Here is a 57,671-nt window from a genome sequence, read left to right as displayed (position 1 = left end):
CGCCCAGTCCGGCGACGATCCCGTTCTGGGCGTCGACCTTCTGCATGACGGCCTGCCGTGCGGCGGCGTCGGAGCGGATGAGCGTGCCGTCACCGGGCTGCTCGCCGGGCAACGCAGCCCAGCCGTCCAACTGCAGCGGGGCGGCGGGCAGGTCGGACGGCACCCATTCACCGTTGAATCGCCGCGCCAGCGACACGCGCGTCATCGAGTCCGCCCCATCGTCGCACGATGGGTGGCCGATCGGTTCGCCGGCATCGACGTTCGTGCCGGCGACGACGCGCTCCTGCGGCGCCAAGTGGTGGTACGTCACGCTCCAACCGACGCCGGCGAAGCCGCCGACGGCGCCGGCGATGACGACGCTCATGCCGTCGCTGTGCGTCACCGTGCCGTCGGCGGCCGCCACGACCCACTCCGCGGACGGCGTGCAGCCGGCCGGGCCGCTCGGCGGCGGCGCGAACGCCACGGCGGCCCGCGGACCGCCCCGGCCGCGCGGGCTGGCCGGGCCCTGGACGAAGTACCACACCGAGCCGTCGGCAAACGGCAGGCGGAGCGGGAACAGCGGCATCTCGTCCGCTTGGACCGGGGTGTTGTTGAAGTAGAGCGGCTCGTCACCGAACAGCATCGTCCATGTCGTCCAGAACCGGCTCGGCGCGGCCAGCCCCGGCCAGTCGGCGGCGGCGACGTCGGACGACAGCACGCCGAGGACGGCGAAGCTGCCCGCGTTCACTTCGGACCCGACGCGCACCGTCTGGCCATCCTTGAGCAGCAGCGTGTCGCGGCTCTCGAAGCGCCGGCCGTAGTAGCCGGCGTTCAGCGCATCGGCGGCCTCGAGCAGCCCGTTGTAGAGCCCGGGCACGGCGCCGCCGAGGGGATATGTGCGCTCCGCCGGGCTCGGCGCGCGCAGCCAGCCGCTGCGCTGTTCGATGAGCGTCAGCAACACCCGCGGCCCGACGCTGTAGGCGTTGGCCACGCGCTCGACGATGGCGGCACCGGTGAGGATCTCGCCGCCCACCTGCTCGCTGTAACCGGCCAGGTAGCCACCCGCCTCGGCCACGACCTCCGCGGTGTCGAAGCCGTAGAGCGTCGGGCCGTACACCACCTCGCTGTCCGGCACGACCAGGCCGAGCGGCACGGCGGCGCCGATCGCGATCGGCTCGCCGGGCAGAGCCGTGGGTGTGCCGTCGCCGGCGAGCGGCGTGCCGACGGGCGGTGCGATGGGCTGAGCGAGGGCCGGACGGCCAAGGGTCGCCAGCACCGAGCCTGCGATGAGGGCGGCTTTCCACGTGTTGGAGGGCATTGGGCTTCCAGGGGTAGCGGACCGCTCGCAACGGGTTGCGAACGAGATGAATCCTACAGCAACCGTCATGCCGGTGGGACACGCGACGAAGGGGGCGTGGTGCACGCCCCCTTCGTTGGGTCCGGACTGTCGGTTCCTTCGCGCCGATCGTCAGCGGCGCGAGGGGTCATTCAGCAGATCAGTTGGACTCGTGCGCGGGCCCCGGGGAGGGCAACTCGATCGGCGCGATGCCCTCGTCCACGAAGCGGCGGATGGCGCCGAGCGCGCGCTGCGCCTTTACGACGGACGGAGCGAGCGTGCGGGCGAGCGGGTCGGCGGCGCCGCAGGCATGGTCGAGCGCATAGGACATCTCGACGAACGCGTTGGCGAGATCGACGTGCGCCATCGCGAGCGCATCGGGGGCGGCGGTGCCGGCAACGTCGTCGGCGATCGAGCCGCCACGGCGGGCCATCTCAGCGATTTCGGGCTTGCACACGAGCTCGGGCTTCGTCAGCGCGGCATCGCCGAACGACTGGGCCTCGGCGGTCCAAGCGGCGATGACCGGTGTGAACGGCCGCATGGCTTCCTTGTACTCGCGCAGGCTGGCGTCTGCATGGGCGGCGGTCGTGTGGGCGGCGAAGGCGGCGGCGGTCAGGAAGGCGGTCATCCACATGCGGCGCATCGTTCGTTCTCCTCAGGTTGGTGCGGAACAGTCCGTAGCCCGCACATCTGGTTGTAAGGATACCCGCCCCTGTCGGTGACCGCTTGACGCCCGGCGGTCGCAGGCCGGCCCGCAAGCTCGCCGCCACCCGCCGCCGTGCTGACGCCACGCTGACCGCGCTGTCGCCGGCCTGTCAGGACGCTGTCGCGGTGGGTGTCGTGGGTGTCGCGCACCTTGTCGCGCACCTTGTCGCGCACCTTGTCGCGCACCTTGTCGCGATGCTGTCCGTGCCGCCCTTCCGGCGGGGCGCCGCGCGCCGTACGCTGCTGTCCACGCGGTTGTCTGGCTGTTGCGATGGGAATCGAAGGCATCCTCCCTCTCGCAGCCGGCGGCGCCTCGACGAAGATCAGGAGGCAAGGCGATGGAACGGTTGCGCACGCTCGGGCTTGGGATCGGCCTTTCGATTTGGCTCGTTTCGACACCACAGGGTTTGGCGGCACGTTCGATGCGGTCGGCGCAAGGGTCGATCGTTATCAACGAGGTGCAGGCGAACCCGGTGGCGTCGGGGATCGAGACCGACTTCGAGTGGGTCGAGCTCTTCAACCCGGGGCCGGTAGGGGTCGCGCTGGGGGGCTGGCGCCTGTCGGACGCCCGTGCCATGACCGTGCTGCCTGAGATCACGATCGCGCCCGGCGGCTACGCTGTCGTCGCCGGCGCGCGCTTCGCCGAGCGCTATCCGGACGCGCCGGGGGAGCGGGTCACCGTGCCCCGTATCGGCAATGGTCTGGGCAACAGCGGCGACGGGCTGCAGCTGGCCGACGGCGCCGGGTCGGTGATTGACGCACTCAGCTGGGGAGACAACACCAGCGCGTTCGATCCACCGGCCCCGGCGGCGCCGGGAGGCAGCAGCCTGGAGCGGGTGCCCGCGGGCAGGGACTCCAACGTGGCCGCCGACTGGGTCGTGCAGGCCACACCCTCGCCGGGAGCGCCGGCCACCGACGCGTCGCCGCAAGCGACGGCGACGGTGGCCGGTGCGCCGGGGGTGCCGGCGGATGCGGACGTGCGCCTGAACGAGGTGCTGGCCGCGCCGCACGGCATTGACTGGGACGGCGACGGGACGGCGAACGGAGAGGATGAGTGGGTGGAGGTGGTCAACGTCGGCACCAACGATCTAAACCTGCGTGGGTGGCTGCTCGATGACATCGCCGACGGCGGCTCCGCCGCCCACCGCATCCTCGAGGACACCGTCGTGCCGGCCCGCGGGCACCGTGTCTTCTTCAAGCGCGAAACCGGCTTGTCGCTGAACAACGGCGGCGACAGCGCCCGCCTCGTCCAGCCCGATGGTGCACCGGCCGACGTCATCGACTTCGGCGCCAGCGCTCCGGATGCCGGCTGGGCGCGCGACCCGGACGGAACGGGCGGTTGGACGGATCGGCTCAACCCATCGCCTGGCCAGACCAACGGCGACACCGGCGTCCGGGCCACCCCCGTCTCACCGACGGCCGGCGCGTCGACGAGCGTGCCCGGCCCGAGCGCGACCGCCAACGGCTCTGCGACCGTGGCTCCGCCCGTCGGCACCGCCGTGCCGGGCGGGCCGGCCGTACCGTCGCCCGCCGCGACCGCCACCGCGACGCTCTACCTCCCGTTCCTCATCAGCGAGGTGATGTTCGACCCCGAGACCATCGGCAATGATGCTGCCGAAGAGTGGGTCGAGATCCACAACCGCTCCACGGCCGCAGCCGGCCTCGGAGGATGGGCGATCGGCGATCGCGGCGCTTGGGACCCGCTGCCGGCCGTCACGGTCGCGCCCGGCGGTTTCGCGATCATCGGCGGTCCCGGGGCCGTCGCGCAGCTGCCGCCGGACTTCACCGGACCCCGCATCCTCGTCGGCGACGGGCGGATTGGCGGCGGGCTCGGCAACATGGGCGACGTCGTCCGGCTGAGGTCACCGACGATCGGGGTCGCGGACGCCGTCAGCTACGGCGACAACCTCGACGCGTTCGACCCGTCCGTGCCGCTCGTCGGTGCCGGCCTGACGATCGAGCGCTTGCCGAGCGGCATCGACTCGGACAGCGCGACGGATTGGCGCGCCCAGCCCGATCCGTCCCCCGGCCGGGCCGGCAACGTGCACGACGGGCCGCCCGCACTGACCCTCAACGAGCTTCTCCCCGCGCCGTCCGAAGTCGACTGGGACGCGGACGGGACGGCGGCGCACACCGACGAATGGGTCGAGCTGTTCAACGCCTCCCCGTACCGCGCCCGACTCGCCGGTTGGCGGTTGCAGGACGCCCGAGCGAGCAGCCGCGGCTGGGCGTACCGGTTCGGCGGCAACGACGCCGTCGAACCGCACGGGTTCCTCGTCGTCCACCGGGCGGCTTCCGGCATCGCCTTCGACAACGGTGGCGACACCGTGCAGCTCGTCCGGCCGGACGACACCGTCGCGGACAGCTTCAGCTGGTCGTCGACACCTGGCTATGACCGGTCATGGGGCCGGACGGCGGATGGCGCGGGCGGGTGGTCGTCCGCCTTGGCGGTGACGCCCGGCCAGCCCAACCGCGCGATGGAACCGGGCGAGCGGCATGCCGGCGATCTCGCCCGGGAGCGTCGTGCGGCGGACCGGCGCAGCGACCGGGGCGCGCATGGATCGAGCGGGCCGCGCGGCTCGGCGCGGGCGCCGGCGGTGCCGATTGCGCAGCCGGCGACGATGGCCGCGCTGCGTGCGATGCGCCGCGGGACACGCGTCGTCGTGCACGGCCGCGTGACGGCGGCGCCGAACGTGCTGGCCGGTCGGACGTTCTACCTCGGCGACGAGAGCGGGGGCATACGGATCTACTTGGCGCCCACGGACCGCGCCCTAAAGCCGTTCGGCGTCGGCGAGCCGGTGTCGGCGATCGGCCGCCTGGCGGATTACCGCGGAGAGCGGCAGGTCGTGCTGGCCCGGCCGGAAGACGCATGGTGGGACGGCGTGGGCGGCCCTGTGCCGCCGTCGGACATCGCCACCGGGAACGTCGGCGAGGCCGTCGAGGGGCGGCTTGTACGGCTGCACGGGCGGCAGATCGGCTACGGCGCCACGAGCGTCACGCTGGACGACGGGAGCGGACCGGCGCGGGTCGTCCTGTTGCGCTCGGCCGGCATCGAGCGCCGACGCTGGGCGCGGGGCCGCTGGCTGACGGTCGTCGGCGTCGCGGCGCAGTCCGCGGCGCGGGCGCCGTGGGAGGGTGGCTACCGCGTGCTGCCGCGCAGCGCGGCCGACCTCACGGCGGTGACGAACGTGGTTGCGCTGTCGAACGACGTCGTGCTGCACCGTCCACGACCAAGCGGGCCATCGGGAGCGCTCCGGCGGTATCCGAGTGACGCAGCGCGCCGAGCCATCCCGCGCGACTAGTACGCCGCCAGCCGGACAGGCCCGGAGTGCCCGGCAGCGTACGAAGGCCGGACACTCTGCAGTGGCGGCGTACTAGCCGAGCAGGCTGTCGTCGTCCTCGGAGCTGCGATACATCTGCTGCGGCAACGGCATGAACTGCGGGAACTTCTGCAGGACGTGCGGCGGGGTCGGATAGGTGACCCAGTCGAATCCGCCGAAGTAGACCGTGAAGCCGCTCTGCGCCACGTCACCCTTGATCGTCTGACCGTCCGGCAGGCGGAGCGTGACGAAGCGGGTCTCGATGCGCTCGATCGACGAGCGCTGCAGACCCTCACCGATCTTGTTCGCCTCGATGTGGCGATCCTCGGCCATGGCGCCGGACGGAATGTCGGGGTAGTTGAAGAACATGACCACCTGACCATCTTGAGGAATCGGGGAGGCCGAACCGCGCTTCCCTGACCGAAAACAGCAACCCTAAGGTATAGTCGCGGTGTCCCAGTCGGTCAAACCCCTGGCCGAAAGCCTGGCGCGCGGCGCGTGCAGGCGCGACAGCATGGAGGAGCACCGTTCATGACGGACGTTCGGCCGGACGACGGCACAGCGATGGATCTGACGATCATCTTCCCCGCCTACAACGAGGAGGCGGCCCTCGGCGACGACCTCGACGACACGCAGCGCGCGATGTCGGCCACGCGCTACGCCTACGAGATCTTCGTCGTCGACGACGGGTCGCGGGACCGCACGGCCGAGATCGCGCGCGCGCGGCCGTGGGTGACGTTGATCCAGCACCCGTACAACCGTGGCAACGGCGCGGCGCGCACGACCGGGGTGCGGCAGGCGCACGGGCGGATCGTCGCGTTCTCGGACGCCGACCGGACGTACCCTGTCGACCAGATTCCGACCATGATGGCGATGATCGACGCCGGCGCCGACATGGTCATCGGCGCGCGCCGGGTCGAGGCGGGCACGATGAAGCTGCTCCGGACGCCGGCCAAGTGGTTCATCCGCAAGCTGGCCGAGTTCATGACGGGCACGCGCATCCCCGACCTCAACTCGGGCCTGCGCTTGCAGCGCCGCGACCTGACGATGCGCTATCTGCCGATCCTGCCGACGACGCACTCGTGGGTGAGCACGATCACGATCGCTTTCCTTTCCGCTTCCTACACCGTGCAATGGCTGCCCATCGACTACTTTCCGCGCGTCGGGCGATCGACGTTCCATCCGCTGCGCGACACATACAACTACCTCATGCTGTGCGTGCGAACCGTGATGTACTTCAACCCGCTGAAGATCTTCCTGCCCCTTGGGCTGGCGCTCCTGCTCGGCGGTACGGGCAAGTACGTCTTCTACGACATCATCTGGCGCTTCAATCCGGAGTGGGGCCTGCCGCCGATGCCCGGTACGACGCTGGCGCTCATCGTGACCGGCTTGCAGGTGATGGTCATCGGTCTCTTGGCCGACCTGATCGTGCGGCGCACGTCGCTTTGAGCCACGCGCGGTGAGTCGCATGGCGTTGGTCCGCACGCTTTGAGCCGGCCGTTGCGCGTCGCGTTCGTCGGCACGTACGACCGCGCACCTCACGGTCGCAACGCGATCGTCATCGAGGCGCTGCGATCCGCCGGCGTCGAGGTGATCGAGCGGCACGTACCGCTTTGGGACGGGACGGCCGACAAGGTGGCTGCGGCGCGCGGCAGTCCATGGCAGCTCGGCCGCGTGAGCCGACGCGTGTTCGGAGCGTGGCGGTCGCTGGCGGCCGTGACGGCCGACCTGCCCGCGGTGGACGTCGTCTGGATCGGCGCCACAGGCCTGGTCGATCTCCCGCTGGCGCGCCGGCTGGCCGATCGGCTGGAGGCGCCGCTGGTCTTCGATCCGCTCGTTTCGCTCGGCGAGACGGTGCGCGATCGCGGATTGGCCAAGGGCGGCTGGCGGCTGCCCGTTTACGAGCGCATCGAGCGCAGACTGTTCGCTCTGGCCGATCAGGTCGTGGTCGACACCGCTGCGCACGCCGCCGCCTGGGCGACGGACCTCGGGCTCGATGCGGCACGCACGCTGACGATCCCGGTCGGCGCGCCGCGCATCTTCCACGACGCGACGCCGGCATATGCGCCGCGCCCGGGGGAGCCGCTCTCGGTGGTTTACTTCGGCCAGTTCATCCCGCTGCACGGTGTCGAGGTGATGCTGCAAGCCGCCGACCGGCTGCGCGGCCAGGCGATCGACTTCACGTTCGTCGGCGTCGGCCAGACGCAGGCGGTGGCCGAGCGGTTGGCGGGCGACCTCGCGCTCGCGCGTGTCCGCTTCGTCCCGGCCTGGCTGCCGCCGGACGATTTGATCCGCGCGCACATCAGCGGCGCCGACGTCTGCCTCGGCGTGTTCGCCGATCGGCCGAAGACGGCGCGCGTCGTGCCGTACAAGGTGTATGCGGCGTTGGCAGCCGGCCGCGCGGTGGTCACGGGCGACACTCCAGCGCTGCGCGAAGGCTTGGTGCCGGGTGAGGACGTCATTGCCGTGCCGTGCGGCGATCCCGCGGCCTTGGCGCAGGCGCTGACTCGCCTGGCGGCCGCGCCGGACGAGCGTCTGCGCCTGGCGGTTGCCGGGCGCGCCACATGGGAGCAACGCTTCAGCGCGGACCGCCTCGGCAGCGTGCTCCGCGCGGCGCTGGCCGAGACCGTCGCCGTGCATCGGGCGGAACGGCGAGGCATCGGGCCGCGGCAGCGGTGGCGCGCGGCGCACCTGGCCGGGCTGATCGACGGTGCGCCACCATTCGCCGGCGCGTGGGATGGCCCGCCGGCTGTCCTGGATGTCGGCTGCGGCGACGGGGCGCTCGCATTGGCCCTGGGCGGCGCGCGGGAGCACGAGCGCGGCGACAGCGGGTTCGGGGGAGCGGCGTTCGGCGGGACGGTGCTTGCCTTCGACGCAGATCTCGAGCGCGCGCGCGCGGCGCGCGGCCGTGCCCGGAGGAGCACGGCCGCGCCAACCCACGTCTTCGTCGCCGATGCCGCCGCGATCCCGCTGGCCGCTGACTCCGTGCAGGGCGCGGTCAGTGGCGAGGTGCTCGAGCACGTGGCGGACGACGTCGCGGCGGCGCGCGAGATCGCTCGGGTGTTGACGGGCGGCGGCGCGTTGGCCATCACGGTTCCGGCCGGCGCGGCGCGATTCGGGACGGCAGACCGGGCGGCCGGGCACCGGCGGCGGTACGACGCGGCGGCGTTGGAGCGGCTGCTTGGCGATGCCGGGCTCGGTGTCGAGCGGCTCACCGGGTGGGGATTCCCGTTCGGGCGGCTGTATGATGCCTTCGTCCAGCGACCGGCCCTCGCCGTATTGCGGCGGCGGGCGGGCGAGCCCTCAAATTTGCAGCCGGGCGCGCAGTCGGATGGCCAGTCGGATGGCCAGTCGGGCGGCGGTCTGCGGCGCAAGTCCCGAGCGTCGATGCGGGCACAGATCGCTTGGGCGGTGCGTCGCCTGGCGCGGCTGCGGGCGATCGACATCGTCTGGCAGGCGTTGTTCGCGATCGACGCGCGCGTGGCGGCCAGCGCGGGTCAACGCGGGCGGCGCGAGGCACGGGGGAGCGGGTGGGACGCGGTGGGTCGGAAGGCGCGCTGAGATCACGACCGCATGAGGGTGAGCAGGAGTCCGTGCGTCCCGAAGTCGCCGCGGCCTTCGTCCTCGACCATGCGACCGTACAGCCGTTCGGCGAGCGCCAGGCCGGGCAGGTCGAGCGCTGCGTCGTTCGCTTCGTCGAGGGCGATGCGGAGGTCCTTGAGGAAGTGGCGGGCGGCGAAGCCCGGCGCAAAGTCGCCCCGCTCGGCGCGCGGGTAGAGGTTGAGCAACGTCCAGCTGGCCGCCGCGCCGGCCCCGATCGACGTCAACACGGTCGTCGGGTCGAGCCCCATCCGTCGCGCGAACAGGAGCGCCTCCAGCGCACCGAACATCGTTCCGGCGATCGCGATCTGGTTGCAGAGCTTGGTCAGCTGGCCGGATCCGGCGGCCCCTTGATGGACCACCAGGCGACCCATGACCGCCAGGATCGGGCGGGCACGCTCGAACGCGCCGGCGTCGCCGCCGACCATGATGGACAGCGTGGCGGCGCGCGCGCCGACGTCGCCGCCGCTGACCGGCGCATCGAGCGACGCGAGGCTGCGCGCGGCGGCGGCCGCGTGGATGTCGCGGGCGAGTGCCGGACGGCTCGTCGTCATGTCGATGAGCACGGTGCCGGGCGCAGCGGCAGATAGGATGCCGGTGCCCACTGGCGCAGCCGCGGTCCCTCGTTGGCCGAAGTAGACGGCCTCGACGTCCTCGGGAAAGCCGACGATCGTCACGACGAATGCGGCGTCGCGCGCGGCCTCGGCGGGTGAGGACACCCACCGCGCGCCGGCGTCGAGGAGCGGTTTGGCCCGCTGCGGGGTGCGGGTGTGGACGGTCAGGTCGGCGCCGGCGTCGAGGAGGTGGCCGGCCATCGGCGCGCCCATGACACCGAGCCCGACAAAGCCGATGCGGACGCCGGTCAGGTCCGGGCGTGGCGGCGCATCCGTCGTCACGGGTTCCCGGCCTCGCGCACGCAGCGCACGATATCGCTGTCGCCGAGCGGGACACCATGGCCGGACTTGAGAACCCGCATCGTCCTCGGACCTACTGCCCGAGCAACGCCGCCACCGCCGGCAGCGTCCGCCCCTCGAGGAACTCCAGCGTCGCGCCGCCGCCCGTGCTCACCCAGCCGATCCGGTCCGTCAGCCCCGCAGCATGCACCGCCGCCGCCGAGTCGCCGCCGCCGACGACGGTGTGCGCGTCGGGCAGGTCGGCCAGGATGCGGGCGACGGCGAACGTGCCTGCGGCGAACGGGGCGAGTTCGAAGACACCCATCGGCCCGTTCCAGACGACGGTGCGCGCTCCGAGGAGCGCACCCCGGAAGCGCTCGACGGTCGCCGGGCCGATGTCGAGCGCCCGCCAGCCGGGGTCGACGCCGGCGGCAGGGACGCTGCCGGTCTCGTCGGGATCGACGTCGTCGCGCGCGGCGTCGGCGACCGCGATGACGCGGGTGTTCGCCTCCGCGCTGAAGGCGTCCGCGACGATCAAGTCGACCGGCAGGACGAGCTTGTCGCCGGCCGCGGCGGCGATGCGAGCGGCGTCGGCCAACGCCGCGGTCTCGACGAGCGAGTCGCCCATCGGGACGCCGCGTGCTGCCAGGAACGTGTTCGCCATCCCGCCGCCGACGAGGATCGCATCGGCCAGCGGGACGAGGTGGTCGAGGACGGCGACCTTGTCCGAGATCTTGGCCCCGCCGGTGACGATGACGAGCGGTCGCGCCGGGTCGGACGTGACGGCGCCGAGCGCCACGAGCTCGCGGGCCATCAGCCGTCCGGCGTACGCCGGCAGGTCGCGGGCGACGCCGACGACCGAGGCGGCGGCGCGGTGGGCAGTGCCGAAGGCGTCGTTGACGTATGCGTCCGCCAGCGCCGCCAGATCCTGGGCGAGGCGCGGATCGTCCGACTCCTCGCCCGGATCGAAGCGCAGGTTCTCGAGGAGCATCACCTCGCCGGGCCTGAGGTGGCGCGCGGTCTCCTCGACCTCGTGGCCGGTGACCGCGGCCATCGTTCGCACGGGCTGCCCGAGGAGAGCGGCAAGGGCGGCGCCGACCGGGGCCATGCGGAGCGCCGGGTCGTGGCCCTTCGGCCGGCCGAGGTGGCTCATGAGGATGACGGCTGCGCCGCGGTCGAGCAGCTCGCGGATCGTGGGCAGGCTGGCGCGGATGCGCGTGTCGTCGGCGACGGCGCCGTCCTTGGTGAGCGGCACGTTGAAGTCGACGCGGACGAGGACGCGCTTGCCGGCCGGGTCGAGGTCGTCGAGGGTCGGCAGCCGGGAGGTCGCGGCCGGGAGACCGGCGCCCGGTTGCGGGGACCCGGCGGCCATCACGCGCCCGAGCCGTTGCGCGGCGTGCCGATCGTGCGCGCCGCGATGTAGGCGACGACGTCGGCGACGCGGTTCGAGTAGCCGTACTCGTTGTCGTACCAGGCGCTGATCTTGGCCAGTGGGCCGATCGCCATCGTGAACGGCGCGTCGATGATGGCCGAGTTCGGGTTGCCGCGGAAGTCCGTCGAGACGAGCGGGGCGTCGGAGACGGCCAGGACGCGGCCGAGCGGGCCGCGGGCGGCGGCGCGGAAGGCGTCGTTCAACGCATCGACGCTCACCGGCGCCTCGAACTGCGCGGTCACCTCCAGGAACGACACCGTCGGCACCGGGACGCGAACGGCATATCCGCTGATCTTGCCGGCCATGCCCGGCAGCACGTGCGCGATGGCCTTGGGGGCGCGCGTCGTCGTCGGGACAATGCTGGTGGGGGCCGAGCGGGCGCGGCGGAGGTCCTGGTCCGTCGAGTCGACGAGCTTCTGGGCGTTCGTGTAAGCGCGGACCGCGGTCAGCATCGCGTTCTTCAGGGGGAACGACGCGTCGAGGACCATGAGGACCGGCGCGAGCGCGTTCGTCGTGTCGGAGCCCGACGAGACCGTGGCATGGGCGGCCGGGTCGAAGTGGTCTTCGTTGACGCCGTAGATGAGGGTGCAGTCGGCGTCATCGCTCGGGGCGGTGATCACGACGTGCGCCGCGCCGGCCTCGACGTGGCCGCGGGCCTCGGCGCCGGCCTCGTACTGACCCGTCGCCTCGATGACGATGTCGATCCCGTGCGCCCGCCACGGCAGGTCGGCCAGCCGCTCGGCGCTGACGAACGGCACGCGCACGTCGTCGACGTGGAGCGTGTGGTCGTGGACGCTGACATGCGGGCCGAAGCGGCCGTAGTTCGAGTCGTACTGCAGGAGGTGCGCCGCCGCGCTGGCGTCGTCGGGGTTGGCGAGGCCGATCGCCGCTACCTCTATGCGATCGCGGTGGCGCTCCCAGATCGCCTTGAACGCCTGGCGGCCAGTGCGGCCGAAGCCGTAGATCGCAACGCGTGCCTTGCGGGTCATGCGACCACCTCCGTCGTCATCGCCAGCGCCGCACGCGGGGCGCGCGCGATCATGTCGGCACGGACGTCGTCGTGCGAGCGGCCACGAGCGCGCTGCGTGATGTAGAACGCCATGTCGGCGACGCGGCAGCTGTAGCCCCACTCGTTGTCGTACCACAGGACGGTCTTGACGAGATCGCCCTGGATGAGCGTCGCCGGGGCGTCGACGATGCTCGAGCGCGGGTCGCCGGTGAAGTCGATGCTGACGAGCGGCACGTCGACGACGCCGATGACGTCGCGCTGTTCGCCGGCCGCCGCCTCGCGGAGCGCGGCGTTCACTTCGTCGATGCCGCTTGGCCGGCGGTCCACGAGGGCGGTGAAGTCGGCCAGGCTGACAGTCGGAGTCGGTACGCGCAGCGCCGAGCCGTGGAAGCGCCCGGCCAGCGCCGGGATCACCTCGCCGACGGCCTTGGCGGCGCCGGTCGTCGTCGGAACGATGTTCAGCGCGGCGCCGCGGCTGCGGCGGGGGTCCTTGCCGGCGTGGTCCAGGAGGACCTGCGACGAGGTGTAGGCGTGGATCGTCGAGACGAGGGCGTGCTGGATACCGAAGCGCTCGTAGATCACCTTGGCCACGGGGGCGAGGGCGTTCGTCGTGCAGCTGGCGTTGGAGATGATCTTGTGGGCCTCGGGGTCGAACGCCGCCTCGTTCACGCCGCGGACGATCGTGATGTCCGGCTTCTTGGCCGGCTGCGTGATCAGGATCCGCTTGCCGCCGGCCAGGAGGTGGAGGCGGTTCTGCTCGCGCGTCTTGAAGTAGCCGGTTGCCTCGATGACGAGATCGACGTCCCAGCGCTTCCACTCCGGCACCGGGCCGTACGGGTTGCGGCCGACGACGTCGAACGTCTGGTCGTCGACGCGGATCGCGTTCGTCCGGCCCTCGACGACCGCTTGGATGTCGGCGTCGAAAACCCCGTACACGCTGTCGTGCTTGAGCAGCATCGCCCGATGCTCGGTGATGTGCGGGTCCGTGATGCCCGCCACCGTGATCTCGAGGGCATCCCAGTAGCGCTCGTGAATCGCCTTCACGAGCTGTCGACCGATCCGCCCGAAGCCGTTGATGGCGATCCGGGTGCGCATGTGTTCGTCCTCCTGCTCGATATCGATCCCGCGTCATCGATCCCGCGCTGCCGCTCGAAACCAGCTCCGCCCTACCGACCGCCGAGAACCCAGACCGGGTCGCGCGTCGGCCCGTCGATCAGCGGCACACGCGCACCCGTCGCCGGGTCGACGAGCGCCAGACCTTTCTCTCCGGCGACGGCGATCGTTCGACCGTCCGGCGCCCAGGCGAGGTCGGCGTCCGCCGGCACGGCGATGTGCGCCCCGACGATCTCGGCGCGGATCGACGGCGATGTCAGGTCGATCCGGGTGAGGACCGAGCCAAGGGCTCGCCCGACCAGGACAAGCACTTGTTCATCGGACCGGACGAGCGCCGTCGACGTTTGAACGTCCGGCTCGATCACCGGCGTGATCGTCAGCGGGTCGTCCACCGTTACGAAACGCAATCCCATACCCGTCGACCAGAGGACGTTGCGGTCAGGGAGCCAGCCGGCCGGATACCCACCGTCTTCGTCGAGCGAAATGTCCTTGCCCGCACCCGTCGCCATATCCACGAGGCCAATCTCTCCGTTGTCCAGGCCGACGAGCAGCCACTTCCCGTCGCGTGAGAAGGACATCGGCGACGCGCCGCCGACCGAGCCGAGATCGCGCTCGCTGTACGTCACGACGTCGAAGAGCCGGAGATGGCCGCCGACGTTGTACGCCAACTGGTGGCCGTCCCGCGACCATACCGGGCCCCACACGGGGCCGTCCGGCTCGAACAACGTCCGCTCGCCACCGGTCGGCGATTGGACCGTGATCGTGCCGTGACGTTGGCGGGCGATGAACCCGATCGACGAGACGGCGTACTGATCGGTGACGTCGTCCGGACCGTCGAGGACTTCGGGCTCGTCGCCCGATGCCGGCAGGCGCCACAGCCGCGGCGGATCACCGTGCAGATAGTACAGATCGGCGGGCAAAACGGCGAGCATTCCCGGTGCGCTGATCTCGGACGGCACGGGCTCAGGCGCCGGGAGCGTGCGCGTCGGGCGGTCGGCGCGTGGGGTGGCGGTGCGCTCCGGTGCGGCGGCCAGTTCGGTTGCGGCGGCCAGTTCGGTCGGCTCTGCCCCATCGGGTCGCTCGGTCGGCTCGTTCGGCCGCTCGCGCACGCGCGTGGCGATGACGATTGTCGGGCCGGGATTCGCCGCCAGCGGCGCGGCCGTCGGCGTCGGGCCGCGGACGAGGATCTGGACCGGCTTGCTCGGCGCGACGGGCCGGGCGATGAGGCGGACGGAAGCGCGGTAACTGCCGGCAGCCGCGTAGGTGTGCGTCGTGGCGTAGGTCCGCAGCACTTCGTCGGCACAGTCGTCGGGCGGCGGGATCAACTGGACGTTGTCGTCGCCGAGCGCGAACGCGGCCGTCGCACAGCGGAAGCGGTCCGGTTCGTCGAGGTCGCCCTCGAGCGTCGCGCGCAACTCGACCGTCAACGGCGCGTCGCCGATCTGTGGCTCGATCGCCAACACGAGTCGCACGCCGGGCATCACGTCGGCTCGCGAATCGTCGGCGGGCTGCTCCAGCGCCGGCGCTTCGTCCGATGTCGCGTCGCGGTCGGTGGTGCCGCCGGATCGCCCGTCGCAGCCGGCGGTCATGCCGGCGATGATCCCTGCGGCCAGGACGGGCCCAAGCCAGCCGAAGGGCTGGCGGCGTCGGTGCGATGGTTCGTCGGGCGTGTTCACGGCGGGGCAGTATACATGACCGCTAGGCGTGACCGCCTGGCCCGGCCGACCCGACTCAAGGGGCGGGGAGATCGATTGGGCGATCGATTGAGCGCGCGCTCGGGAGATCGATGATGACGAGCTGCGGCTGCCCGTCAACGTCGCGCGCCGCCGCAGCCAAGCGACGTCCGGCGGCCGCCCAACTCGGCGGCAGCGCCCCGTCGAGGTCGTTCAGGACGCGGGTCGGCGCGAGCGCGCCATCGCGTTCGACGAGGACGAGTCCGCCGTCCGCGGTGGCGACGGCCAGCTGCCGGCTGTCGGGCGACCACCATGCCTGCCGGGTGCCGGTGTCGAAGAGCCGGCGCGTCTGACCGGATGCGACGTCGTACACGAACAGCGCACCCGCCTCGGGGTAGGCGAACGCGCTGCTGTCGGGCGCCCACAGCGGCGATCCGATCGGCTGGATGTCCTTCGGTGGCGCACCATCGATGCGCGCCACCCGGGTGCCGGCGAGCGCCGGGCCGCCTGGCTCGTCGACGACGAGCGGGACGAGCACCGTCCGGCCGTCGGGCGCGACGAGCGCCCGGCCGTCGGGCGGCATCGCCGGGTTGGCCGCCAACCCCGCCCATGTCGTCACAGGCACGATGGCGAGCGTGAGCGGGTCGATCAGCGGGTAGTCGACCACGTTCGCTCCGGCGCCGGCGCCGAAGCGTGCCGGCCGCGGCACGAACAGGCGGCCGTCGGCGAGCCAGATCGGGCGGACGGCGGCGGCGGCGGCAGCGGCGGCGGCGTCAGCACCGGCACCGGCACCGGCAGCCCCTTCATCGTCGCCCGCATCGTCCGCGCCCGCATCGCCGGCCTCGAACACGAGCCGGCTGATCTCGCGGGCCGGTCCGTCCGCCGCGGGATCGAAGAGCCAAACGCTGCCACTGGCGGTGACCGCTGCGGCCGGCCCGCCATCACTCCGCCACGCCCAGGCATCGGCCGGGATGCCGGCCAGCGCATCCGCCGGCAGGTCGCCGTTGCGCGGCGGCGGCGCCGATGGAACGACATCGCCTGCAGCATCGATGACCGGGTCGGCGTCACGGGCCAGCAGCAGCGAGCCGTCCGCCTGCCATGTCGCCAGGGCCCGCTCCGCCACAGCGCCCACAACGTCGCCGCTGTCGGCCGTCCAGCGTGGGGCGGGCGAGACGCCGGCGACCGCGGGATCAACGGCCGACACGGCCGCGCCCGCATCGACGATCCAGACGCGCCCGATGGCTGCCTCTCCGGCCGCACCCGACTCCTGCGTGTAGGCGACGAGGTGCGTGCCGTCGGGCGACCATGGGCCGGCGCCGAGCGCCGGCTCCCCGGACGGCGGCGCGGCGGCTGGGCGCAGAACGAACGGTACGGCGGCCGATGCGGGCGGCACGATCGGGATCGCCGTCGCGGCCGCGAGGGCTTCGGCGACGCCGGGGGGGAGCGGGGCGAGGGCGGGGGGTGAGGCGTTGGGCGGCGGGGGCACGTCGGTGGCTTGGCGGCACGCGATCGCCGCGAAGGCGAGCGCGGACGCGGCGACGGCGGATCGCAGCGGCCGCGGCAGCGCGACGCGCGGCAGCGGTCGCGCTGCCGCAGCGCCTGGCGCAGGCGAAAGACAACGCCCCGGCCGTGCGGGGTGCGCATGGCCGGGGCGTTGCGGATCGATCATGATCGGCGGTCGTCGCGTTGCAGGCTGAGAACCGGCCGGCAGCGGCGAGCGATCCAGGTCCGGGTGCTTACTTGGACATGCCCTTCAGCCGGTGATACGCCGGGCGCGGCGCCCAGTCGTTGCGGACGATGCTGAAGGCGGCCTTCTCGTCGGCATTGCCGGCGACGGGCGCGAAGTTCAGGTTCCAGACGAACATCGGACCGACGTAGCCCCAGCTGCGCGCCATGTTGAACGCGTCGACGAGGTACTGCGCCTGCTCGCCCTCGTTGTTCTGGGCGGCGTAGCCGTAGCCGGGCGCTGGGCCGGCCCCCATGTTCTCGACGGACGCCCAACCGAACTCGGTGGCCCAGATCTTCTTGCCGCCGTCGCCGTTGCGGGCCATGACGTTGCGATAGGCCTGCATCGTGCCCTGGAAGTAGAACGAGCGGTGGCCGCTGAAGTCCGTCTTGCCGGGCGCCGACCAGCCGACACCGGCCGTGGCCGGCTTGTTGTAGCCGGAAGGGTGCGCGCCGATCGCGTTCGCGCAGCCGCGCAGGCCGGCGCCGTACATCTGGCTGAGGTAGTTCACGTCGTCCATCGCCAAGTTGTTGTTCACACCGGTCGGCGTGAGCGCGCCGCTGACGACGACGGCGCCGGGGTCGGACGCCTTGATCGCGCGGTAGCTGGCGCACAGGATCTGGACGTAGCGGCCGGCCGAGAGCGGCTCGTTGCCCCACTCGTAGTGCAGGTTCTGCTCGTTCCAGACCTCGTAGGCCTTCACGCGACCGCGGAAGTGCTCCGCCATGCGGCCGAGGAAGCTGGCCATCGTGTTCGGGTCCGCCGGCGGGCCGGCGACGCTGCGATCCGAGTTGCCCGCCCGCGCCCAATCCGGCGCCTTGACGACGCTGAACATCACGTTGATGCCCTTCGCGTTCGCCTGGTTCACGAGGTTGTCCAGGCCGGCGAAGTTCGCCTGGCCGGGCGAGCCCTCGTAGCGGAACCACTCGACTTGCTGCTTCACCCAGTTGAAGCCGATGTCCGAGACGGCGTCGACGGCGCGCTGGTCGCCATCGGGCGCATGGATCTGGATGCCGTAGCCGAAGCCGGCCGGCGCCGCGGCGACCGGGGCGGCGGCGACGGGCGCGGCGGGTGCGTTCGGGTCGGACGGCTGCGGCTGGGCCGGCGCCTGGCGCGGAGCGGCCGGCTTCGGGCTGGTGCACGCCGCGGAGCCCGGGATCTTCAACGTCGTGCCCGGGGCGATTCGGTTCGGGTTGGCCAAGCGGTTGGCCGTCTGGATCTTCTTCCAATCGACACCGCAGCGCGAGCCGATGCCCGAGAGCGTGTCGCCGCCCTTGACGGTATACGTCGTGTCGGTCAACGGAGCGGCGTTCGCACGCCCGCTGAACGACATCATGGCGCCTGCGGCAACCACTGCGATGAGTAGACGCTTTCGCATCAAGTCAAGCCTCCTGGAGGGGATTCGAAGCGATGCTGCGCGCATGGGCGACCGGACATCGCTGTTCCGGATCGGCCGGCGGCCAATGGCCACCACGCTCCGGCCCGGCGGGAACCGGCGGGATTATAACGCTCGTTGCAAGCCGCGCCAGTCGTCTCTGTCAGGCCTGCGTGGGGCGTGGTTGCGGCTTGGTTGCGTCCTGGATGCGGTCGGCGGGCGCAGTTCGACGCCAACGAGCGTCGGCTGCGCGGCGGGCGCGCGGCGGGAAACGGACGCGCCGCGAGGTTGCGAACGGGGTACGCTGACGGGCGTGTCGACCGGATGGACCGCGTCGACCGGTCGGCCGCTTCGCTTGGATCGCCCAGTGGACGTCGCCGATCGCAACCCTCCATCGCAACCCGCCGATCACAGCCCAAGGAGAGATCGACATGGCTCTGCCCGAGACCCGCCTCAAGCTGGCCGTCCGCGCCGTCGAGCGCGCACTGCCCGCCGCGGCCACGCCCGACCGCCTGACCGCCTTCCGCACCGCCTACGCCGCGCTGGCCAAGCTGAACGCCGGCGACGACGCCTGGACGGCCGAGACGCTCGACGCAGCGTGGACGCTGGCCAGTGACGGCTGGCCGCGGGACATCGCGCTCGCCGCTGTCCTCGAGGACGTCGGTGCGGCACACGCCGTGATCGTGGACGCGGCATCGCCGGGGCGGCCGAAGATCACGCGGCCGCGGGCGAAGTCGTAACGGGGCGGGACGCGGCGGTTGACGCATGGTCGGATCGGCGACGACAATCGACCGTGTGAGCGTTCAGGCGTCCGACCAACCGCAACCCCCCGATGGTCCGGCGGACGTGCGGGTCGACCCGCTGGCTGCGGCGATTCGGGCCGTGCCGCTCGTCGTCCAGACGTTGGGCGCATTTCGCGTCTGGCGGGACGGGGTGCCGGTGCTGCCGGCTGCGTGGGGTCGGGACAAGGCGGTCCAGCTGTTCCAGTTCGTCGTGACGCTCCGGCGCAAGCGGCTCGACAAGGAGCAGATCGTCGACGCGCTCTGGCCGGATCTCGATGCGGCGGCCGGGGACAGGGACTTCAAGGTGGCGCTGAACGCCGTACAGCGGGCGCTCGAACCGGACCGTGCGGCCCGGGCCGAACCGCGCTTCGTGCGGCGCTGGGGAGCGACATACGGCATCGACCTGGCGGAGGCGTGGGTCGATGCCGAGGCGCTCGAAGGGCACGTGGCTGCCGGCAACCGGCAGATCGGCGGCGACCGCGACGGGGCCGCGGCGCACTATGCGGCGGCGGCGGAGCTGTATGGCGGGGACTATCTCCCCGAACGGCGCTATGACGACTGGGCGAGCAGCGAGCATGAGCGGCTGCAGGTGCTTGCCTTCGGGGCGATGACGACGTTGGCGGAGCTGCTCGTCGAGACGAACCCGCTCGAGAGCTTGCGGCTGACAGGCCGCGTCCTGGCGACCGACCCGGTTTGGGAGGACGCCTGGCGGATCGAGATGCGCGCTCACGCCGCCCGCGGCAACCGGGCGCTGGCGATCCGCAGTTGGGAGCGGTGCGTGGCGGCGCTGGAGAGCGAGCTCGGCATCGTCCCCCTGCCGCAGACGCGGGCGGTGTACGATTCCGTCCGGCTCGGAGTGGGGACGTAGCCGGCGTCGAGAACGACGGACGGACGTGATTCGGAGGAAGCGCAGATGGCTGAGCGTGAGAGCGGTTCGCGGCGACCGACGGAGGCGGGCGGGGACATCGCCTCGTTCGTCCTGCGGTTCACACAGGACCTCTATGCGGATGAGGGCGGTGAGTCGCGCGTCCGCTGGCGGGGCCATATCCGGCACGTCCAGAGCGATGCCGAGGCGCGCTTCACCGAGTTCGCCGACGCGGTGGCGTTCATGCAGCACCAACTGGCAACGCTGACGATGAACGCCGTCGCCGACCGCTCGCCGGACGACCAGCGGCAAGCGCTGGCCGACAGCTTCCAGTTGTGGGAGCGCGTGACGAGCGGCTACGCCACGTACATGCTCGACGCCTTCAGCCAGACGATGGCGAAGTCGGAGGCCGTACGCCAACAGGTGGGCGAGCAGATCGAGCGCTCGCTGACGTGGTGGTCGCCGTTCCTGGGCACCGGTGCGGCCGCCGAGAAGGACAAGCGCCCGCCGGACGCGGCGGCGGTGCTGGCCGCGCTGGGCGAGGTGGCGGCGCGGCTGCAGGCGCTGGACGAGAAGGTGGGGCGGGTGGAGGCGGCGTTGCGCGACAGAGGGAACGAATAGAGGGACCGACAAGGGAACCGACAAGAGGATCTTGTAACTGGTGTGTAACTCGGGTGGGTAGACTGTCCATCGTACGGCACGAACGCGGTGCCGGCGAAACACGAAAGCCACCCCGCGGATGGTGGGGTGCCGATAAGCCTAGGAGAGACCACCATGATGCCCGAGACCGTCAAGACGAACCTGAGCCAGTGGAACGAGACCCTCACCGCCTGGAACCACTTCAACCTCGAGGCCACGAAGGCCCAGATGGAAGCCCTCGTTTCGCTGCGCGAGCAGTGGAACGTGGTGTTCACCGACACGGCGAACCGCATCCAGGAGCTGGCGCAGCGCGAGCAGGCCCAGATCCAGAAGGCCGCCGAGGCGTGGCAGGGTCAGGTCCAGACCGGCGTGCACCAGGCCACCAAGCTTGCCGAGACGCTGAGCACGGCCGGCCAGTCGATGGCCCAGGAGACCGTGAAGGCCGTGCAGACGCAGGCGCGCGTCGCGCAGACGCAGGTCGCCGAGTTCGCGACCGCCGGCCGCGAGTTGGCCGAGAGCGTCGCGGACACGACCAAGGCCGCCCGCAAGAACTAAGCGCATTCGCGCAGCGCGCCACAGGCGGTTGCCTTTGGGCGCCATCGTCATCGGCCAGGGCACAGTATTCACCGTGCCCTGGCCGATCGTCGTTTCAACTGCCGGCGTGCGCGCCGGGCACCGAGCGGCTCCTTGCCGTCGAGGGGATGGGCGCCATGAGCGAGGGTCAGGACGGGATGGGTTCGATGTGGCAGGGCATGGCCGATGCCCAGCGTCAGATGTGGTCGCAGTGGGCTGACCTTGCGGCCGCCGGCGCCCAGGCCGCCGGCACAGCGGCCGGCCAGGCTGCGCGCCCCACGGGCGGCCACGCCGGCACGGCTCCGACCGGGGCCCCATGGCCGGGCGCCGCGCAATGGCCGGGTGCATCGCCATGGTCCGGTGCAACGGACGCCTGGCTGGCCTCGTGGCGGCAACTGGCGCACCAGACCACGGCGGCTTGGACGGCCGGGGCGGACCCGGTGGCCAGGGACGCAGCTCAGGGCATGGCGGCCACCCAGGAGACGATGCTTCGTTACGGCGCGCTCATGCAGCAGGCATGGTCGATGCTCTCGGCGCCGGCGACCTCGCCCGAGGAGACGACGGCCAAGCTCGATGCGTTCGGCCAGCTGATGCAGCAGTCGATGGCCGCGCCGTGGTCCAACCTGGGCACGCCGCCCGGCGACATCAACAGCCTGTGGGCCGGCTACCTTGCCGCATTGGAGCGACTGCCCGGCCCGTGGGCGAACTTGATGAAGGAGGTGCCGACGTCGGCCACGCGCGCCTTCGGCGGCGACAGCTCCGAGCTGTTGGGTCAGACACGCCTCCTGTGGGATGCGTGGGAGCGCAGCGCCGGACGTCTCATCGAGACGCCGTCGATGGGCTATTCCCGCGAGACGACCGAGATGTTGCAGCGCGGCTTCGACGCCTGGGTGGACTACCGACGCGCAGTGTTCGAGTTCAGCGTCGTCCTGAACGAAGCCTGGGCGGCGTCCGGGCAGGCGGGGGTCGACATGCTCCGTCGCCGGGCCGAGGCGAACACGCCCATCACCAGCCTTCGCGAGTTCGTGAACGTTTGGTCCGAGGCCACCGACGCCTCGCTCGAGGACGCCTTCCGCGCGCCGCGCTACGCCGAGGCGCAGGCCGCGATGCTGGCCGCTGCCATGCGCTATCGCCTGCGCGAACGCGACATCGTCGAGACGGCGCTCAAGATGACGGACATCCCGTCGCGCAGCGAGCTGGATGAGACGAATCGGCGCGTGCACGCCCTCAAACGCGAGGTCCGCGAGCTCCGGCAGGCGATGGCGGCGGCACGGCCGGCAAAGCGCGCTGCGGGTCGAGCGGCGACCGACAAGGCGACCGACAAGGCGACCGACAAGGAGGTGTCCTGATGATGCCCAACGTGTTCGCGATCACGCCTGAGACGTTCGCCCGCGAGCTGGCCGAGATGAGCCGCCAGACCGTGGCCGGCGTCGAGACGCTCTCGCGCATCGACAGCGACGACGTGACGGTCGGCTGCTCGGCCAAGGAGGCGGTCTGGAGCGAGGATGGGATCACGCTCTACCGCTTCACTCCGCGCGTGGCCGAGCCGCGGCCGGTGCCGCTGTTGATCTCGTACGCGCTCGTCAACCGTCCGTACATGGTCGACCTCCAGGAGGACCGCTCCCTCGTCCGCAACCTGCTGGACCTTGGCCTCGACGTCTACCTGATCGACTGGGGCTACCCCACCCGGGCCGACCGCTGGCGGACGCTGGACGACTACATCAACGGCTACATCGACCGCTGCGTGGACGAGGTCCGCGCGCGATCGGGCCAGCCGGCGATCCACGTCCTCGGGATCTGCCAGGGCGGCACGTTCAGCCTGTGCTACGCGGCGCTGCACCCCGACAAGGTCAAGAGCCTCATCGCGATGGTCGCCCCGGTCGACTTCCACGCGGAGAGCGGCGCCGACTGCGGCCTGCTGAACGCCTGGGCGCGGCCGATGGACATCGACCTCATGGTCGATGCGCTGGGCAACATCCCCGGCGACTTCATGAACCTCGGCTTCCTGATGCTCAAGCCCTTCCAGCTGAACGTCGCCAAGTACGCCGGACTGCTGGACATCGCCGAAGACGAGACGAAGGTCCGCAATTTCCTGCGGATGGAGAAGTGGATCTTCGACAGCCCGGATCAGGCCGGCGAGGCCTATCGCCAGTTCCTGAAGGACTTCTACCAGGACAACAAGCTCATCGCCGGCGAGGTCGAGCTCGGCGGCCGACGCGTGGACCTGAAGGCCGTGACGATGCCGGTGCTGAACGTCTTCGCCGAGCAGGACCACCTTGTCCCGCCGGCCTCGTCGCTGGCGCTGGCCGGGCGGGTGGGCACGGCGGACTACAAGGAACTGTCCTATCCGGTCGGCCACATCGGCATGTACGTGAGCGGCAAGGTCCAGAAGACATTGCCGGCAGCGCTCGTGGAATGGCTCGACGCGCGGTCGTGATGCCGTTCGCTCACAATTCGCGCACGCGGAACAATTCGCGCACAAGGAGTTGCGGACCATGAAGGAAGCATTCATCGTCTCGGGCGCTCGGACGCCCCTCGGCAAGTTCGGCGGCGGGCTGATGGACGTCTCGCCGGTCGACCTCGGGGCGCACGCGATGCGCGCGGCCCTGGCGCGCGGCAACGTCGCCCCCGAGGCCGTCGACGGCTACGTGTTCGGCAACGTCGTGAGCGCCGGGCATGGCCAGTTGATCGCCCGCCAGGCCGCCATCAAAGCCGGCATCCCGGACACGATCGACGGCTACCACGTGAACATGGTGTGCAGCTCGGCCATGCTGGCGACGATGAACGCCGTGACGCACATCAAGGCGGGCGAGCGCGACATCATGGTCGCCGGCGGCACGGAATCGATGTCCCAGAGCGGCTTCCTGCTCCGGCCGGCGGCGCGCTGGGGCTACAAGTACATCTCGGGCAAGTCCGAGCCGCTGATCGACCTCCTCGACCACGACGGCCTGACGGACCCGCTGACCGGCGAGCGGATGGGCGATCAGACCGAGCGCCTGGCCGCCGAGTTCGGGATCAGCCGCGCCGACCTCGACGAGGTCGCGTTCGAGTCCCACCGCCGCGCCGCGGCGGCGACCGACGGCGGCAAGTTCGCGGGCGAGATCGCGCCGTACGAGATCCAGGGCCGCAAGGGCGTGACCGTCGTCGATCGCGACGAGGGCATTCGGCCCGACACGACGCTGGAGAGCCTTGCCAAGCTCCGGCCGGCGTTCAACCCGGACGGCGTGATCACCGCCGGCAACGCCAGCCAGCTGACGGACGGCGCCGCGGCGCTCGTCGTCGCCAGCGGGGACGCCGTGGCGGCCCACGGTCTCAAGCCGATCGCCAAGGTGTTGGGCAGCACGTGGGCCGCCGGCCCCGGCTGGCGCTTCGCCGCCGCGCCGATCCCGGCGGTCAAGCAGCTCCTCGACCAACTCGGCATGACGGTCGACGACATCGACCTCTTCGAGAACAACGAGGCCTTCGCGGTGAACTCCGTCCTCTTCCACCGCGAGCTGGGCGTGCCCTACGACAAGCTGAACGTGAACGGCGGCGCGATCGCCCTCGGCCACCCGATCGGCGCGACGGGCGCGCGGCTGATCGTCACGCTGCTGGCGGCGCTGGCCGACCGCGGCAAGACGCTCGGGCTGGCGACGCTGTGCCACGGGACGGGGGGGAGCACGGCGGTGGTGGTGGAGCGGGTGGGGTAACGGCCGCAACGGCCAATCCCCAACGGCCAATCCCCAACGGCCAATACGGACCCATGCCCTTCGCGCCGTGCCCCTACCGGCGGGGTTTGTGTTGCCGTCGGATTCCTATGGTCCGTTGCTGGCGACCGGTAGGTAGATGCTCGGCCCATTGTTGTCCCCGTGGAATGGCGTGATCGTTGCCGACGCCTCGGTCCGCGTCGGTACGGGGGTCTCATCCGGCGGCGAGGGTGTCGCCGAAGGTGCGGGCATCGTCGCGGACGCCACCGCCGTCGGTGATCCGGCCACCGGCGTTTCGCTCGGCGCGGCCGTCGGCGTCGCGCTGGCCGTCGGCCCTCGTGTCGGTGTCGGCGACGCCGTCGGCCCGGCGGGCGTGACGGGCTTGGCGCCGGCCTTGATCAGGGCGGCCAGCGCATCGACGCGCGGGTACTTCTGGCCGTTCTTGGCCGTGACGAGCGTGCCGGTGTCCTCGAGCAGCTTCTTGAGCTGCGCGGGGCGGATGTTGCCGTCCACCGCCACCACGAGCGCACCGACCGCGGCGGCCACCGGCGAGGCGTTGCTCGTCCCGACCGTCGACGACGTCCCGCCGCCCATCTTGGGCGCCGTCGTCCAGGCGCCCGGCGCCACGACGGACACGCCGCGGCCGATGTTCGAGAAGCACGTGACCGTGTCCGGTGAGGCGTTCTCGTCGAAGCAGCCGTCGGGACCGCCGAACTCGCCGCGGTCCGGCTCGCGGCCGAGATCGGCATCGTATGTGGCCGCGACGGCGATGACGTTGGACAGGCAGCCGGGCGCGCTGAGCGCATTCTGGGCTCCGCTGTTGCCGGTGGCGACGAAGACGGCGATGCCCCGCGTGATCGCGGTCTGGATGGCGGTCGCGCGGGCCGGGTCCGCCTGGTCGCAGTTGCCGGTGAACGTTTCCCTCGACCCGAGGCTCATGTTGGCGATCTTGACATTCAGCCGGCTCCGCTCGCGGACGATCCAATCGAACGCCTTGACCTGGTCGCTGATGAACGACTCGGCCTTGGCGTTGAAAACGCGCACCGCCACGATGCCGGCGCCGGGCGCGATCCCGCGCGGCGCCACGACGCCGCGGCCCGCGACGATCCCCGCCATGCCGGTGCCGTGGCCGTTCCGGTCGATCGCGTCATCGCTCTCGGACGCGGCGCTGTTGACGCCGCACCCGCTCTCGACGGAGAAGCACTTCTGGGCAACGATCGCAGCCTTGAGGTCCGGGTGGTTCGCGTCGACGCCGGTGTCGATCACGGCAACGTTTACGCCCTCGCCCGTCACGCCGTAGTCCGCCCATACCCGGTCGGCGTGGACCGTTTGGGCGTGCTCGGCGAGCTGCAGCACGCTCACGCGGTCGGGCTCGACGGCCGCCACGAGCGGGTGTCGGGCCAGCGCCGCACGGCCGCGCGCGCTCGCGTCGACGAAGAGCATCGGCACGATCCCATAGCGGTGGCGCAGCGTGACGTCGGACGCGTCGACATCGGCGAGAACGCGGTCCTGGGCCTGGGCGACGGCGGTCATGGCGACGTCGTCGGGCACGTCGCGCCGCGCGACGTCGATGGCGGGGCGGAGGACGACGAGGACGGGCTGGCGGTCCTCCGAGTGGTGGGAGGCGTGGGCGACGTCCGCGGCGTCCGCGCGGACCGGCGGGCCGTTCTCCGCCAGCTGCACCGGCACGCCGGCGACGGTCGCGCGGCGGTAGCCGATCGGCAGGTAGACCGTACCGCCCTCGCCTTGCGGACGGCGGGTCGGCGTGCGCGTCGCGGGCGACGTGACGGTGAACGTCGGCGTCACGCTGGCCGGCGGGCGGGCCGTCGTGCTGCCGGGGGGCGGGGTGTCCGTCGGCGCGGCGGTGTCCGTGGGAGGGGGCGTCTCGCCGGGCAGGAGCGTGCGCGTCGCCGTGGGTGACGGGCCGGGCGTGACGGTCGGCGTCTCGGTCGGCGGGCTCGTCGGGGGCGCGGTGGCCGGGGTGCTGGCGGCAAGCGTCGGGCCCTCGGGCGGCAGGGCGGTGGCCGGATCGCCGAGGCGTGCTGTCACGTGGACGCGCTCGACGGTGAAGCCGGCGCGGACGTCGGCGGCGGGCGGCGGGACGGCATCGTTGGAGTGGAGGTAGCCGACGGCCTGGATGTCCACGAAGACGTGCGGTTCGAACTGGGCGAACCTGGGCTTGAAGGCGAGCCGGAGCGGCGGCTGCGGGTCGTACAATGCCCAGCCGGTGTTCCGTGGGTTCGTGATGATCAGCGATGCCGTCTGGCTCGCCGGTTCCCCGGCGCGCTCCGAGATGAACCACTGTCCGCCGTCCTTCACGACGATGCGCACCTGACCGGAGTTGTTCTGTGGCACGCCGTCGCCGCCCTCGTAGTTCACGAGCGCGATCGAGCTGGCCTCGTCGAACGAGACGCGCCGGTCGTGGCCGCCGCTGAGGAAGTCCGACTTCCGCCAGTAGCGCAGGTCCCAGCCGCGCGTTCCGGGGCTGGCGCCGTAGTAGAGCTTGTCCAACGGCTTGACGGGCGACTGGGCCCAGACCTGGGCCCACTTGTACTCGAACGGGCGGTCGTAGCTCTCGATGAGGAGGCCGCCATAGAACCGGGCGCTCTTGCCGGCCCGATCGACCGGGGGTGAGAGCGGCGTGGCGTCCGACCACTCGATCGACCAGCGCTCGTCGTCGTACACGCCGTCGCGCTCGAGGTCGAGTTCGGACTCGACCGGCGCATCGGCGCCGCGGAAGCCGGCGTCGGCGTCGACGTAGTCGCCGCCCCAGTCGACGATCGGCAGCGAGCCGCCGAACAGCCGGAACGTCGCGGTCAGCGTCATCGTCCGCGACATCGGGGGCGTCGTGTGGATCGCATCGCCCCCGTCCGACCAGCGCTCGAACGCGTACAGCGCGCCGCCCACCCGTTCGAGCGCATCCGCGCCCACGGTCCGCCGCACGCCGGCGATGCTCGGTACGGTCGCCGGCGTCGTGACCGGCGCGTCGTCCACGGACAGCGTGATGCCGGGTGGATCGGACGCCAGCATGAGGTCGACGAGCACGGGTTGGATGTCGCGCGTCCGCACGGTGACGAGACCCTCGCTGTCCCGCGCGGTGAACGTGATCCGCACGAAGGCGTCGGGGTTGCGGTGGGCGTCCAGGTCGAGCATGTGCGTGCCGCCGGCGATCCCGGCCGTCGTCGGCATGAGCTCGTGGACGTGGTCGCCGTGGTGGAGGTCCATGCGCCACGAGAGCGCGCTGGGCGGCAGCGGGACGTCGAGCGCATCCACGGCTTGGCCGTAGAACGTGACGAGCCCGTCGCCGACGAACTGGAAACCGGGGTTCGGCAGGAGGATCGTGGCCACCGGCGGCGTGCGCTCCGTCACCGTCAGCAGCGCCGCATCGCTCGACACCGAGCCCTCGCCGTTGCCGACGATCACGCTGAAGCGCGCGCCGCTGTCCGATGGCTGCACCGGGCCGACGGCGAGCTCGGCGCCCGTCCCGCCGGGCACGTCGACGCCGTCCCGCTGCCAGCGGTAGGTCAGCGGCTGCGTCCCGAAGGCGCGGACGCTGAAGCGGGCCGTGCGGCCGACGACGACGGATGTAGCGACCGGTTGGATCCCGATCGTCGGCTGGCCGCTGCCGACGTAGCGGACCTTGTAGAGCGCGCCCGTATCGGTGCCGAAGTCCGAACCGCGTGCCAGGTAGTACAGCGCGCCGTCCGGGCTGACGCGAACGTCGATCGGCCACGACGGGGCGCTGGTCGAGCCGAAGACGGTGACGTCGGTGGGGTTGTTCGGGTCGAGGACGCGGATCTCGCCTTGGCAGTAATCGGCGAAGAAGTACTTGCCGACATACGACGGCGGGAACCAGGCGTCGGCCGGGTTGTAGAACGCGCCGCCGCTGATCGCGCAGCCTGGAACGTGCGGGTAGGCATAGAGGGGGCCGGTGATCCCGGGCGCGGACGTCGGGCCTTCCGTCGACGGCCAGCCGTAGTCCTCGCCGGCCGCACCCTCGTTGATCTCCTCGAACGCGGCTTGTCCGATGTCGTTGATCAGCATGCGGCCGGTGCCCGGTTGGACAGCGAACGTGAACGGGTTGCGCAGTCCGCTCGCCCAGATCGCGCGGTTGCGGCCCTGCTGCGTTGCGAAGAACGGGTTGTCGGGTGGGATGTGGCCGTCCGGGGCAAGGCGAAGGATCTTGCCGAGCGTGGACTCCAAGCTGGCGGCCTTGGCCCCATCGCCGTTGTCGCCCGTGCCCACGTAGAGCATGCCGTCGGCGCCGAAGTGGAGCCCGCCGCCGACGCGCGTGCGCGTGGTCAGCGTCTCGAGGTCGGCGATGACCTGGGCGCTCTCGACCGGGGCATCGTTGCCGGTGACCTTGTAGCGGAGAATCCGGTTGTGCGTCGTGGGCTCATCGACAGTGGCCAGCACGTAGAGCGACGGCGACGATTCAAAGTCCGGACCGACGGTGATGCCTTGGAGACCGAGATCCTCGATGGCGGTCGTGGCGACCGTGAGGACGGGCTCGGCAAGCAGGACGTCGTTCTCGACGACGCGGACCGTCCCGCGCTGTTCGGCGATGAACACGCGGCCATCCGGGGCGATCGTCATCGCCGTCGCACCGTTCAGCTTGTCGGCGACGCGCGTCTCGACGAAGCCGGTCGGCAGGGCCGAAGGGGCCGCGGTCGCGGCGGTGGCGGACGTCGCGGACATCGCAAGCATCGCGGCGGCCGCGGACGGCGCGTGCGGACCGGCGGGCAGGAAGGCGAGGGCGAGCGCGGCGAGGCCGCCCGCGGCGATGGGGCGATTGAGCATCGGTACAGCCTTGCAGGTAGGGGAGCGGGATGGTGGATGGCGGAGAAACGAGCGCAGAAGTGTGCAATGAAGGATGGACGCGGGGCAACCGGTTGGGGTGACGGCGGGTTCGCGGCGAATCGGAGGCGCATCGGTTGTGGACGCCGAGCCCTTGGGTGCAAGAAACCGAGCCGGTGCGCGTGTACTGTATGCCATGACGCTACTCAATGGGCTGTTGCGCCGCCCGACGGACCTCCGCCCCGCCCCCGCCAGGAACGCGCCGCCGATGGCCGCCTCCACCGACGACCGCCTCATCGACCGCGCGCGCAACGGCGACGGCCAGGCGTTCGGCCTCCTGGTCCAGCGCTACCAGGACGCCGTCTACAGCCTGTGCTACCACCTCTGCGGCGACCGAACGGACGCCGAGGATCTGGCGCAGGACGCCTTCGTCCGCTTCCACCGCCAGCTGGACCGCTTCCGCCCGGGCGAGCCGCTCTGGCCGTGGCTGCGCCGGTTGACGACGAACAGCGCGCTGAACGGGCTGCGCGGGGGTCGCGTGGGTCGCGTCGGTCGCGCCAACAACGGCGCCCACACGGTGTCGCTGGACGACGCGGCCATCGACGGCGACATCACGAACGTCGCGGACACCGACGTCGGTGGGCGAGCGTGGCGCGCTTCGGACGACCTTCGGATCGACCTCGAGCGCCACCTCCAAGCGCTGGCGCCCGCCGATCGCGCCGTGCTCGTCCTGCGCTACCTGGAAGACCTGACCTACGCCGAGATCGCCGCGCTGCTGGACGTACCCGTCTCGACGGTCGAGACCCGGCTGTTCCGCGCGCGCAAGCGGCTCGGAGCGCTCTATCGCGCCCACGCCGCTGACGGGGAGGTGTGACGTGTTCCGACGCCGAACGACGACGGACGACGCGTCCTTGGCTGAGGCGTATCGGCGACTGGACGGCGCGTCGACCGCGTCGACGGCATCGTCGCCCGCATCGTTGCCCGTTGCCGCCTCGACTTTGGCCGAGGCCGCGCGCGTCGATGCGGCGCTCCGCCGCGTGCTCCAGCCGGTCGCGGCTCCCGATACGCTGGCGGGGCGCGTGGCGGGCGAGGTCGGGCGGGCGCGTGTGGCGGGGTGGCGGCGCGGCGCGGGGACGGTGCGGCGGCCGGTGTGGGCGATGGCGTTCGCGGGGGCGGTGGTCGTCGTGCTCGTCGCGGGGACCGCGTTGACGACGATGCCGGGTGGCGGGACGATCGGGGAGCGGGCGCGGGGGGTGGGGGAGTGGGTGCGGGCGGTGATGGGGGTTGGGGTGCGGGGCGACGAGACGGACGGGGAGGCGTACTACTGGGTGCGGGGATGGGGATCCTGCCGCTGCGGCCGGATGCCGTGGTGGCGACGGGGCCGGTGACGGTGACCAAGGGATACCCAGTGCCGATCGTCATCGAAGGTCTGGTCTCGGATTCGCGAGGCACGCTGGTGATCGTGAGGGTCAAGGGCGCCGGGCCAGAGGATGACGGATCGCCTGCGATGGCGACGATCTATCGCGGCGTGCCGAATGGAAGCCGGTTGACGATCCGAACCTGTGATGTCTCGAACAGCTCCTTTGACCGCGACCTGAGCCGGCCGGAGGAGTGCGTATATGGTCCGCTGCTGCTGACCGAGCGGAACAGCGGCGTCGCGCGCTTTGGCATGCCGCGTTCCGGCCGGGGGCACATCGAGTTCTTCGACACCTACCGATCAGATTCCAACGGGCGTCAGCTGGAGGGGGACTTCGGCGGCCGCGACTACACGACGTTCCTTGCGTCGCTTCAGCCCGTCGATGTGCCTCTTGTCTCGGTGGCCAGCGGCAAACTCAAGCCTGCGCATCGTCTTGGGGACGATCAGGTCCGCGGCGGCGTCAGGCTACGAGCTTGGGGGGCGCTGCCAGCCGCGGGACAGCTGGCCGTACGCGTGGAAACCGTCGACGTGGCACATGGCGACGACGTGCGCTTCGTATCGGCTGACGACGACGCGAGGACGTACGCGTTTGAGCAAGAAGTTGAGCACGTGTTGGCCGCGTTCGGAGTTAACGATGGAACGGGGGCCGCCGTTCCTCCCGTGACCTTGTGGGAACATGTCACCGGGCAATCGGCGGATAGTCTCCGCGGGGAGGCGTGCTCGACCCACCGGCTGCCGGAATCTCGTTCGAGGCGCCTCGGTTCCCGGTGACTGTCTTCCGAGGATTGGGTGGTCCAGGTGAAGCGATCCGCCGTCTGACCGTCGGCCCCCTGCTGCTGGCCGTTGACGACGAGTCCCTTGTCGAGCGAACACGGCTGAATGGTTTGCATTCAACAACCATTCGCCTGGATACGGTCGCAGCCACGTTTGCCCACACCAGGAATCTTGGCCTGATCGCGCATAGCGGCACAGCCCCGGAACGTTATCCAGTGACGGATACCTTGCGTGTCGCGGAACGACAGCTGCCGATCGGCTTCGCTGTGGTCATCGATTCTGGCGATCCGAAGCCTACCGATCAGAATCCGACGAGAGTGATACACCCGCCAAGGGCAATGATCACTGCCCATTGGGCCGACGATGGATGGGACGGGCGGCAGTTGGTCGACCTGGATGTTGGCCGCGTCCAGCGCATGTCGTTGTGGAACGGGCCGCGCCGCGCATGCAGGCCCTTCACCCTCGGCGGCGGACACGGCTCGCCGCAGACCGGAGTCGCGCCGGCGATGTGGCGCATGGTGGGGGGTGCGCCAAACGAACTCCTGCCATCCGTCGAACTGTGCTTTTCCCGTCCCATCTTCCAGATCCCCGGCCCCTGGACATTCCCGATCGATCTGCCATGAGCTCACGTGTGGTGTCGACCGTGTTCGCACCAACTTGCCCAACCGGAGCGCACCGCTAGCATCCACCCCCATGCGCGAATTCCTCACCCGCTACCTCCTCCCCCTCCGCGCCCGCGCCGCCCTCCTCTTCGCCCTCATGCTCGCCGACATCAGCCTCGACCTCGCGGGCCCGCAGCTCCAGCGCGCGTTCATCGACGGCGCGATCGGCGGCGCGCCCGCCGGCGACCTCATCCGCCTGGCCGCGCTGTTCGTCGGCCTCGCGTTCGTCCTCCAGGGGCTGATGGTGGCCGCCGGCATCGTGTCCACCGAGCTGGCGCAGACGGCGACGAATCGGATGCGCGAGGACCTCCTCGACCACGTGCTCCGCCTCGACCTCGCCTTCCACGGCCGCCACACGCCCGGCGAGCTGATCGAGCGGATCGACGGCGACGTCGCGACGCTGGCGAACTTCGTGTCGCGCTTCCTGCTCGAGCTCGTCGGCAGCGCGCTGCTCGTGCTCGGCGTGCTGGCGATGCTGTTCCGGGTGGACGCGCGGATCGGCGCCACGATGGCCATCTTCGTCCTCCTCGCCATCGCGATCATGCGCGGCGTCCTGCACCTGGCCGTGCCGCACTGGGCGGCGGCGCGCGAGGCCTCGGCGCAGCTGTTCGGCTTCCTCGAGGAGCGCCTCGCCGGCACGGAGGACCTGCGCGCGAACGGCGCCGTGGCCTACACGCTCCGCCGCTTCTTCGGCCTCTCCCGCGACATCTGGCGCCGCAACCTCCGCGCCAGCCTCCTCGGCTCGGCCACGGGCGGCACGTCCGTGCTCCTGCTGTTCATCGCGATGGCGATCAGCCTGGGCTGGGCCGTCGTGCTCGTCCAGGACGGGTCGATCACGCTCGGCACCGCTTGGCTCCTCTTCAGCTACAGCCTCCAGCTCGACGGCCCGCTCTCCGGCATCGCCCGGCAGCTGGGTGATCTGCAGCAGGCCGGCGCCAGCATCACCCGCATCCGCGCGCTGCTCGACGAGCGGACGACGCTGACCGAGCCGCCGCCCGACCGCGCCCGTGCCTTGCCCTCCGGGCCGCTGGCGGTCACGGTCGATGGGGTGGACTTCCGCTACGGCGACCGGAACGGCGATGGGCGTGGCGACATCGTGCCTGGCGACATCGTGCCAGGCGACATCGGTCGCAGTGACGCCCCGACGCTGCACAACATCATGTTCGACGTCCCCGCCGGCACGTCCCTCGGCCTCCTCGGCCCGAGCGGCAGCGGCAAGACGACGCTCACCCGCCTGCTCCTGCGCCTCCTCGACCCGACCGCCGGCACCGTCCGCCTCGGCGGCATCGACGTGCGCGACGTCCCGACGGCCGACCTCAGGCGGCGCGTCGCGATCGTCACCCAGGACGTCCAGCTCTTCCACGCCACGCTGCGCGACAACCTCACGCTTTTCGACCCGACCGTCGACGACGAGCGGATCCGCGCCGCGCTCGACGGCCTCGGCCTCGGCGCCTGGGTGGACGGCTTGGCCAACGGCCTCGACACCGTGCTCGCGCCCGGCGGCGGCGTCTCGGCCGGCGAAGCGCAGCTCCTCGCCTTCGCCCGGATCTTCATCGGCGACCCCGGCCTCGTCGTCCTCGACGAGGCGTCGTCGCGCCTCGATCCGGCCACCGAGACGCGCCTGACCGCGGCGATGGCGCGCCTGGCGGCCGGCCGCACCGTCGTCGTCATCGCCCACCGACTGGCAACCGTCCAGCGACTGGACGCCGTGTGCCTGCTGGCGGACGGGCGCATCGTGGAGCACGGGCCGCGGGCGGCGCTGGCGGCGGATGCGGGCTCGCGCTACGCGCAGCTGCTGGCGGCGGGGCTCGAGGACCTCGACGCGGCGATGACGACGCTGGCAGTCGGAAGCGGCGGCGATGTCGGCGCGGTATTGTCGTCGACGTCGGCCTCCGCATCGTCGCCGGAAACGGCATCGGGCGAGGCCGACCGATGAAGTTCTGGCGCACCCTCGCCCGCCTCGCCCGCTACGCCTGGCCGTTGTATGCCACCAGCGGACTGCTGGCGAGCGTGTTGTTCTACCTCGTCCCGCTCCTGCCCGGCCTCGTCGTCAAGGCGATCTTCGACCGTCTGTCGGCCGACGCGGCGGGTTCGGCCGCCGCGACCTCCGGCGCCGGCCAGACCGCGCTCCTCTGGCTCGTCGCCGCTGTCGCCGGCATCGGCGCGATGCGGTTCACGTCGCTTCTCGGCGCCGTCGCGGCCGAACAGTCCCTCCACCAGGTGATCCGGACGCTCCTGCGGGCGAACCTGCTCGAGCACATCCTCGGCCGGCCCGGCGCACGCCCGCTGCCATCGTCGACCGGCGAGGCGATCAGCCGGCTGCGGGGCGATGTCGAGGCCGTGCCGACCTTCCTGAGTTGGACGCTCGATCCCATCGGCCAGTCGCTTGCCCTCGGGACAGCGCTGACCGTGCTCTGGCGCGTTGACCCGCGCCTGACGATTGCCGTGTTCGGTCCGCTGATCGCCACCGTGACGCTGGTCAACGTGCTGGCCGGGCGGATCCGGCGGCTGCGGCTGGCCAGCCGGGAGAGCGAGGGGGCGGTGACGGGGCACATCGGCGAGATCGTCGGCGCGGTGCTGGCGGTCAAGGTGGCCGGCGCCGAGGGCCGGGTGATCGCCCACTTCCGCGAGCTGAACGCCCGCCGCCGCCGGGCCGTCCTGCGCGACGCGGCGCTGTCGCGCTTCATCGAGGCCCTCACCTACAACATGAGCACGATCGGCATCGGCCTGCTGCTCGTCCTCCTCGCGCTGCGCCTTCGGACGGACGCGGACGCCTTCGCCGTCGGCGACTTCGCGCTGTTCGTCTCCTACCTGGGGTGGGTGACCGTCATCACGAGCATGTTCGGCCAGTATCTGACGAACTTCCGCCAGACGGATGTCTCGCTGAAGCGCTTGGCCGAGCTCGTCGACGACCCCGCCCCCGAGCGAGTCCTCGTCCGCCACCGCCCCGTCCACCTCTGGCGCGATCTGCCGCAAGTCCCGCAGCCCGTCCGCTCGCCCGCCGACGCGCTGACGACGCTGACCGCCCGCGGCCTGACGATGCGCTGGCCGGACGGCGCACGCGGGATCGAGGACGTCGACCTCGACATCGCCGGCGGCACGGTGACGGTGATCACCGGCCCGGTCGGCGCCGGCAAGACGACGCTCCTGCGCGTCCTCCTCGGCCTGCTGCCCTCCGACGCCGGGACGATCGAGTGGAACGGCCGGATCATCGACGATCCCGCGACGTGGTTCGTCCCGCCGCGGGCCGCCTACACACCCCAGGCACCGCGCCTGTTCTCCGACCCGCTGCGCGACAACCTCCTCCTGGGCCTCGACCGCGACGATGCGGCGATCGCCACCGCCCTGCACCGCGCCGTCTTCGACGCCGACGTCGCCGCGATGCCCGACGGCCTCGCCACGCGCCTCGGGCCGCGCGGCACGCGCCTGTCCGGCGGCCAGGCGCAGCGCGCGGCGGCGGCGCGGATGCTGATCCGCGAGCCGAGCCTCCTGGTGTTCGACGACCTGTCGAGCGCCCTCGACGTCGAGACCGAAGCGCGACTGTGGGACCGCCTCTTCGCGATCCCCGGCCGCACCGTGCTGGCGGTGGCGCACCGGCGGGCGGCGCTGCAGCGGGCCGATCAGGTGGTTGTGATGGATGGGGGGCGGGTGGTGGCGGTGGGGACCGTCGAGTCGTTGTTGGGGACGAGCGAGGTGTTTCGGGGGTTGTGGCAGGGGGCGAAGGGGACGCCCGAGTGACGAACGAAGCCACCGCGCTGGGCCACGCTACAATAGGGCGTACACTCGACCCATTGCCCTCAGGTCTTGGTCAGGTTCGGTCTTCCTGGAGGCCAGCGCATGGAAGGCGTCTACAAACTACCCCTCATCCTCGAACCGCAGCCCGAAGGCGGTTACACGGTGACCTGTCCGATCGTACCTGAATTGGTCACGGAGGGCGACACGCTGGCCGAAGCAATGGCCAACGCGACGGATGCGCTGGCGGCGATCTTCGAGGCGTATCAGGACCTCGATCGTCCCTTGCCGCCGGCCTTGCAGCGCGTTGCACCTGACGCGCCCATTTGGCTGGAGACCGCTGTCCTGGTCGCATGAAGTACCGGGAAGCCGCGCGTCGTCTCGAGGCCCTGGGTTGCCGCGAACTGCCTCGGCGCGGTGGTGGTTCGCATCGCAAGTGGTTCAGTCCCGCCACTGACCGGGTGGCATCGGTTCCGGACTGGGGCTCGAAGGACCTGAAACTGGGCACAATCCGTGCGGTCGTTCGGCAGCTCGGTTTGGACTGGCAGGCCTTTTCCGGCAGCTGACGGCGAACTCCGGATCTCATCTGCTAACGGACGGTGTAACTACGACTCGATGAAGAAGTCCGAGTCGATGCGCTTCACGTCGAAGCGCTCCTCCAACGACACGCCAAGATCAACGTTGATCATCAGTCGCGCGAGTTCGATTCCGTCGATCAGTGAGAGCGTCGGTGTCTGAAGCGCCTTGGCGTAGTCGCGCGCCTCGCGGCTGAACGTGGACGTGGTGATGAACACGCCTTTCGATGCGCCCCGTCCGGATAGCGCGCCAACAAACGCCTGGATCTCCTTCCTGCCGACCGTACTTTCGCCCCAGCGCTTCGCCTGAAGATAGATGTTGTCCAGTCCCAGTCGGTCCTGCTTGATGATCCCGTCGATGCCCTCGTCCCCGCTTCGGCCGACCGACATCCCGGCGTCTTCAAACGATCCTCCATAACCGAGCTGCAGCATCAGCTGGACGATTATCGTCTCGAATCGCGCCGGGGTGACCGCCTTCACCCGATCAAGGACTTCGTCGGCCAGCGCCGACCGAAGTTGAACGTAGGCATCGCGGAGGGCTTCCTGCGGCGTCTTGATCTCCAACTCCGCGCCGGCCTGCAATGCCTTTGGCTCGCTGGCTCGGTCCCGCCGATGGAAGTCCACGAACTCCTGGAACTCACGCAGATCCTGGGGCTTGATGATCGCGGGCGCTCGCAATAGGTAGTCGCGCCCGCGGGGTGTGATGCGACTCAGCCCCCTGCCGGCCTTTTCCACGAGCTTGGCCGCTCGCAAGTACGTGAGTGCCCAGTGCGTTCGATCGTGCCACCGCGATCGGGTTCCGCCCGGGATCATCTCACTACGATCATCGGGAGAGAGGTGCAGTCGGTCAGCCGCGACGTCGGCGACCTCAGTCCAGTGGATGCCATCCTTCGTTGCGGTGGCCTCGAGTGCTGGACGGAGGAAGTAGTAGAACTCCGGCACGGCCATCGTCACGATCCTTCACGGGGAATCGGCGCGAAGCCAGCCGAACAACTGTGTCGTGGCCCGCGGTACAAGTCCGTCGAGCATATCAGGGCACAACGATCCGGACCAGTGGACTCGGAGTTGAGTCAGTCTCCTGAGGATCCACAGCGCGCCCAAAACGCAGCAACCGCCGCAGCCGGTCCCCCAGCCGCGGCGGTTGCCGCCAATCCAAATCGCCAAACCAAACCGTGGATGCCTACTAGAACACCACGCCGTCCTTGGTTGGACATTAGGACACCCGAAGCGTCCGGAAGGTGCCCCCAATTTGCCGAGCTGCTCCCCCAACCCGTGATCCTCCCCCTCCCCCAAGCTTGGGGGAGGGGGTCGGGGGGTGAGGGCCTTAGGCCGCGCGACGGCTCGCTCTACCCCATCGAGTGCAGCCCGACGTGGTTGCCCTCGGTGTCCATGAAGAAGCCGATGTGACCATTCTCGCCGATCGACATCTTCTCCTGGGTCACCGAGCCGCCAGCCGTCGCGACACGCCCGAGCGGCACGGCAAGATCGCCGCCGCCGTTCAGGTAGAGAGTGCAGCCCTTGTTGCCGACGGGCTCGGCACCTTCCATCGACGTCAGCGCGCCGCCGACGCCGTTCTCGCCCGAGGGCAGGAAGACGTATGTGCCCTCGCTGCCGGGCATGTCCTGCAGCTCCTGGCCGAGGACGGCGCCATAGAACGCCCTTGCGCGGGCCATGTCCTTCACCGGGATCTCGAACCAGTTGATCGCGTTCACGTACGTGGACTCCTTTGCGTTCGGACGAACGGGGTGCGGGTGAGCGGCGACGCTCGTACAATCGACGCTTGACGGACGCCGAGGGTGACAGTGTAGAACATATGTTCTGGCGCGTCAAGTCCGTTTCCGTTAAGATCCGGTGATCCTCGCCGAAGCTTTCTTGACGCTCGTCGACCCCTCCCTCGCGACCCCGGAGCCGCTCGCCTGATGCCCGATGCCTCGTCCGCCGTGACCGATCCAACGCACGCCCCCCTCGTCCCGTTCACCCCCGCCGACGACGCCGCCCGCCTTGCCCGCGCCCTCGCCCTGCCGCCCGTCAAGGTCCTCGCGACGATCGCGCTCGTGGACGGCGGCAACACCGTGCCGTTCATCGCCCGCTACCGCAAGGAAGCCACCGGGAGCCTGGACGAGGTCCAGATCCGCGCCGTCGCCGACGGCCTCGAGCAGCTGCGCGCCCTCGACGCCCGCCGGGCGACGGTACTCGCCGCGATCGCCGAGCAGGGCCAGCTGACGGATGCGCTGCGCGATGCCATCCTGGCCGCGGAGACCCGCACGGCGCTCGAGGATCTCTATCTGCCGTACAAGCAGAAGCGCCGCACGCGCGCGATGATCGCCCGCGAGAAGGGGCTCGCGCACCTGGCGAACATGATCCTGCGCCAGGTCGTGACCCCCAAGACCGCCGCCGAGCTGGCGGCGTCGTTCGTCGGCGATAACGTCCCGACCGTCGACGAGGCGCTGGCCGGCGCGCGCGACATCGTGGCCGAGACCGTGGCCGACGACCCGGCGGTGCGCGGCGACACGCGGCGGCGGGCGCTCGTCTACGCCGGCGTCGACGCCGTGCGCAAGGCGGGGGTGGCCGACGAAAAGGGCGTCTACGAGACGTACTACGACTTCCGCGGCCGCGCCGACCGCCTCCAGCCGCACCAGACGCTGGCCCTCAACCGCGGCGAACACGAGGGCGTGCTGCGCGTGAAGGTCACCGTGCCGGAGCGCGACTGGCGGGACGCCGTGGCGCTGCGCTACCGCGCCGACGTGCGCTCGCCGCTGGCGTCCGAGCTGGCGACCGCGATCGACGACGCGGCATCGCGCCTCCTGCTGCCCGCGATCGAGCGCGACGTCCGCCGGGCGCTGACGGAGCGGGCCGAGGCCCACGCCATCGACGTCTTCGCGCGCAACCTGCAGGGCCTGCTCCTCCAGCCGCCGCTGGCCGGCCACACCGTCCTCGGCGTCGACCCGGCCTTCCGCACCGGCTGCAAGCTGGCGGTCGTCGATGCGACGGGGCGGTTGGCAGCGACGGCCAAGATCTACCCGCACCCGCCCCAGAACGAGCGGACGCAGGCGATGTCGACGCTGCGCGACCTCGTCCGTCGCCACGGCGTGACGCTCGTCGCCATCGGCAACGGCACGGCGTCGCGCGAGAGCGAGCGGCTCGTGGCCGACGTCGTGCGCGAGGTCGAGGGCGTGAAGTACGTCGTCGTCAGCGAGGCCGGCGCCAGCGTCTACAGCGCCAGCCCGCTCGCCCGCGCCGAGCTGCCGACGCTCGACGTCACGGAGCGCGGCGCGGTGTCGATCGCCCGGCGGATCCAGGACCCGCTGGCCGAGCTCGTGAAGATCGACCCGCAGTCCATCGGCGTCGGCATGTATCAGCACGATGTCGACCAGGGCGCGCTGGCGCATGCGGTCGACGGCGTCGTGGAGTCCGTCGTGAACCGCGTCGGGGTCGATGTGAACACCGCCTCGCCGGCGCTGCTGGCCCGCGTCGCCGGTATCGGCCCGAAGCTGTCCGAGGCGATCGTGGCGCACCGCGACGCCGCCGGGCCGTTCCGCAAGCGCGCCGCGCTGAAGGACGTCGCCGGCCTCGGCCCGAAAGCGTTCGAGCAGTCGGCCGGCTTCCTGCGGATCCGTGCCGGCGACGAGCCGCTGGACGCGAGCGCGATCCACCCGGAGAGCTACCGGGCCGCGAAGGCCGTCCTGGCCCGCGCCGGGATCGCGCCCGCGACGCCGCCGGAGTCCCGACGCGCGTCCCTCGACGCGCTGCTCGCCGGCCACGACGTGGCGACGCTGGCGGCGACCGTCGACGTCGGCGTGCCGACGCTCGTCGATATCGTGGAGCAGCTCGCCCGCCCCGGCCGCGACCCGCGCGAGGACGCGCCGCCGCCGCTGCTCCGCGAGGACGTGCTGTCGATGGCCGACCTGACCGTCGGGATGCAGCTGAGCGGCACCGTCCGCAACGTCGTCGACTTCGGCGCGTTCGTCGACCTCGGCGTCGAGCAGGACGGGCTGTTGCACCGGACGGCGGTGCCGCTGGGGGTGCGGCTGGGGGTGGGGGATGTCGTGACGGTGGAGGTGGTGCGGGTGGAGCGCGAGCGGGGGCGGATTGGGTTGGGGTGGGTGGGGGCGTAGGTCGCCCTGCTAGCGGTAGACATCGCGACGATGACCGACCTTGACCACCGTGACGGAGTACGCTGCGTCGTCGATGGCATACAGGACGCGGTAGCTTCCCTGTCGAACGCGGTACTTGTCGAGGCCGGACAGCTTTTCGCATCCAGCCGGGCGCGGCTCCGCGGCAAGGGCGGCGATGCGTTCGACGATGCGCCGCCGGTCGTCGATCGGAAGGCCCTCGAGTTCCTTGGCGGCCGAGGGCTTGATCTGGAGCTTATAGCTTGCCACGGCGCTTGAGGTCCCGCACGACGGTCTCGAAATCGAGATCGGGCTCGGCGACCCGTGCTTCGAAGGCTTCGAGATCGCTGGCATCCTCAAGCAGGCTCCGCCGCACGGCGGCGTTCACCAACTCCGAGACGCTCTGGTGGGTCTCGGCCGCCTTGTGTCGCAGGACACGGTGGAGGTCGGGCTCGAAGTAGACGGTGGCGCGTTTGGCGGTGCTCATGTCGGCAGTGTAGCGTTATGACGTTATGACGTCAAGCGGACGTGCGCATGTGACCGCGCCATGATCCGACCATCGTTTCACGTTGATCAACCATCCCGTTGCCGGCGCTCGTTGCCGTACATCGCCGCCCATCGCCAGGAGACCCATCATGCGCCGTCGGATCGCCGCCGTCCTCTTCGCCCTCGCCGCCGTCGTCGTGTCGACTGCCCAACACCCTGAGCCGCCGGCAAACGCCGACATGCAACGCCTGTTCCTGCCGATCGTCGCCCGCAACGCCCTCGCCGACCGCGGGCCGATGACGCGCTGGACGGCCTACGCCCGCACGCGGTTCAACGACCTCGTCGTCGACGCGAACGGCATCGTGTTCGCCAGCACGGACGACGGCGTGCTGCGCTGGGACAGTGCGAGCGCAACGGGCGAACATCGATGGCTGACCGAGGCCGACGGCGTACCGGCGGGTCCGATCGGCGCGCTGGCCCTCGACGCGGCCGGCAACCTCTGGCTGGCCGCCAAGCCGACGGAGACGATTGCCGATGCGGACGCGACGACGGGCGTGCGGCGCGTGGCGCCCGATGGGACGTGGCAGGCGTTCACGACGGCCGATGGGCTGGCGGGTAACGCGGTCTATGCCATCGAGGTCGATCCCGAGGGGCGGGTGTGGGTGGCGGCGTGGCACGGTGTGAGCCGGCAGGAAGCGGATGGGACGTGGACGACCGTGCGGAACCCGAACGAGAACCTCAGGTGCGACGGCCTTGACTGCCGGCACACGAAGCTCGCGATCGCCTTCGGCGGCGGGATGGCGTGGTTCGGCAATGCCGGGGGCGTGTCGCGCCTCAATTCTTCCGGCCGGTGGTACGAGTGGGCGGCCAACCCCGTGCACCGGATCGCGGCCGATCGTCTGGGTGGCTGCTGGACGGCCGATGCGCAGGGGGCGTACGTCACGCGCTACGGCGCGGACAACGTGACGCACGGTGTCGCCGCCCGGCAGCGCTACTCCTTCGCCCCGGCGGACCTCGTCTTCGACACCGCGGACCGGCTCTGGGTGGGCGGCGCGAACAACGTGGAAAGCATCGGCGCGGACGGTCGGTGGCGGGTAGAGGGCGGCCCAGCCGGCCTGCCGACCGACGGCCTCACGCGCCTGGCCGTCGACCCGGGAGGCCGCGTCTGGGCCGCGCTCGGCGGCACGATCGTCCGCGTCGACGCCGACGGCCGCGGCCCGGTGCTGCGCGTCGGACTGCCGCTGGCCGGCGGCCGCGTCAATTCGATCGCCCCTGACCTGGATGGAAGCGTGTGGCTCGGCATCGCCGACAACGCATCGCCGCTGGGCGGGCTGGTACACATCGACCGCGATGGGCACTGGACGAGCCGCGGGCTGCAGGCCGGGCAGCCGGACCCGGCGGGCGTCGGGCGGGTGCTCGTCGGCGCCGACGGCACGCTGTGGGCCAGCGATGGACAGCGGCTCGTGAGGCTTGGCCCAGACGGTACCGAAACGCTGTTCGAGAGCCGCGCGCTCGACGCCCGGGCATACTTCGGCGACCTCGTCCTGGATGGTGACGGCACGCTCTGGACCGACATCCGCGGCAACGACGAGTCGACCCCCGCCGACGGCATCCTGGCGATCTTCGCGGACGGGCGGACGCAGCACCTCACCCATCTCCCGATGAGCCCGGACGGCCCGACCTACGTCCAACATCCGATGGCCTACGATGCCGGCCGCCGCGAGCTCTGGTTCGGCGGCTTCGGGCTCACCGTGCGCGGCGCGGGCGGCGACTGGCGAGTCGTCGACGCGCCGGACGGCCTGGCGGACGCGTACGTCCAACGGATGCTCGTGGACCGCGCCGGCGGCCGGTGGTTCGCGTCCGGCGACGATCTGTGGTCACTCTCCGCCGATGGACGGTGGTCCGATCGGCGGGCGGAGTTGCGCTCGGCCTTCGCCGGCAAAGCGTACGGCGGGATCCAGGCGTTCGCAGCCGACATGGAGGGCGGCATCTGGTTGGGCACGGAGGGCGGCCTCGTCCGACTGGACGCCGATGGCCGGTGGCAGCGGATCGCCGTCTCGGCTGCGCGTCCGGACGAGGTACGCGACTGGCAGCGGGTCTTCGCGCTCGCGTTCGACGGCGCCGGGCGGCTGTGGGTCGGGACCGACGCGGGGGTGGCGCGGTTGGAGTGATCGTGACGTTCCGGGCATGCTCTCGGCGCCGTTCTATAATCCGGGGCGATGATCGACGACCCCGCCAGCACCCCGCCAGTCCCCACCTTCGACGCCGACTACTACGCCCACGGCTGCGGCCGCCCCTACGTCCGCGACGACGTCTGGATGGCGTTCTTCGGCAGTGTGGCCGACCGCATCGTCGCCGACATCGCCCCGCGCACCGCAATGGACGTAGGCTGCGCGCTGGGCTTCCTCGTCGAGGCGCTCCGGGAACGCGGCGTCGACGCGCGCGGGATCGACCTGTCGACGTACGCGATTCAGCAGGCCCATCCCGACGTCGCGCCATATGTCGCGGTTGCCAGCGCCGCCGATCCGCTGCCGGGACGATACGACGTCGTGACGTGCATCGAAGTCCTGGAGCACATGCCGCCGGATGCGGCGGACCGGGCGATCGACGCAATGACCGCGGCGGCCGACGACATCCTGTTCTCGTCGTCCCCGACGGACCACTCCGAGCCGACGCACGTGAACGTCCAGCCGCCGGAAGCGTGGGCCGCCGCCTTCGCCCGCCGCGGCTTCTACCGCGACGCCGACTTCGACGCGACGTTCCTCACGCCCTGGGCCGCCCGCTTCCGCAAGGTGGACGGCCCGCTCGTCGGCGTCGTGACCGCGTACGAGCGGCGGCTGTGGCGGCTGGCCGACGCGAACCACCAGCTGCGCGAGGCGAACGGGACGCTGCGCGCCGCCGCTGCCGACACGCAGCGCGCCCTCGCCGAGCGCGACGCAGAGCTGTCGACGCTGCGCGCCGTCGCCGCCGCGCGGGATGCCGCCGAAGCGCGGGCGGATGCGGTGCGCCGCGACCTCGACGCGCTGCGTTCGACGCGAACGGTGCGCATGTCGAGGGCGATCGGGCGGTGGATCGGGCGCCGGGTCGCGCGGCGCGGTGCGGGCGAGGGAGGGGATTGACAGCGGGGCAAAAAGGACGTATTCTGGCCCGCGCACCATCGAACATCTGTTCAGGCAGGCCGCTTACCGGCGGCGATCCCATGACACGAAGGAAGGATCCGTCATGAGCACCGTCCGCGTCCTCGTCGGCACCAAGAAGGGTGCCTTCATCTGCACGTCCGACGCCGCGCGCCGGGACTGGAAGATCGACGGCCCGCACTTCGGCGGCTGGGAGATCTACCACGTCAAGGGCTCGCCCGTCGATCAGAACCGCCTGTACGCGTCGCAGTCGAGCAGTTGGTTCGGGCAGGTGATCCAGCGATCCGACGACGGCGGCGCGACGTGGGCGCCGGTGGGCAACGAGTTCGGCTACGCGAGCATGCCCGGCACGCACCAGTGGTACGACGGCACGCCCCACCCCTGGGAGTTCAAGCGCGTCTGGCACTTCGAGCCGTCGCTGACGGACCCGGACACCGTGTTTGCCGGCGTCGAGGACGCCGCGTTGTTCAAGTCGACGGACGGCGGGACGACGTGGAGCGAGGTCGCCGGGCTGCGCGAGCACGCGTCGGGCAAGGATTGGATGCCGGGCGCCGGTGGGATGTGCCTCCACACGATCCTCCTCGACCCGACGAACGCCAACCGCATGTTCGTGGCCATCTCGGCCGCCGGCAGCTTCCGCACGGACGACGGCGGCGCCACCTGGAAGCCGATCAACAAGGGCCTGATCTCGAACTTCATGCCCGTGCCGGACGCCGAGGTCGGCCACTGCGTCCACCGCATCGCGTTCCACCCGTCGCGCCCGGCCACGCTCTTCATGCAGAAGCACTGGGACGTCATGCGCAGCGACGACGCCGGCGACAACTGGCGCGAGGTCAGCGGCGCGCTCCCCAGCGACTTCGGCTTCCCGATCGCCGTCCACGCCCACGAGCCCGACACGATCTACGTGGTGCCCATCAAGAGCGACTCCGAACACTACGTCCCGGACGGCAAGCTGCGCGTCTATCGCAGCCGCAGCGGCGGCCACGACTGGGAGGCGCTGACCAATGGCCTGCCGCAGCACGACTGCTATGTGAACGTGCTGCGCGAGTCGATGGCGGTCGATACGCTGGACGATTGCGGGATCTACTTCGGCACGACCGGCGGCCAGGTCTACGTCTCGCCGAATTCGGGCGACAACTGGACGGCGATCGGCGAGCACTTCCCGGCCGTCCTGTCCGTCGAAGTCCAGACGCTCCCGTGATTCGAACGTGGATCCGAACGTGGATTCGAACGTGACCCCGCGCATGATCCGCGTCGTCCTGCCCTACCACCTGCGCAACCTCGCCCGCGTCGGCGCCGAGGTCGAGGTCGAGGTCGCGGCCGACGGCATCGAGCACGCGACGACGCAGGCCGTGCTCGACGCCCTCGAGGCGCGCTACCCCGTGCTGCGCGGCACGATCCGAGACCACGCGACGCACGAGCGCCGGGCGTTCCTGCGCTACTTCGCGTGCGGTGAGGACATCTCGTTCGAACCGACGGACGCGGCGCTGCCGGCGGCGATTGCGGCGGGGGATGAGCCGTTTCTGGTGGTGGGGGCGATTGCGGGGGGTAGGGGGCGATCCCTCACCCGGCGCGCTGGGGCGCGCCTGCCCTCTCCGCGGGGGCGGGAGAGGGCACGTCCTGCCGCTGGCCGACGACCCAATTGACTTGACTACCCTCAAGAAGGATGGACTCTTCCCCCCGCCCCCGCGGGGGGAAGGTGGCAGCGCCGCAGGCGCTGACGGATGGGGGAGAGTCCGGCGGGCATTGCCTGACCGGCTCTCTAGTACTGCGCCATCCCCCCATCCACCTCGTCGATCCAAGCCCGAATCCCCCCCCGCAGATTCCGCACCTTCCCGAACCCCGCGGTGCGCAGGAACCGGCAAGCCTCCGCGCTCCGCCCGCCCATCAGGCAATGCACGACGATCTCGTCCGCCGAATCGAGTTCGTGCACGCGGGCCGGCAGGTCGCGCAGCGGGATCAGCCGGGCGCTGGCGATCCGGTTGATCTCGTGCTCGTGCGGCTCGCGCACGTCGATCAGGACGAACCGTTCGGCGGAGCGCAGCTTGGCGTCCAGCTCGGCCGGCTCGATCTCGTCGTCGAACGCGGCGTGGTTCACGCCGTGACCGGGCACGCCGCAGAAGGCGTAGTAGTCGATCAGCTCGCGGATCGTCGGATCGTCCCCGCAGACCGGACAGCTTGGGTCGCGCCGGATCTTGATTTCCCGAAAGCGCATGTCCAATGCGTCGTACAGGAGCAGCCGGCCGGCGAGCGGCTCGCCGCGCCCGAGGATGAGCTTGACGGTCTCGGTCGCCTGGATGAGGCCGATCACGCCGGGCAGGACGCCGAGCACACCGCCCTCCGCGCAGCTCGGCACGACGCCCGGCGGCGGCGGCTCGGGGTAGAGGCAGCGGTAGCACGGCCCGTCGCCGTGCGAGAAGACCGTCGCCTGGCCGTCGAAGCGGTAGATCGAGCCGTAGATGTTCGGCTTGCCCAGGATCACGCAGGCATCGTTCACGAGGTAGCGCGTCGGGAAGTTGTCCGTGCCGTCGACGACGATGTCGTAGTCTTGGAGGATGCCGAGGGCGTTCGCGCTCGAGAGCAGCGTGTCGTGGCCCACGACGGTCACGTGCGGGTTGATCGTGCGGATCGCAGCCGTCGCGGAGCCGAGCTTGCTGCGGCCGATGTCGTCCGTGCCGTGGATCACCTGGCGCTGCAGGTTCGTCACGTCGACGACATCGCCCTCGACGATGCCGATCGTCCCGACGCCGGCCGCGGCCAGGTACATCGCCAGCGGCGAGCCGAGGCCGCCCGCGCCGACGAGCAGCACCTTGGCCCGCTTGAGCGCGAGCTGCCCGGACAGGCCGACCTCGGGCATGATCAGGTGTCGGCTGTAGCGCAGGATCTCATCGTGGGAGAGACCGTCGGTGGTCGGCTGATCGGCGTCGGATCGATCATCGTTCGTTGGCAAGCGGGCGGCCTTTCTGCTCTCTGTGCGATCAGCCGGCCGCCACCGCCGCCGCCATCACCTCCGCCACCGCCTGCGCATACCGCACCGGATCGCGCGGCGGCTGGCCCTCGGCCACGAGGGCGCTGTCGTAGAGCAGATCGGCGTACGCCAGGAGGCCGTCGTCGTCCGGCGCCGAGGTGTGGCGGGCGACGAGGGCGCGGACGACGGGATGGGACGGGTTCAGCTCGAGGACCCGCTTGGTGGTCTCGACGTCCTGGCCGAGCGCCTTCATGAGCCGCAACAGGTGGTCGCTCGGACTGCCCTCGGGCACCACCAGGCACGCCGCGCTCGTCGTCAGGCGGTCCGACGGGCGGACGGCCGTCACGGTCTCGCCGAGGAGCGCGGCCAGGCGGTCACACAGCGGGGCGAGGGCGGCGCGTTCGGCGGCCGCGGCCTCCGGCGTCGGAAGGGCGGCGGCGGAACGGGCGCCGTCGGATGCGCCGTCGGCGCCGTCGACGTTCGCCGCCTTGCGCTTCGAGGCGCGCTTGCGGCCACCGCCCTTGGCACCCGCGTCCCCGGCCACGTCCGCATCCCCGTCGGTACCGACATCCGACGCACCGCCGGCCGCGTCGGCGCCGGCCGCGTCCAACGCGGTGTCCGTCGCCCCGCCTGTCGAGGCGGTCTGCGCCCGCGGCGTGATCGCCGAGAGGTCGACGCCGGTCTCGCCGGCCGAGCGGAACGGGACGTCGGCGTGCATCCGGAGCTGGCTGACGACGAGCTCGTCGACGGCGTCGGTCAGCAGCAGGACCTCGATGCCGCGGGCGCGGAAGCCCTCGAGCTGCGGGGCGCCGCGCATGAGCTTGGCGTCGTCGCCGGCGAGGTAGTAGATCGCACTTTGGCCGGCGAGCAGGCGGCCGGTGTACTCGTCCAGCGTGGTGAATCCCTCGACGGCCGTGCTGCGGAACAGCAGCAGGCCGCGCAGGCGCTCGGTGTCGCCGGGCTCGTGGTGCAGGCCCTCCTTCACCGCCGCGCCGAAGTCGGCCCAGAACGTCTTGTAGCGGGCGCGGTCGTCGGCGAGGAGCGTGCCGAGCTCGTCGTAGACGCGGCGGGTGAGGTGGCGGCGGATCGCGCTGATCAGGCGGTCCTCCTGGACCATCTCGCGCGAGATGTTCAACGGCAGGTCCGGGCTGTCCACGACGCCGCGGACCCAGCGCAGGTGCTCGGGCATGAGGTCGCGACACTCGTCCATGATGAAGACGCGCTTGGCGTACAGCTGCAGGCCGCGCCGGCCCTCGCGCTGGTAGAGGTCGAACGGGGCGTGGGACGGCAGGTAGAGCAGCGCGGCATACTCATACTGGCCTTCGGCCCGGACGTGGACATGCGCCAGCGGCGGCTCCCAGTCCCGGGTGAGGTGGCGATAAAAGTCGTCGTACGCGGCGGCGTCGATCTCGGACTTGGGCCGCGACCAGAGCGGCTGCATGGAGTTCAGCGGTTCGCTCGACAGCCCGTCATCCCCCGCGGCCTCGAGCCGGATCGGGAACGCCACGAAGTCGGAGTGCCGCTTGACGATCCCGCGCAGCACGGCCGCGTCCGTGAAGTCCTTGGGCGGATCGCCGCCGTCGGCCGCATCCGCGCCCTGGCCGCGGGCGATCCCCTTGAGGTGCAACGTGATCCGCGTCCCGCGCTCCCCCGGCGGCAGCTTGGCGATCCGGTACGCGTCGCCGCCGCTCGACTCCCAGCGGACGGCGTGGTCGGCGCCGTGCTTGCACGTCACGAGCTCGACCTTGTCCGCCACCATGAACGCGCTGTAGAACCCGACGCCGAAGCGGCCGATAAGGTCCGGCTGGCCGGCGTTGTCACGGGCGGGCGTGTCCGGGTTCACCCCGTCCGCGTCACCGACGACGCCTTCACCGTCGCCGAAGTCGACCGCGCCTGCCTCGGCGTCCGTTGTGCCGTCGCCGTCCGCCGCCCCGCCGTCCGCCGCCACCGCCCGCGCGAACGCCTCGGTGCCGCTGGCGGCGATCGTGCCGATGTTCGCCACGACCTCGTCGTACGTCATGCCGATGCCGTTGTCCGCCACGGACAGCGTACCGGCCGCCGCGTCGGGCAGGAGGCGGATCGCGAAGGGCTCGGTCTGATCGACCGTCGTGTCCGTCAGCGCCAGGTAGCGGGCCTTGTCGATCGCGTCGGACGCGTTGGAGATCAGCTCACGGAGGAAGACCTCGCGCTGGGCGTAGACGCTGTGGATCACGAGATCCAGGAGCTTGCGCGTTTCAGCCTGGAACTTGCGGGTGCGCAGGTCGGACGACATCGGGTCGGCTCCTCGGGTCCTCGGGCGGCGGCACAGGAGGGTTCGACGCATGAGGATAGCAGGGCCTTAAACAGAGGGAGCCGGACGGCGGGTGCCGTCCGGCTCAGCGCTCTGTGAGGAGGAGAAAACGCAACCGCAGTATACGGTCGATTCCGTGACGGTTCCGGTCAGGTTGCCAACGGTGTACCGTTGATTTGGCCGACGATGTAACCGTTAAGGTAACCGTCGATCCTCCCGGCTGGCCCCTGCGTCCTCCCCGCGATACGATCCCGCCATGCCCACCCTCCGCACCTTCGCCCTCACCCTCCTAACGACGCCAACCCTGGAAGCGCGCCTCATTCCCCCGCCGCGCGGCCTGTCGGACGACGACCCCGGCCCGCCGCTACGCCTGACCGAGCCCGCTCGCCCGGCGAACCTGTTGCCGGTGCACGTCCGCCGGTCCCGCGTGCCGGCGTTGGCCGGGTTCGGCGACCCGGCGCTGCGCGTCCGGATCCTGCACGCGCTGGCGAACCACGAGCTGCAGGCCGTCGAACTGTATGCCTGGGCGTTGTTGGCCTTTCCGGATGCGCCACCCGAGCTGCGCGCCGACTTGTTGTCCGTGCTGATCGACGAGCAGCGCCACACGCGGATGTACGTCGCCCGCGTCGAGGCGCACGGCCGGGCATTCGGCGATTTTCCGGTGACGGACTACTTCTGGGCAAAGGCGCCATCGATCACGACGCCGCTGCAGTTCCTGTGCGCGATGGCCCTGACGTGGGAGAACGCCAATCTGGACCACACGACGGAGACCGCGGCCGCGGCGCGGGCGGGCGGGGACGAGGCGTCGGCGGCGGTCATCGACAAGGTGCATGCGGACGAGATCAGACATGTGGCGATCGGCTGGAAGTGGTTGGCACGGCTGAAGCCGGACGGGATGACGATGTGGGACGCCTGGCAGGCGAACGTGGCGTGGCCGCTCCGGCCGGCGCTGGCGCGCGGGCGGCGGTTCCACGCGGCGGGGCGGGTGGCGGCGGGGATGGATCCGGCGTTCATCGCGGCGTTGGAGGCGGCGGACATCGACCTTGACGTGCGGGGCGAGGGGCTGGACGCGCTGCGTTCCGGCCGCGGGTCGGGCGACGAGGCCGTGTCGCCGTCGTGAGCGCGGAGCCGTGAGCGCCGAACGCGCCGAACGCGGCTGGCCCGCCGGCGCCGGCATCCTCGTCGCGAACCTGGATGCGGACCACGACTTCCGAGACGACGCTCGGCCTGACCCGCACCGTCCGGCGACCGTCGTCCCGCGCCCGCGACCGCGCCGTCGAGCTTGGGCGCTGGCTGACGGTGCTCACGAACCCCGAAGACCGGATGATCGGAGTCGGCGGCGATCGCGATCGCGACGTCAGGACTTGGCGAGCGGCGGACGAGCGGCGGGCCGATCTGCCGAACGTCCCGGTCCTGGCCTGGGCCGAAACGCGTGCCGTGGCGGATCTGCGCGCGACGATCCGACGCGCAAACGGCGACCGCCCGCCCCCCGCCCATCGCCCGACCGGCCACGCCCTCGTCGACGCGCTCTGGTCGATCCAACCGCCCGACGCCGTGATCGCCGCCCGGTGCAACCACCGCGGCTTCGGCCTTCAGTTGGCCCGCGAGCTGGGCGAGGCCCTGCCGGGCGCGTCGCTCGTGCGCAGCCGCGGCGAGGTGGCGACGCGCGTCGGGCGGCAGGGCGACAGTCGGAGCGAGGCGGTCCGGGTCGGCGCGACGGCGTGCGTCGTGAAGGCCGTCTGCTCGTCGGCGGGGCGCGACCGCGTGGGGTGCCGTTGGACGGCAGCGGCGGTGCGGCGGTGGACGGCCAGCTCGATCGACTGTTCGCGGGGCACGGGGAGGCCGTCATCGAACCGTGGCTCGACCGCACAGAAGACTTCGGGGCGGTCGGATACGTCGACGACACGGGGCAGGCGCATCTCGTCGGCCTGCACCGGATGCGGGTGGATGGGCGGGGGCGCTTCAGTGGGGTCGATGTGCCGGCGACGATGGGCGGTGCTGGGCAGGACGGGGGGGACGTCGAAGCCCTCGGCGCGCAGCTTGGGCTGCGTGCGGGCGATGCGGAGCGGCTGGCGGAGGTCCACCGCAGCGTGGGGATGGACTGGCGCGCGCGGGCTACCGCGGGGCGTACGGGATCGACGCGTTCCGCTGGCGGGACGGGGAGGGGCGGGTGCGGCTGCACGCGCTGGGCGAGGTGAACGCGCGCCTGACGATGGGGGTGGTGGGGCGGATTGCGGCGGATCGCGGGGGAAGTGTGCAGGGCCACGGGATCGAGGATGAAGGGATCGTCCGGCGTCTGGTCCGCCCTCTCACCCCCCCCCCGCCGACCCTCCCGCAGCAGCCGCAGCCCGTTGACGATCACGAGCAGGCTCGTGCCGACGTCGGCGAAGACCGCCATCCAGAGGGTGGCGATGCCGGCGAGCGTCAGAACGAAGAAGACGGCCTTGAGGCCGATGGACAGGGCGATGTTCTGGGTCAGGACCCGGGCGGCCCGCCGACTGAGGTCGAAGAACTGCGGCACCTTGCGGAGATCGTCGTCCATCAGCGCCACGTCGGCGGTCTCGATGGCGGTGGCCGTGCCCGCGGCGCCCATCGCGAACCCGATGGCCGCCCGCGCCATGGCCGGGGCGTCGTTCACGCCGTCGCCGACCATGCCGACGTCGCCATACGCCTCGGTCAGCGCTTCGATCGCCGTCAGCTTGTCCTCGGGCAGGAGGCCGGCGCGCAGCTCACGGATGCCGACCTCGGCCGCGACGGCGCGGGCGGTCGTGATGTTGTCGCCGGTGAGCATGACGACGTGGATGTTGCGGCTCAGCAGCGCCGCCACCGCCTCCCGGCTCGTCGCGCGCACCTCGTCGGCGACGCCGATCACGCCGATCGGTTGGCCGTCCGACCCGACGACGACGGTGGTCTTGCCCGCCCGCTCGATGAGGTCGAGCTCGGCCTCGACGGCCGGCGAGCACGTGGCCAGCTCCTCGGCCAGGCGGTGGCTGCCGACGAAGTAGCGGCGATCGCCGATGGAGGCCGTTACGCCGCGGCCGGCGAGGGACCGCACGTCGGTGGCGGGGAGCAGCGGCTCGTCCGGGTGCTCGGCCTGCCAGGCGGCGACGACTGCCTTGGCGACGGGGTGCGTCGAGTGGACGTTCAGGCTGGCGGCGATCTTGAGGATCTCGGCGGTGGGCAGGCCGTTCAGGGGCACGATGTCCGTCACGCGCGGGGCGCCATGGGTCAGGGTGCCGGTCTTGTCCAGGGCGACGGCCCGGAGCTTGCGCCCGCGCTCCATGAAGATGCCGCCCTTGATCAGGATCCCGTGCCGCGCCGCGGCGGTCAGGCGCTGACGACGGTCACGGGCGTCGAGAGGACGAGGGCGCACGGGCAGGCGACGACGAGCAGGACGAGCGCCTTGTAGACGGCGTCATACACCGGAACCTGGAAGAGCAGCGGCAGGCTCACGGCCACGATGACCGCCAGGAGCACGACGACGGGCGTGTACCAGCGAGCGAACGCGTCCACGAACCGCTGCGTCGGCGCGCGCTGGGCCTGGGCCGACTGGATCGTCCGCGCGATCCGGGCGAGCATGCTCTCTCCGGCGACGGCGGTCACCCGGACGTCCAGCGGGCCTTCTTCGTTGATCGTGCCGGCGAACACCGGGTCGCCCACCTGCTTCGGGACCGGCATGCTCTCGCCGGTGATCGGCGCCTGGTTCATCGCCGAGACGCCGTCGACGACGACGCCGTCCAGCGGCGCACGCTCGCCCGGGAGGATGCGGACGATCTGATCGATCCGCACCTGGCTGGACGGAACGCTCTGCAACCCCGAACCGACGCGGAGCAGCGCGATGTCGGGCGAGATGGCGGCCAGGCTTTGGATCGCGTTCCGCGCCCGGTCGAGGGCCCGGCCCTCGATCGCTTCGGCCAGGGCGAACAGGAACGTGACCATCGCGGCTTCGGGCCAATGGCCGATGATCACGGCGCCGACGACGGCAATCGCCATCAGGAGGTTGATGTTCAGCGTGCGCGCGCGGACGGAGCCGATCGCCTTCCGCAGGGCGGTGCGGCCGCCGAGCGCGATCGAACCGACGACGAGGAGCGCGACGAGCCAGGATCGATCCTCGCCGGTGTACCACGCCGTGGCCTCGGCTGCGGCGGCGAGGAGGCCGGAAAGGGCGAGGAGCGCCCAGCCGTCGGTTGGCGAGTCTTCGTGCTCCGCGGCATGGCCGGCGGACGCTTCGGCGGCTGCTGGCGCGTCGTGCGACGTGGCCGCAGCGTCGTGCGCCTCGTCCAGGAGGATCGCCTTCAGGCCGACGGAGTCGATGGCATCGCGGATCGTCGCGGCGCTCGGCAGGCGGTGGAGGACGTTCACCTGGCGCCCGAAGATGTCGAACTGCAGCTCATCGATGCCGTCCATCGTCTTCAGGCGGCCGCGAATGAGCTGTTCCTCGGCGGCGCAGCACAGGTCGGGGACGCGGAACCGGGCGGTGCGCGGGGCTTCAGCCGAGACGGTCATGGTCGAGCCCCTGTTCGAGGAGGATGGCGGCGCTCGGTTCCATCCGGCAGTAGCAGTATACGAATCGCTGCTCGCTGCCGGCGGGCGTCACGTGGGCCTCCTGGAGGCTCTCGGTAAGCTGGAAGTCCGTGCCGAACTCGGCGTGCAGGGTCTCCGGCCGATACTGCACGACCGGCAGCCCGCTGCACTGGCTTGGCCCGTCGGTGGCGAACGTGGCGATGATGACGTGGCCGCCGCTCTTCACCGCGCGGCGCACCTGGGCGACGTAGCGGGCGCGATCCGCCGTGTCCGTCAGGAAGTGGAACACGGCCCGGTCATGCCAGATGTCGTAGGCGTCCGCCGGCAACGCCGCACGGGTGATGTCGGCTTCCAGCCACGTGACCCGATCCGCCAGGGAACCGAGGCGCGTGCGCGCGACATCGAGCGCGGCGCCGGAGAGGTCGGCCACCGTGATGTCCGTATAGCCCGCCAGCAGCAGATCGTCGACGAGCGTGGAGAGCGCCGCCGCCGACATCGATGATGCGGCCCGTCGGCGGCACCTGGGTGCGGCGGATGAAGTCGAGGGACCGGAGGGCGTGCTCCTGGAACCAGCTGACTTCGGAGGCCGACTTCGTTCGGTAGATCGTGTTCCAGTGGGTTTGGGGGGTCATGGGTGGCGCCTGCTCGCTCGCGTCCTGCGCACGATCGCAATAGATCGCAACAGTGAAGTGTGGGAATCGGAAGTATAGGACGACCGGCGCAGGGGGGTCGGAACATTCCCGAGCCGCATCCGCACGTGCTACCATCGCCGTCGACACTGCCCCGCAGAACTTCGCCGCACGACTGGCCCGCACACTGGCCCGCACACGGCTCGACCCGTTCCTTCCTTCCCACGCTACAGGAGCACGCAGATATGATTCGCAAGCTTTCCACCGACGAACTCGCCGCCCGCCCCGATTACGTCCAGTTCTTCAAGAGCCTGACCATCGGTGAGGGCGGCATGGCCTCCATTGCGGGCGAGGGCGTCGGGCGGCAGTCGCTGAAGGGGCGATTGAAGCTGGCCGCGACTGCTGCGAAGGTGCAGATCAAGTTCCGCCGGTCCGACAAGGCGACGGTGGTGTTCGAGGTGGTTGGGCGCGACGGGGCCGGTTGAGTCGCGGCCCAGTTGAGTCGCGGCGCATTCGCGGCGGCTCACCATGTGTCGCTCACATGTATCGACAGCACCGCATGAACGCTCGCTTCACGATGTTCATCGTCTACGTGCGTGACCAGGACGCGAGCACCCGGTTCTACGCGTCGGTGTTCCAGGATGCGCCGAGCATCCACGAGCCGGGCATGACCGAGTTCGCGCTGGGCGACGGCGTTTCCCTCGGGCTGATGCCCGCCGCGGGAATCCGGCGCCTCCTCGGCGATGCCCTGCCCGACCCGGACGGCGCCGGAGGAATCCCGCGATGTGAGCTGTACGTGGTCGTACCGGACGCCGCCGCGTGCCTTCAGCGCGCGCTCGACGCCGGCGCCCGTGCGTTGAGCCCGCTGCTGCCGCGCGACTGGGGGCAGCGGGTTGGCTATTGTCTTGACCCGGATGGGCACGTGCTGGCGTTCGCGGAGGTCGAGGATGTCGCTGAGGGCGCTGAGGGCGCCGATGTCGCGAATGGGTGACGGGCGGGCGACGGGCGGGCGGTAGGTCTGTGGGCGGTAGGTCTTTAGGCGATTGCCGCCCCGGCGTCCGGAACGCAGCGACTTCAGGTGCATCGCCAGCCCCAACGCGAACAGGCCACACCAGACCGCGACGCCGATCCCGCCGGCCCAGGGGTAGTCACCGTACTCGTCGATCCGGCCGAACTCCATCGCATCCAGCAGAACGAAGAGTCCGAAGCTCAACGGCCATGCCGCCGCGAATGCCCAGAGGCCGACTTTGGAGCCCAGCGTCGCGGCCTGCAATCGAAATGCGGCGATCAGCGACGCGGCCGAGAGAAGGGCGCCCCAAAAGCGGGGTAAACCAGGTCAGGAGGGTGAGCACGCCGACGCCGAGGACGGCGAGGACGAGGGCGACGATCCGCCAAGGGTCGCGCGCGCCGCCGACCCGCGCCAGCATGCCGTTCAGCGCGACGATCGTGACAAGTCCGACGATCAGTCCGCCCTCCGCCAAGAGCGCGTAGAGGGTGTCCCAAGGGACGAGGCCGTCGGCTGACTGGAGGAGAAAGCCAACCAGGATGACCAGCCAGCCCGCGGCAGCGGCCAGCGCGGCGGTTCCGGCAGAGCGGTCGAGGCGGGCAATCACGGAAGACCTCCGATGGGGACGGATGGGCGCATGCGCGCACTGTACCGTTTCGTGAAATGGCGGCGCAAGGGTTGGCGCCGCAGCCGCTTGCCCCAGCCCCCACCCCCGCTATAACGCCCCGCCACCCAGGAGCGTCGCCCACATGACTCCCCAGCAGTTCGTCGACCGTTGGCGCCACGTCGACCAGAAGGAGCGCTCCGCCTCGCAGTCGCACTTCATCGATCTGTGCGCGCTGCTGGGGGTTCCGGGGCCGATCGAGGCGGATCCGACGGGCCAGGACTACGCGTTTGAACGCGGGGCGACGAAGTCGTCGGGCGGCGAGGGGTGGGCGGACGTCTGGAAGCGCGGCTGCTTCGGGTGGGAGTACAAGGGGCCGCGGAAGGATCTGGGCGCGGCGTATGAGCAGCTGCAGTTGTACCGGGAGGCGTTGGACAATCCGCCGCTGTTGATCATGTGCGATCTGAAGACGATCGTGGTCCACACGAACTTCACGAGCAGCTTGAAGCGCGTCGAGTCGTTCGACTTGGACCGCCTGCTACGGCCGGAGTCGCCGGATCTGCTGCGTTGCGCTTGGACAGAGCCGGAGCGGTTCAAGGCCAAGGAGACGGTCGAGGCCGTCACGATGAAGGCGGCGGCGGAAGTGTCGGCAGCGTTGCCAGCGGCGGCGGCGGTCGCTGGATTCGCGGTCCCCTTCCACTCCATCGGAATGCGCGCCGCCGTCAGGCTTCGGCCGGCGGGAGCGCGTTGGCATCGCGGCAGTCAGCTTGACTCACGTCAAGGTCGCGCTACTCTCCGGGAGATGGACGAATCTCAGAGGCGCGCCACCCTTCTTTTCGAAGTTGACGCTCTCGTCGTCAACGCGCGGGTCGCGTATCGCGAGGCGTCAGCGCAGGAAGAGCGCGAACTCGTGGCGGTACACGCGCTGTGGTGTGCGTTCGTGGATAGCTTGGGAATTGTCAATCCACACGAAACTGGGAGGACACGCAGTACGGGTGGACGCTGAGAGTTCTTTGTCAGGCCGTTGAGTGTTCTCTAGCGATCAGATGTCTCTCTGAGAGCGGATTCTTAGAGAACGCATTGGCACTCAAGCGCAACTACTGTGAACTGCTGCTCACCGCGATTGGTATTGGATACGATGCCAGCATCTATCAGGACTGGATGCGCCGCAAGAAGCGGGTTTGACAATTTTAACAGTCTGCGCAAACGTGCTTTGTCGAGCGGTCGTGTGCCGCCGCTTGAGAAGGAGGGG

Annotated in this window: 43 protein-coding genes and 4 pseudogenes (1 of these 47 cut by a window edge); 27 read left to right on the top strand and 20 right to left on the bottom strand. The window is 71.0% G+C overall.

Features of this window, described 5'->3' with window-relative positions:
- Both IPG72_01120 and IPG72_01115 read right to left on the bottom strand, forming a co-directional pair.
- Positions 1–1,297 carry the 5' portion of a hypothetical protein gene (locus IPG72_01120; GenBank protein MBK6767641.1) on the bottom strand. It extends 11 nt beyond the left edge of the window, so the window shows 1,297 of its 1,308 coding nt (coding positions 1–1,297); the start codon lies at positions 1,295–1,297; its stop codon lies beyond the left edge, outside the window.
- A gap of 178 nt (positions 1,298–1,475) precedes the next feature.
- The gene (locus IPG72_01115; protein ID MBK6767640.1) at positions 1,476–1,958 is read right to left on the bottom strand and encodes a hypothetical protein; all 483 of its coding nucleotides are present in this window, start codon (positions 1,956–1,958) and stop codon (positions 1,476–1,478) included.
- A gap of 400 nt (positions 1,959–2,358) precedes the next feature.
- On the opposite strand from IPG72_01115, the gene IPG72_01110 reads away from it, so the two are divergent.
- Positions 2,359–5,322 carry a lamin tail domain-containing protein gene (locus IPG72_01110; GenBank protein MBK6767639.1) on the top strand — a complete coding sequence of 988 codons (2,964 nt, stop codon included), beginning with the start codon at positions 2,359–2,361 and terminating at the stop codon, positions 5,320–5,322.
- 72 nt (positions 5,323–5,394) lie between these two features.
- Here the strand turns inward: IPG72_01110 and IPG72_01105 are convergent, their stop codons facing one another.
- Entirely contained in the window at positions 5,395–5,709 is a 315-nt protein-coding gene (locus IPG72_01105) for a hypothetical protein (protein MBK6767638.1), read from the bottom strand.
- A gap of 162 nt (positions 5,710–5,871) precedes the next feature.
- Here IPG72_01105 and IPG72_01100 point away from each other — a divergent pair, with 162 nt between their 5' ends.
- Together IPG72_01100 and IPG72_01095 are read left to right on the top strand one after the other, a co-directional pair.
- A complete protein-coding gene (locus IPG72_01100; GenBank protein ID MBK6767637.1) occupies positions 5,872–6,789 on the top strand; it encodes a glycosyltransferase family 2 protein in 918 nt (305 codons plus the stop codon).
- Between the two features lie 51 nt (positions 6,790–6,840).
- On the top strand, positions 6,841–8,901 hold the full coding sequence (locus tag IPG72_01095) for a glycosyltransferase (protein MBK6767636.1): 2,061 nt from the start codon (positions 6,841–6,843) through the stop codon (positions 8,899–8,901).
- Between the two features lie 2 nt (positions 8,902–8,903).
- On the opposite strand, the gene IPG72_01090 is transcribed toward IPG72_01095, so the two are convergent.
- The 7 genes from IPG72_01090 to IPG72_01060 form a co-directional block, all read right to left on the bottom strand.
- Positions 8,904–9,767 carry an NAD(P)-dependent oxidoreductase gene (locus IPG72_01090; GenBank protein ID MBK6767635.1) on the bottom strand — a complete coding sequence of 288 codons (864 nt, stop codon included), beginning with the start codon at positions 9,765–9,767 and terminating at the stop codon, positions 8,904–8,906.
- Positions 9,768–9,927: 160 nt separating this feature from the next.
- On the bottom strand, positions 9,928–11,205 hold the full coding sequence (locus tag IPG72_01085; GenBank protein MBK6767634.1) for a phosphoglycerate kinase: 1,278 nt from the start codon (positions 11,203–11,205) through the stop codon (positions 9,928–9,930).
- Positions 11,205–12,254 (bottom strand): type I glyceraldehyde-3-phosphate dehydrogenase, encoded by a 1,050-nt coding sequence (locus tag IPG72_01080; protein MBK6767633.1) that lies wholly within the window; start codon positions 12,252–12,254, stop codon positions 11,205–11,207. Before IPG72_01080 ends, IPG72_01085 begins: the two co-directional genes overlap by 1 nt.
- A complete protein-coding gene (locus IPG72_01075) occupies positions 12,251–13,369 on the bottom strand; it encodes a type I glyceraldehyde-3-phosphate dehydrogenase (protein MBK6767632.1) in 1,119 nt (372 codons plus the stop codon). Before IPG72_01075 ends, IPG72_01080 begins: the two co-directional genes overlap by 4 nt.
- Before the next feature lie 71 nt (positions 13,370–13,440).
- Positions 13,441–15,063 carry a hypothetical protein gene (locus IPG72_01070; GenBank protein MBK6767631.1) on the bottom strand — a complete coding sequence of 541 codons (1,623 nt, stop codon included), beginning with the start codon at positions 15,061–15,063 and terminating at the stop codon, positions 13,441–13,443.
- A 55-nt stretch (positions 15,064–15,118) separates the two neighbouring features.
- Entirely contained in the window at positions 15,119–16,729 is a 1,611-nt protein-coding gene (locus IPG72_01065) for a hypothetical protein (protein MBK6767630.1), read from the bottom strand.
- Between the two features lie 67 nt (positions 16,730–16,796).
- Positions 16,797–18,164 carry a LysM peptidoglycan-binding domain-containing protein gene (locus tag IPG72_01060; GenBank protein ID MBK6767629.1) on the bottom strand — a complete coding sequence of 456 codons (1,368 nt, stop codon included), beginning with the start codon at positions 18,162–18,164 and terminating at the stop codon, positions 16,797–16,799.
- Positions 18,165–18,592: 428 nt separating this feature from the next.
- Here IPG72_01060 and IPG72_01055 point away from each other — a divergent pair, with 428 nt between their 5' ends.
- From IPG72_01055 to IPG72_01025, 7 genes are all read left to right on the top strand, one after another.
- A complete protein-coding gene (locus tag IPG72_01055; GenBank protein MBK6767628.1) occupies positions 18,593–18,901 on the top strand; it encodes a hypothetical protein in 309 nt (102 codons plus the stop codon).
- Positions 18,902–18,956: 55 nt separating this feature from the next.
- A complete protein-coding gene (locus IPG72_01050; protein MBK6767627.1) occupies positions 18,957–19,811 on the top strand; it encodes a transcriptional regulator in 855 nt (284 codons plus the stop codon).
- 45 nt (positions 19,812–19,856) lie between these two features.
- Positions 19,857–20,429 (top strand): hypothetical protein, encoded by a 573-nt coding sequence (locus IPG72_01045; GenBank protein MBK6767626.1) that lies wholly within the window; start codon positions 19,857–19,859, stop codon positions 20,427–20,429.
- Positions 20,430–20,582: 153 nt separating this feature from the next.
- Positions 20,583–21,002: a hypothetical protein gene (locus tag IPG72_01040; protein MBK6767625.1), complete on the top strand. Its 420-nt coding sequence runs from the start codon at positions 20,583–20,585 to the stop codon at positions 21,000–21,002.
- A 155-nt stretch (positions 21,003–21,157) separates the two neighbouring features.
- The gene (locus tag IPG72_01035; protein MBK6767624.1) at positions 21,158–22,369 is read left to right on the top strand and encodes a hypothetical protein; all 1,212 of its coding nucleotides are present in this window, start codon (positions 21,158–21,160) and stop codon (positions 22,367–22,369) included.
- On the top strand, positions 22,369–23,457 hold the full coding sequence (phaC, locus tag IPG72_01030) for a class III poly(R)-hydroxyalkanoic acid synthase subunit PhaC (GenBank protein ID MBK6767623.1): 1,089 nt from the start codon (positions 22,369–22,371) through the stop codon (positions 23,455–23,457). Before IPG72_01035 ends, phaC begins: the two co-directional genes overlap by 1 nt.
- A 58-nt stretch (positions 23,458–23,515) precedes the next feature.
- A complete protein-coding gene (locus IPG72_01025) occupies positions 23,516–24,709 on the top strand; it encodes a thiolase family protein (GenBank protein MBK6767622.1) in 1,194 nt (397 codons plus the stop codon).
- 105 nt (positions 24,710–24,814) lie between these two features.
- Here the strand turns inward: IPG72_01025 and IPG72_01020 are convergent, their stop codons facing one another.
- Positions 24,815–29,506 (bottom strand): PQQ-dependent sugar dehydrogenase, encoded by a 4,692-nt coding sequence (locus IPG72_01020; protein ID MBK6767621.1) that lies wholly within the window; start codon positions 29,504–29,506, stop codon positions 24,815–24,817.
- Between the two features lie 265 nt (positions 29,507–29,771).
- On the opposite strand from IPG72_01020, the gene IPG72_01015 reads away from it, so the two are divergent.
- The 8 genes from IPG72_01015 (at position 29,772) to IPG72_00980 (ending at position 36,654) form a co-directional block, all read left to right on the top strand.
- Positions 29,772–30,377 carry a sigma-70 family RNA polymerase sigma factor gene (locus IPG72_01015; GenBank protein MBK6767620.1) on the top strand — a complete coding sequence of 202 codons (606 nt, stop codon included), beginning with the start codon at positions 29,772–29,774 and terminating at the stop codon, positions 30,375–30,377.
- A 1-nt stretch (position 30,378) separates the two neighbouring features.
- On the top strand, positions 30,379–30,891 hold the full coding sequence (locus tag IPG72_01010) for a hypothetical protein (protein ID MBK6767619.1): 513 nt from the start codon (positions 30,379–30,381) through the stop codon (positions 30,889–30,891).
- The gene (locus IPG72_01005; GenBank protein ID MBK6767618.1) at positions 30,840–31,691 is read left to right on the top strand and encodes a hypothetical protein; all 852 of its coding nucleotides are present in this window, start codon (positions 30,840–30,842) and stop codon (positions 31,689–31,691) included. The genes IPG72_01010 and IPG72_01005 overlap by 52 nt, the downstream gene beginning before the upstream one ends.
- Positions 31,688–32,317, top strand: coding sequence for a hypothetical protein (locus IPG72_01000; GenBank protein ID MBK6767617.1), 630 nt, complete (start codon positions 31,688–31,690; stop codon positions 32,315–32,317). The genes IPG72_01005 and IPG72_01000 overlap by 4 nt, the downstream gene beginning before the upstream one ends.
- A gap of 70 nt (positions 32,318–32,387) precedes the next feature.
- Entirely contained in the window at positions 32,388–34,292 is a 1,905-nt protein-coding gene (locus tag IPG72_00995) for an ABC transporter ATP-binding protein (GenBank protein ID MBK6767616.1), read from the top strand.
- Positions 34,289–36,094, top strand: a complete 1,806-nt coding sequence (locus IPG72_00990) for an ABC transporter ATP-binding protein (GenBank protein ID MBK6767615.1) — start codon at positions 34,289–34,291, stop codon at positions 36,092–36,094. Before IPG72_00995 ends, IPG72_00990 begins: the two co-directional genes overlap by 4 nt.
- A 99-nt stretch (positions 36,095–36,193) precedes the next feature.
- Positions 36,194–36,445, top strand: a complete 252-nt coding sequence (locus IPG72_00985; GenBank protein ID MBK6767614.1) for a type II toxin-antitoxin system HicB family antitoxin — start codon at positions 36,194–36,196, stop codon at positions 36,443–36,445.
- The gene (locus IPG72_00980; protein MBK6767613.1) at positions 36,442–36,654 is read left to right on the top strand and encodes a type II toxin-antitoxin system HicA family toxin; all 213 of its coding nucleotides are present in this window, start codon (positions 36,442–36,444) and stop codon (positions 36,652–36,654) included. The genes IPG72_00985 and IPG72_00980 overlap by 4 nt, the downstream gene beginning before the upstream one ends.
- A 39-nt stretch (positions 36,655–36,693) precedes the next feature.
- Here IPG72_00980 and IPG72_00975 read toward each other — a convergent pair whose 3' ends face one another.
- Both IPG72_00975 and IPG72_00970 read right to left on the bottom strand, forming a co-directional pair.
- Positions 36,694–37,611, bottom strand: coding sequence for a restriction endonuclease (locus IPG72_00975; protein ID MBK6767612.1), 918 nt, complete (start codon positions 37,609–37,611; stop codon positions 36,694–36,696).
- Positions 37,612–38,009: 398 nt separating this feature from the next.
- On the bottom strand, positions 38,010–38,336 hold the full coding sequence (locus tag IPG72_00970) for a VOC family protein (protein ID MBK6767611.1): 327 nt from the start codon (positions 38,334–38,336) through the stop codon (positions 38,010–38,012).
- A 246-nt stretch (positions 38,337–38,582) separates the two neighbouring features.
- Between IPG72_00970 and IPG72_00965 the strand changes: the two genes are divergently transcribed.
- Positions 38,583–40,778 carry an RNA-binding transcriptional accessory protein gene (locus IPG72_00965; protein MBK6767610.1) on the top strand — a complete coding sequence of 732 codons (2,196 nt, stop codon included), beginning with the start codon at positions 38,583–38,585 and terminating at the stop codon, positions 40,776–40,778.
- Positions 40,779–40,787: 9 nt separating this feature from the next.
- Here IPG72_00965 and IPG72_00960 read toward each other — a convergent pair whose 3' ends face one another.
- Together IPG72_00960 and IPG72_00955 are read right to left on the bottom strand one after the other, a co-directional pair.
- Positions 40,788–41,045 (bottom strand): type II toxin-antitoxin system RelE/ParE family toxin, encoded by a 258-nt coding sequence (locus IPG72_00960; GenBank protein MBK6767609.1) that lies wholly within the window; start codon positions 41,043–41,045, stop codon positions 40,788–40,790.
- Positions 41,032–41,262 (bottom strand): CopG family transcriptional regulator, encoded by a 231-nt coding sequence (locus tag IPG72_00955; GenBank protein MBK6767608.1) that lies wholly within the window; start codon positions 41,260–41,262, stop codon positions 41,032–41,034. The genes IPG72_00960 and IPG72_00955 overlap by 14 nt, the downstream gene beginning before the upstream one ends.
- A 148-nt stretch (positions 41,263–41,410) precedes the next feature.
- On the opposite strand from IPG72_00955, the gene IPG72_00950 reads away from it, so the two are divergent.
- From IPG72_00950 to IPG72_00935, 4 genes and pseudogenes are all read left to right on the top strand, one after another.
- On the top strand, positions 41,411–43,432 hold the full coding sequence (locus IPG72_00950) for a hypothetical protein (protein ID MBK6767607.1): 2,022 nt from the start codon (positions 41,411–41,413) through the stop codon (positions 43,430–43,432).
- 48 nt (positions 43,433–43,480) lie between these two features.
- Positions 43,481–44,380 (top strand): class I SAM-dependent methyltransferase, encoded by a 900-nt coding sequence (locus IPG72_00945; GenBank protein ID MBK6767606.1) that lies wholly within the window; start codon positions 43,481–43,483, stop codon positions 44,378–44,380.
- A 103-nt stretch (positions 44,381–44,483) separates the two neighbouring features.
- Positions 44,484–45,599: an exo-alpha-sialidase gene (locus tag IPG72_00940; GenBank protein MBK6767605.1), complete on the top strand. Its 1,116-nt coding sequence runs from the start codon at positions 44,484–44,486 to the stop codon at positions 45,597–45,599.
- Positions 45,600–45,642: 43 nt separating this feature from the next.
- Positions 45,643–45,948 (top strand): annotated as a pseudogene (locus tag IPG72_00935) (MoaD/ThiS family protein).
- A 212-nt stretch (positions 45,949–46,160) separates the two neighbouring features.
- Here IPG72_00935 and moeB read toward each other — a convergent pair.
- Together moeB and htpG are read right to left on the bottom strand one after the other, a co-directional pair.
- A pseudogene (gene moeB, locus IPG72_00930) lies at positions 46,161–47,297 on the bottom strand (molybdopterin-synthase adenylyltransferase MoeB).
- A gap of 79 nt (positions 47,298–47,376) precedes the next feature.
- Positions 47,377–49,638 carry a molecular chaperone HtpG gene (gene htpG, locus IPG72_00925; GenBank protein MBK6767604.1) on the bottom strand — a complete coding sequence of 754 codons (2,262 nt, stop codon included), beginning with the start codon at positions 49,636–49,638 and terminating at the stop codon, positions 47,377–47,379.
- Between the two features lie 274 nt (positions 49,639–49,912).
- On the opposite strand from htpG, the gene IPG72_00920 reads away from it, so the two are divergent.
- Complete coding sequence (locus IPG72_00920) at positions 49,913–50,776, top strand: DUF455 family protein (protein MBK6767603.1); 864 nt, start codon at positions 49,913–49,915, stop codon at positions 50,774–50,776.
- 237 nt (positions 50,777–51,013) lie between these two features.
- Here IPG72_00920 and IPG72_00915 read toward each other — a convergent pair.
- Together IPG72_00915 and IPG72_00910 are read right to left on the bottom strand one after the other, a co-directional pair.
- Positions 51,014–54,162 (bottom strand): annotated as a pseudogene (locus tag IPG72_00915) (heavy metal translocating P-type ATPase).
- A pseudogene (locus IPG72_00910) lies at positions 54,146–54,812 on the bottom strand (methyltransferase domain-containing protein). The pseudogenes IPG72_00915 and IPG72_00910 overlap by 17 nt, the downstream one beginning before the upstream one ends.
- A 242-nt stretch (positions 54,813–55,054) precedes the next feature.
- Here IPG72_00910 and IPG72_00905 point away from each other — a divergent pair.
- Together IPG72_00905 and IPG72_00900 are read left to right on the top strand one after the other, a co-directional pair.
- Positions 55,055–55,294, top strand: a complete 240-nt coding sequence (locus IPG72_00905; GenBank protein ID MBK6767602.1) for a hypothetical protein — start codon at positions 55,055–55,057, stop codon at positions 55,292–55,294.
- Positions 55,295–55,368: 74 nt separating this feature from the next.
- Positions 55,369–55,800, top strand: coding sequence for a glyoxalase (locus IPG72_00900; GenBank protein MBK6767601.1), 432 nt, complete (start codon positions 55,369–55,371; stop codon positions 55,798–55,800).
- 157 nt (positions 55,801–55,957) lie between these two features.
- On the opposite strand, the gene IPG72_00895 is transcribed toward IPG72_00900, so the two are convergent.
- Positions 55,958–56,422, bottom strand: coding sequence for a hypothetical protein (locus IPG72_00895; protein MBK6767600.1), 465 nt, complete (start codon positions 56,420–56,422; stop codon positions 55,958–55,960).
- 142 nt (positions 56,423–56,564) lie between these two features.
- Here IPG72_00895 and IPG72_00890 point away from each other — a divergent pair, with 142 nt between their 5' ends.
- On the top strand, positions 56,565–57,425 hold the full coding sequence (locus IPG72_00890; protein MBK6767599.1) for a hypothetical protein: 861 nt from the start codon (positions 56,565–56,567) through the stop codon (positions 57,423–57,425).
- Positions 57,426–57,671: the final 246 nt, after the last annotated feature.

The organism is Candidatus Avedoeria danica (assembly GCA_016703025.1).
Taxonomy (GTDB): Bacteria; Chloroflexota; Anaerolineae; order Epilineales; family Epilineaceae; genus Avedoeria; species Avedoeria danica.
Note: the sequence above shows the minus strand (reverse complement) of the source record. Positions and strands in the feature narration are given on the sequence as shown.

What these genes read in the sequence shown, in the direction of transcription:
- IPG72_01110 (MBK6767639.1), top strand. Translation starts at nt 2,359, where the DNA reads ATGGAACGGTTGCGCACGCTCGGGCTTGGGATCGGCCTTTCGATTTGG.
- IPG72_01015 (MBK6767620.1), top strand. Translation starts at nt 29,772, where the DNA reads ATGGCCGCCTCCACCGACGACCGCCTCATCGACCGCGCGCGCAACGGC.
- IPG72_00920 (MBK6767603.1), top strand. Translation starts at nt 49,913, where the DNA reads ATGCCCACCCTCCGCACCTTCGCCCTCACCCTCCTAACGACGCCAACC.
- IPG72_01075 (MBK6767632.1), bottom strand. Translation starts at nt 13,369, where the DNA reads ATGCGCACCCGGATCGCCATCAACGGCTTCGGGCGGATCGGTCGACAG.
- IPG72_01040 (MBK6767625.1), top strand. Translation starts at nt 20,583, where the DNA reads ATGATGCCCGAGACCGTCAAGACGAACCTGAGCCAGTGGAACGAGACC.
- IPG72_01045 (MBK6767626.1), top strand. Translation starts at nt 19,857, where the DNA reads ATGGCTGAGCGTGAGAGCGGTTCGCGGCGACCGACGGAGGCGGGCGGG.
- IPG72_00940 (MBK6767605.1), top strand. Translation starts at nt 44,484, where the DNA reads ATGAGCACCGTCCGCGTCCTCGTCGGCACCAAGAAGGGTGCCTTCATC.
- IPG72_01005 (MBK6767618.1), top strand. Translation starts at nt 30,840, where the DNA reads ATGGGGATCCTGCCGCTGCGGCCGGATGCCGTGGTGGCGACGGGGCCG.
- IPG72_00955 (MBK6767608.1), bottom strand. Translation starts at nt 41,262, where the DNA reads ATGAGCACCGCCAAACGCGCCACCGTCTACTTCGAGCCCGACCTCCAC.
- IPG72_00970 (MBK6767611.1), bottom strand. Translation starts at nt 38,336, where the DNA reads ATGGCCCGCGCAAGGGCGTTCTATGGCGCCGTCCTCGGCCAGGAGCTG.
- IPG72_01090 (MBK6767635.1), bottom strand. Translation starts at nt 9,767, where the DNA reads ATGGGCGCGCCGATGGCCGGCCACCTCCTCGACGCCGGCGCCGACCTG.
- IPG72_00905 (MBK6767602.1), top strand. Translation starts at nt 55,055, where the DNA reads ATGATTCGCAAGCTTTCCACCGACGAACTCGCCGCCCGCCCCGATTAC.
- IPG72_01025 (MBK6767622.1), top strand. Translation starts at nt 23,516, where the DNA reads ATGAAGGAAGCATTCATCGTCTCGGGCGCTCGGACGCCCCTCGGCAAG.
- IPG72_01060 (MBK6767629.1), bottom strand. Translation starts at nt 18,164, where the DNA reads ATGCGAAAGCGTCTACTCATCGCAGTGGTTGCCGCAGGCGCCATGATG.
- IPG72_00985 (MBK6767614.1), top strand. Translation starts at nt 36,194, where the DNA reads ATGGAAGGCGTCTACAAACTACCCCTCATCCTCGAACCGCAGCCCGAA.
- htpG (MBK6767604.1), bottom strand. Translation starts at nt 49,638, where the DNA reads ATGTCGTCCGACCTGCGCACCCGCAAGTTCCAGGCTGAAACGCGCAAG.
- IPG72_01080 (MBK6767633.1), bottom strand. Translation starts at nt 12,254, where the DNA reads ATGACCCGCAAGGCACGCGTTGCGATCTACGGCTTCGGCCGCACTGGC.
- IPG72_01055 (MBK6767628.1), top strand. Translation starts at nt 18,593, where the DNA reads ATGGCTCTGCCCGAGACCCGCCTCAAGCTGGCCGTCCGCGCCGTCGAG.
- phaC (MBK6767623.1), top strand. Translation starts at nt 22,369, where the DNA reads ATGATGCCCAACGTGTTCGCGATCACGCCTGAGACGTTCGCCCGCGAG.
- IPG72_00990 (MBK6767615.1), top strand. Translation starts at nt 34,289, where the DNA reads ATGAAGTTCTGGCGCACCCTCGCCCGCCTCGCCCGCTACGCCTGGCCG.
- IPG72_00945 (MBK6767606.1), top strand. Translation starts at nt 43,481, where the DNA reads ATGATCGACGACCCCGCCAGCACCCCGCCAGTCCCCACCTTCGACGCC.
- IPG72_00890 (MBK6767599.1), top strand. Translation starts at nt 56,565, where the DNA reads ATGACTCCCCAGCAGTTCGTCGACCGTTGGCGCCACGTCGACCAGAAG.
- IPG72_00965 (MBK6767610.1), top strand. Translation starts at nt 38,583, where the DNA reads ATGCCCGATGCCTCGTCCGCCGTGACCGATCCAACGCACGCCCCCCTC.
- IPG72_01020 (MBK6767621.1), bottom strand. Translation starts at nt 29,506, where the DNA reads ATGCTCAATCGCCCCATCGCCGCGGGCGGCCTCGCCGCGCTCGCCCTC.
- IPG72_01105 (MBK6767638.1), bottom strand. Translation starts at nt 5,709, where the DNA reads ATGTTCTTCAACTACCCCGACATTCCGTCCGGCGCCATGGCCGAGGAT.
- IPG72_00975 (MBK6767612.1), bottom strand. Translation starts at nt 37,611, where the DNA reads ATGGCCGTGCCGGAGTTCTACTACTTCCTCCGTCCAGCACTCGAGGCC.
- IPG72_00980 (MBK6767613.1), top strand. Translation starts at nt 36,442, where the DNA reads ATGAAGTACCGGGAAGCCGCGCGTCGTCTCGAGGCCCTGGGTTGCCGC.
- IPG72_01035 (MBK6767624.1), top strand. Translation starts at nt 21,158, where the DNA reads ATGAGCGAGGGTCAGGACGGGATGGGTTCGATGTGGCAGGGCATGGCC.
- IPG72_01115 (MBK6767640.1), bottom strand. Translation starts at nt 1,958, where the DNA reads ATGCGCCGCATGTGGATGACCGCCTTCCTGACCGCCGCCGCCTTCGCC.
- IPG72_01085 (MBK6767634.1), bottom strand. Translation starts at nt 11,205, where the DNA reads ATGGCCGCCGGGTCCCCGCAACCGGGCGCCGGTCTCCCGGCCGCGACC.
- IPG72_00995 (MBK6767616.1), top strand. Translation starts at nt 32,388, where the DNA reads ATGCGCGAATTCCTCACCCGCTACCTCCTCCCCCTCCGCGCCCGCGCC.
- IPG72_00950 (MBK6767607.1), top strand. Translation starts at nt 41,411, where the DNA reads ATGCGCCGTCGGATCGCCGCCGTCCTCTTCGCCCTCGCCGCCGTCGTC.
- IPG72_01065 (MBK6767630.1), bottom strand. Translation starts at nt 16,729, where the DNA reads ATGATCGATCCGCAACGCCCCGGCCATGCGCACCCCGCACGGCCGGGG.
- IPG72_00900 (MBK6767601.1), top strand. Translation starts at nt 55,369, where the DNA reads ATGAACGCTCGCTTCACGATGTTCATCGTCTACGTGCGTGACCAGGAC.
- IPG72_01100 (MBK6767637.1), top strand. Translation starts at nt 5,872, where the DNA reads ATGACGGACGTTCGGCCGGACGACGGCACAGCGATGGATCTGACGATC.